Below are 56718 nucleotides of genomic sequence, written 5' to 3' on the forward strand. Positions count from 1 at the left end.
GCCCGGAGGTCGCGGTCCGGCCGCTCGCAAGGATGAGCCGGGTCCAGGTCGTGCAGACGCTGTCGGCGGGCATCGACCACGTCGAGCCCGCTCACCCGCAGGGGGCAGTCGCCGCAGCACGGTTCGAAAACAGATGTATCTCTCATGATGAACAACGCCTCCCAGCGGGTTCCGGGCGTCCCCGCGTGCGCTACATTCATGGACCGGGTGCACTGTGGTAGGGGACGCGTGGACAGGGTGGGGGCCCGTCCGGCGACGTACGACCGGTCAGTTGCGCGCACCCGATCCTGAGTGGGGGAAGTGCGTACAACAGTGGAAACTTGGCGTGAAGGTGCCCATGCGGGGCACACACACGAGCCGAACGAAGTCACCATCCAACTGGACGGAATCGGACGGCAGCTCTCCGAGCTGCTCCCGGAACCCACCGCTCCGGACGGCTCCGACGGCCCCGTCTTCGTCGACGAGAGCGGCCGGCGCGGCAAGACACTGCGACGGCTCGGCTGGGTCCTGGCCGCCGTCTTCGTCTGCTACGCCGTGACCCTGGTCGTCGCCGTCCTCGGCGGCAACTCCAGCGCCCCCTTCCTCCCGCTCTCCAACCAGGAACAGCAGGACCCGGGCCCCGTCGGAAACGACGGCGGCAGCACACCGGCAGGTGCGGCGACCGCGTCCGTGCCGGCCGCCGACCCCGGAGCTCCGGACGCCGGCGACGATTCGACGGCTCCGGACGCCGGGCTTCCCGCCGGTGAGTCCCCGGCCCCCGCGCAAGAACAAGAAGGCGCCGACTAGATGACCACCCCTGCCCCCCGGGGCAGGCGCAACACCCACAGGAAGAAGCAGACCCGTCGGCGCAGACTTCCGATGCGCTACATGCTGCCGCTCCTGTTTCTCGTTGCCCTGCTCGCCATGCTGATGCTCCGTGGCTACGTGCACAGCGAAATCCTCGCGGACCACCGGATCCAGCCGCCGACGGCCACCGACCGGGTGCCCGGGCAGGTGCTGGAGGGCGGGCCGGTCATCGACGCCCGCAGCACCACCGAGCCCGCGAAGAGCCTGCGCATCCCGGACCACCGGATCGTGCTGACCTTCGACGACGGCCCGGACCCGGTGTGGACGCCGAAGGTGCTGGACGAGCTGAAGAAGTACCACGCCCACGGCGTCTTCTTCGTCACCGGCACCATGGCCTCGCGCTACCCGGACCTCGTCGAGCGCATGGTCGAGGAGGGACACGAGGTCGGACTGCACACCTTCAACCACCCCGACCTGTCCTACCAGTCCACCAGTCGCATCGACTGGGAGCTGTCCCAGAACCAGCTGGTGCTGGCCGGTGCGGCCGGTATCCGCACCTCGCTGTTCCGGCCGCCCTACTCCTCGTTCGCCGATGCCATGGACAACGCGTCCTGGCCGGTCACCCAGTACATCGGCAGCCGCGGCTACCTCACCGTCGTCAACAACACCGACAGCGAGGACTGGAAACGGCCGGGCGTCGAGGCGATCATCGACCGGGCCACGCCCCAGCACGGCAAGGGCGCCATCATCCTGATGCACGACTCCGGGGGGAACCGGTCCCAGACCGTCACCGCCCTGGGGAAGTTCCTGCCCCGGATGCAGAAGCAGGGCTACGAGTTCGCCAACCTCACCGCCGCGCTCGGTGCCCCCAGCGCGCACACCCCGGTCACCGGGTTCGCCCTCTGGAAGGGCAAGGCGTTCGTCTACGCCGTGGGCGTCTCGGAGCACATCACCGATGTGATGGTGGCCGGCCTCGCCGTCATCGGTGTGCTGGTCTTCGCCCGCTTCGGGCTGATGCTGGTGCTGTCCTTCGTCCACGCCCGCCGGGTCCGCAGGCGCGGCTTCCGCTGGGGCGAACCCGTCACCCGCACGGTGTCCGTCCTGGTGCCCGCGTACAACGAGAGCAAGTGCATCGCGAACACGGTGCGTTCGCTCCTGGCAAGTGACTATCCGGTCGAAGTCATCGTGATCGACGACGGCTCCACGGACAGCACCGCGGACATCGTCCAGCGGATGCGGCTGCCCAACGTCCGGGTGGTGCGCCAGCGCAACGCGGGCAAGCCCGCCGCCCTCAACAACGGCATCGCGCACGCCCGCAACGACATCATCGTGATGATGGACGGCGACACGGTCTTCGAACCGTCCACCGTCCGCGAGCTGGTGCAGCCCTTCGGCGACCCGCGCGTCGGCGCCGTCGCGGGCAACGCCAAGGTCGGCAACCGCGACTCGCTCATCGGCGCCTGGCAGCACATCGAGTACGTGATGGGCTTCAACCTCGACCGCCGCATGTACGACGTGCTGCGCTGCATGCCCACCATCCCCGGCGCGGTCGGGGCGTTCCGGCGCGAGGCGCTGGAGCGGGTCGGCGGCGTCAGCGACGACACCCTCGCCGAGGACACCGACGTCACGATGGCCCTGCACCGGGACGGCTGGCGCGTCGTCTACGCGGAGAACGCCCGCGCCTGGACCGAGGCGCCGGAGACCGTGCAGCAGCTCTGGTCGCAGCGCTACCGGTGGTCGTACGGCACCATGCAGGCGATCTGGAAGCACCGCCGGGCGGTCATCGAGCGCGGGCCCTCCGGCCGGTTCGGCCGCGTCGGACTGCCGTTCGTCTCCCTGTTCATGGTCGTCGCCCCGCTGCTCGCCCCGCTCATCGACGTCTTCCTGCTGTACGGGCTCGTCTTCGGGCCCACCGAGAAGACCGTCGGCGCGTGGCTCGGCGTCCTCGCGGTGCAGCTGGTGTGCGCCGCGTACGCCTTCCGGCTCGACCGGGAGCGCATGACCCATCTGCTCTCGCTGCCCCTCCAGCAGGTCCTGTACCGGCAGCTCATGTACGTGGTGCTGCTCCAGTCCTGGATCACCGCTCTCACCGGCGGCCGGCTGCGCTGGCAGAAGCTGCGCCGTACCGGTGTCGTGGCGGAGGCGCCCGGCTCGCCGCCGTCCCCGCGTGCGCGCACGCACGACCGGAGGCCCGTCGCATGACGCACCCACAGCAGTCGTACGGAAAGACGTACGCGGACGAGCGGACCATGGCGCTCCGGGTGCCACTCCCCGCCCCCGCCGCCGAGCCCGCCCCCGCCGCACCCGAGCCCCTCGCGCCGGCCGGGACGGGCCGGGACCGCTATCTCGACCTGCTGCGGGCCGTCGCGCTGGTCCGGGTCGTGGTCTTCCACCTCTTCGGCTGGGCCTGGCTGACCGTGGTGTTCCCGTCCATGGGCGTCATGTTCGCCCTGGCCGGCTCGCTGATGGCCCGGTCGCTCGCCCGGCCCGCGTGGAGCGTGATCCGGAGCCGGGTCCGCAGGCTGCTGCCGCCCATGTGGGCGTTCGCCGCCGTCGTCGTCCCGGTGGTCTTCGCGCTCGGCTGGAAGCCGGTGCGCGAGGAGGGCGTCTGGTGGTTCCTCAAGCTGGGCTGCTACGTGCTCCCGATCGGCACGCCGCCGTTCCCGTGGGAGAACGGCTCCGAGGGCGGCTGGCTGGAGACCTCCTGGGCCGAGCAGGGGATAGGGCCGCTCTGGTACATCCGCGCCTACCTGTGGTTCGTCCTGGCCTCCCCGCTGCTGCTGAAGGCGTTCCGGAAGCTGCCGTGGGTGACCCTGCTCGCTCCGGTCGGGCTGACCGCCGTCATCGGCACCGGTCTGGTCACCGTGCCGGGCGCGGCCGGTGAGGGCCTGGTCGACTTCGCGGTGTTCGGCTCCTGCTGGATCCTCGGCTTCGCCCACCACGACGGGCTGCTGAGGACCGTCCCGCGCTACCTGGCGGTCTCGCTGGCCGCGATGCTCATGGCCTTCGCCCTGTGGTGGGCCTCCCACCACCTCACCGAGGAGGGCTGGAACCTCGACGAGATCCCGCTCGCCCAGGCCACCTGGTCGCTCGGCTTCTGCATGATCCTGCTCCAGTACGCGCCCTCCTGGCGGGAGCTGCCGGGCCGGCTGGCGGGCTGGGACACCCTGGTCACCCTCGCCAACAACCGGGCGGTGACGATCTATCTGTGGCACAACATGCTGCTGATGGCCACCTTTCCGATCATCGACCTGCTCTGGGAGGTGCCCTGGGTCGGCGATCACCTCGGCACGTACATCGACCGGGCCGACAACGCCCTGGCGCTGATCATCGTCTGGCCGCTGATCGGGCTGATGATCCTCGCCGTCGGCTGGGTCGAGGACCTCGCGGCCAAGCGGCGCCCGAGGCTCTGGCCCAACGGCGCCGCCCGCGCCCGGCGCTGACCGCGCTGCTCACCGGGCCGGCCCCGGCCCGGTGAGAGCAAGGTTGCCCACAGGTCACCTCGCGGCACGGCGCCGAAACGCGCGTTTCCTAGGTTCGGGACAACACCCCCGACCACCCGTGGAGGCACGTGATGGCTGGCCGTTGGATCGAGCACTGGGACCCGGAGGACGAGACCTTCTGGCGGGAGACGGGCGAGCGGACCGCCCGCCGCAACCTGTGGTTCTCCGTCCTGTCCGAGCACATCGGCTTCTCGGTGTGGACGCTGTGGTCGGTGATGGTGCTCTTCATGGGGCCCGAGTACGGGGTCGACCCGGCCGGGAAGTTCTTCCTGATCTCCACCGCGACCCTCGTCGGGGCCGTCGTCCGGGTGCCGTACACCTTCGCGGTGGCCCGGTTCGGCGGCCGGAACTGGACGGTGTTCAGCGCGCTCACCCTGCTCGTGCCGACGGTCGCCGCCCTCGCGGTGATGGAGCCGGGCACCTCGTACGGCACCTTCCTCGCCGTGTCCGCGCTGACCGGCATCGGGGGCGGCAACTTCGCCTCGTCGATGACCAACATCAACGCCTTCTTCCCGCTGCGCAGGAAGGGCTGGGCGCTCGGGCTCAACGCGGGCGGCGGCAACATCGGCGTGCCCGTGGTGCAGCTCGCCGGACTCCTGGTGATCGGTACGGCGGGGGCCACGCACCCCAGGATCGTGCTCGCCGCGTACATCCCGCTGATCCTGCTCGCCGCCGTGTGCGCCGCGCTCTTCATGGACAACCTGGCGCCCGTACGCAACGACACCGGGGCGGCGAAGGAGGCCGTGCGGGACCGGCACACCTGGATCATGGCGGTCCTCTACATCGGCACCTTCGGCTCCTTCATCGGCTACAGCTTCGCCTTCGGGCTCGTCCTGCAGACCCAGTTCGGCCGGACCCCGCTCCAGGCCGCCTCGCTCACCTTCATCGGCCCGCTGCTCGGCTCGCTGATCCGGCCGGCCGGCGGCTGGCTGGCCGACCGGTACGGCGGGGCCCGCATCACCCTCGTCAACTTCGCCGCCATGGCCGCCGCGACCGGCGTCGTCGTGTACGCCTCCCGGATCGCCTCGCTGAGCGTGTTCCTCGTCGGCTTCACCGCCCTGTTCGTCCTGTCGGGGCTCGGCAACGGCTCGACGTACAAGATGATCCCCGGCATCTTCCACGCCCAGGCCATCGCCCAGGGGCTGCGCGGCGAGGAGGCGGCGGCCCGGGGACGGCGGATCTCCGGGGCGGCGATGGGGCTGATCGGTGCGGTCGGGGCGCTCGGCGGGCTCGCCATCAACCTCGCCTTCCGGCAGTCCTTCCAGACCTCCGGCACGGGAACGGCGGCCTTCTGGTCCTTCCTCGCCTTCTACGGGGTGTGCTTCGCGCTCACCTGGGCGGTATACCTTCGTCGTGCCGCGGCCGTCCCGGCGAAGCCGCAGCTCAGCTACGCGGAGGTATGAGAGGCCACCGGCCGGGCGGGTGACGTAACGAGCGGGAAATACGGCTGAACCGGGTCTGTCACGCGGCGTTGGCAGGCTCGGTCCTCCGCACCATCGAGCAGCAGCGGGACGAGAGCCGGGTAGACCATATGCAGGACGACGCACAGCACGGGCCCCTCGCGGGCTTCACGGTCGGTGTCACCGCCGCGCGCCGGGCGGAGGAACTGGGCACACTCCTGCGGCGCCGGGGCGGCACCGTGGTGCACGCCCCCGCCCTGCGGATCGTGCCGCTCGCCGACGACGGCGAGCTGCTCGCCGCGACCGAGCAGCTGATCGCCGACACGCCCGACGTGGTCGTCGCCACCACCGCGATCGGCTTCCGGGGCTGGATCGAGGCGGCCGACGGCTGGGGCATCGGCGACCGGCTCCTGGCCACCCTGCGCGGGGTCGAACTCCTCGCGCGCGGTCCCAAGGTGAAGGGCGCCGTCCGCGCCGCCGGCCTGTCCGAAGCCTGGTCCCCGGCGTCCGAGTCCATGGCCGAGGTGCTGGAACGGCTCCTGGAGGAAGGCGTACAGGGCCGCCGCATCGCGCTCCAGCTGCACGGCGAGCCCCTCCCCGGCTTCGTGGAGTCGCTGCACGAGGCCGGCGCCGAAGTGGTCGCCGTCCCCGTCTACCGCTGGATGCCGCCGGAGGACATCGCGCCTCTCGACCGGCTTCTCGACCTGACCGCGGCCCGCGCCCTGGACGCGCTGACCTTCACCAGCGCCCCGGCGGCGGCCTCGCTGCTCGGCCGTGCCGAGGAACGCGGGCTGCTGACCGAGGTCGTCACGGCGCTGCGCGGCGACGTCGTACCGGCCTGCGTCGGCCCGGTCACCGCCGTGCCCCTGCAGGCGCGCGGGATCGACACCGTCCAGCCGGAACGCTTCCGGCTCGGCCCGCTCGTCCAGCTCATCTGCCGGGAACTGCCCGCCCGCGCCCGTACGCTGCCCGTCGCCGGACACCGCGTCGAGATCCGGGGCCACGCCGTCCTGGTCGACGAGGAGCTGCGCGCGGTCCCGCCGGCCGGCATGGCCCTGCTGCACGTCCTGGCCCGACGTCCCGGCTGGGTGGTCTCCCGCGCCGACCTGCTGCGCGCCCTGCCCGGCAGCGGTACGGACGAGCACGCGGTCGAGACGGCCATGGCCAGGCTCCGCACCGCCCTCGGGGTGCCCCGGCTCATCCAGACCGTGGTCAAGCGCGGCTACCGGCTGGCCCTGGACCCGGCGGCGGACGCCAAGTACGCGGGGGCCTGACCGGCCGGATAGCGTGCGTGCATGCTCGATGAGCCCCACCCGCTCGACGCGGGCACATGGCTGCGCCCGACCACGATGGCCGACGCCGCCTCCCGCGCCGAGGCGCTGACCCGCAGCCGTGCGTACATGAGGCCCTGGGAGCCCGTGCGCCCCGAGTCCTTCTACACCGCGGAGGGCCAGCGCGAGCGGCTGGCCGCGCTGCTCGCCGACCGCGAGGCGGGGCGCGTGATGCCCTGGGTGCTGAGCGACGCCGAGGACCGGGTGGTCGGCGGTTTCAACCTCAACGCCATCGCGCTCGGACCGTTCCGCAGCGCCTCCCTCGGCTACTGGGTGGACGTGGAGTACGCGGGCCGGGGGCTGGCCACGGCGGCGGTGCGCCGGATCTGCGAGCTGGCCCGCGACGGACTGCGGCTGCACCGGATCGAGGCGGGCACCGTACTGCACAACACCGCGTCCCAGCGGGTGCTCGCCAAGTGCGGGTTCGAGGAGTTCGGCATGGCGCCGCGCTACCTCCACATCGATGGCGAGTGGCGCGACCACCGCCTCTTCCAGCGCATCCTGCACGACGGCCCGGTGACCGGCGCGGAGAGCTGAGCCCCACCGGGCGCGTGCGGTCCGGCCGTCGCGTCCCCGGTGTCCGGAGCACCCCCGGGGGACGCCGTACGCGCCGCCGTCACGCAATCGATACCCCGGCGCGTGCCGGAGAGGGGGTGCCGCAGGTGCGCGCGGAGCCCCCGTCGCATAGGGTTGACGGCTGCTCAGTGCACGTCAGAAGGGGGCCTCGGTGGCCGCGCAGGAAGCCGCTGTCGATTCGCTGCGGGACCGGGAAATCGGTGTCGAGCAGGAACATCTCGACCGGGTGTACCACCGTCTTGAGGAGAAGATCCACGAGGCGGAATTTCTCATGGACGACGCCGTCAAGCGCGGCCAGGTCGGGACCCCGGGGGCGCTCGCCGAGCGCGACGCCCAGGTGTTCCGCGCCGGAATCCACCTCAACCGGCTGAACAACGAGTTCGAGGACTTCCTCTTCGGGAGGATCGACCTCCTGCTCGGCAAGGACGGCGAACGCGGCCCGGACGGCGCGTACACCTCCGTCGAGCCCGCCGACGACGTCGTGCGCGAGGACAACACCGCCGACATCGCCGAGACGCTGCACATCGGTCGGATCGGGGTCCTCGACGCCGACTACGCGCCGCTCGTCATCGACTGGCGGGCCCCGGCCGCGGCGCCGTTCTACCGCTCCACGCCCAAGGAGCCGGGCCGGGTGGTCCGCCGCCGCGTCATCCGCTCCAAGGGCCGCCGGGTCCTCGGTGTCGAGGACGACCTGATGCGCCCGGAGCTGACCGCGTACCTGGACGGCGAGAAACTCCCGGTCGTCGGCGACGGCGCCCTGATGGCGGCGCTCGGACAGGCCCGCAGCCACACCATGCGGGACATCGTCTCCTCCATCCAGGCCGAGCAGGACCTCGTCATCCGGGCACCCGCCGCCTCCGTCACCGAGGTCTCCGGCGGCCCCGGCACCGGCAAGACCGCGGTCGCCCTGCACCGCGCCGCGTACCTGCTCTACCAGGACCGGCGGCGGTACGCGGGCGGCATCCTCGTCGTCTCGCCGACGCCGCTGCTGGTCGCGTACACCGAGGGCGTGCTGCCCTCGCTCGGCGAGGAGGGCCAGGTCGCGATCCGCGCGGTCGGCTCGCTCTCCGACGACGCGGCGGGACCCGAGGGCGCGTACGGAAGGGGCGGCCCGAAGGGCCACGGTGAGGGGCGGTGGTCGGGCGACGGGGGGGCATACGACGAGCCGGCCGTCGCCCGGATCAAGGGCTCCTCGCGGATGCTCCCGGTGCTCCGCAAGGCGGCCCGCGGCGCGCTGGAGCAGCCCGCGCCCGGGCCGGCCGCCTCCGCCGAGGGGCAGCTGGAGTTCGGCGGGGCGGAGGAGGCCCCGCGGCCCGCCGGCACGCCCACCCGGCTGCGGGTGGTCGCCCTCGGCGGCCGGATCGAGCTCCAGGAGGACGAGCTGCGGCGCATCCGCAACAACGTCCTCAGCGGCACCGCCCCGGTCAACCTGCTGCGCCCGCGCGCCCGCAGGCTGCTGCTCGACGCGCTGTGGAACCGCTCCTCGGGCCGGGGCCGCTACACCGACCCGCAGCTGGCGGCGGAGCTGCGTTCGTCGTTCGACGAGGACGTGTCGACGGAGACCCCCTTCATCGAGTTCCTGGACGCCTGGTGGCCCGAGCTGACCCCGCGCGGGGTGCTCGCCGCGATGGCCGACGAGAAGCGGCTCGCCCGGTGGGCGCGGCGCACTCTCAACCAGGGTGAGGTGCGCCGGCTCGCGCGCTCCCTCAAGCGTCTGGACGCCGCCGGACAGGGACCGCTGTCGGTGCACGACGTGGCGATCCTGGACGAGCTGCAGACGCTGCTCGGCACCCCGAGCCGCCCCAGGCGCAAGCGCGAGGCGGACCCGCTGGATCAGCTCACCGGTCTGGAGGAGCTGATGCCCCGGCGCGAGGAGACCCAGTGGGAGCGGGCCGAACGGCTCGCCGCCGAGCGCACCGAGTACGCCCACGTCATCGTCGACGAGGCGCAGGACCTCACGCCCATGCAGTGGCGGATGGTCGGCCGGCGCGGCCGGCACGCCACCTGGACGATCGTCGGGGACCCGGCGCAGTCCTCCTGGTCCGACCCGGACGAGGCGGCGGCCGCCCGTGACGAGGCGCTGGGCAGCCGTCCGCGCCGGCGCTTCACGCTGACGGTCAACTACCGCAACCCGGCGGAGATCGCCGAGCTCGCCGCGAAGGTGCTGGCCCTCGCGATGCCCGGCATGGAGTCCCCGGCGGCGGTCCGCTCCACGGGCGTGGTGCCGCGCTTCGAGACCGTACGGGACGACGACCTGGCCGGGACGGTGCGCGAGGAGGCGCGGCGGCTGCTCGCCGAGGTGGACGGCACGGTCGGCGTCGTCGTGGCGATGAACCGGCGCGCCCGGGCCCGCGAGTGGCTGGCGGAGCTGGGCGACCGGGTGGTGGCCCTGGGCAGCCTGGAGGCCAAGGGGCTGGAGTACGACGCCACGGTGGTCGTCTCGCCGGCGGAGATCGCGGACGAGTCCCCGGCCGGGCTGCGGGTGCTGTACGTGGCCCTGACCCGGGCGACCCAGCAGCTCACGGTGGTCTCGGGGGAGCGGGACCTGCCGGACGAGGACGGGGTGCCGGACCTGCTCAGGGACTGAGTGGGGACCGCGGAACGGCTCGGGAGGGCCGGTCGCGGTCAACCCGCGCTGCGGGAATCACTTTTCCAGGTGGTTTGTTAGCCTGGTATCGGCACCGGCTCGATCCAAGCCCCCGGGCCCAACCTCAGTCGCTTCGAGCGACCACTTGCCGCGAGGCGAGCATGGCGGGCCGGTGTCGTCAACTGAAGAAGAGGCCCGCGTCACCTTCCGGTGGCGCGGGCCTCTTCGCGTTCCCGGACGGGCCTCGGTTCCGGACAGCGGTGACGGGGTTCCGTTGCGCCACTCTCTCTCGTATGGTGGAAAAGAGTTTCCGCGCTGCGACAGTCATTAACGGCTACTCGTCGGTAGGTGCGAATATCGGAAGGCGTGTCCGGCACCTGGGTGCCGGGCCGCGTAGCAATGAAGCTAAGGAAAGCGAAGGACTCGGCCATGGCAACGGCGCCCAGCGTCTCGTACTCGATGACGGTCAGGCTGGAGGTGCCCGCGAGCGGCACAGCGGTCTCCCAGCTCACCACGGCCGTGGAGTCCTCCGGCGGTTCGGTCACCGGCCTCGACGTGACCGCCTCCGGTCACGAGAAGCTGCGGATCGACGTCACGATCGCCGCCTCCTCCACCGCCCACGCCGACGAGATCGTCGAGGGGCTGCGCGACATCGAGGGCGTCGTGCTCGGCAAGGTCTCCGACCGTACGTTCCTGATGCACCTCGGCGGCAAGATCGAGATGGCGTCCAAGCACCCCATCCGCAACCGCGACGACCTCTCGATGATCTACACCCCCGGCGTCGCCCGCGTCTGCATGGCGATCGCCGAGAATCCCGAGGACGCCCGCCGCCTCACCATCAAGCGCAACTCCGTCGCAGTCGTGACGGACGGCTCCGCGGTGCTGGGCCTGGGCAACATCGGCCCGAAGGCCGCGCTGCCCGTCATGGAGGGCAAGGCGGCCCTCTTCAAGCGCTTCGCGGGCATCGACGCCTGGCCGATCTGCCTGGACACCCAGGACACCGACGCCATCGTCGAGATCGTCAAGGCCATCGCCCCGGGCTTCGCGGGGATCAACCTGGAGGACATCTCCGCGCCGCGCTGCTTCGAGATCGAGGCCCGGCTGCGCGAGGCCCTGGACATCCCCGTCTTCCACGACGACCAGCACGGCACCGCCATCGTCGTCCTGGCCTCGCTGACCAACGCACTGCGCGTGGTGGGCAAGGCGATCGGGGACGTGCGGGTCGTCATGTCCGGCGCCGGCGCGGCCGGTACGGCCATCCTGAAGCTCCTCATCGCCGCCGGCGTCAAGCACGCCGTCGTCGCCGACATCCACGGCGTGGTGCACTCCGGCCGCGAGGACCTGCGGTCGGCCGACCCGGACTCGCCGCTGCGCTGGATCGCGGACAACACCAACCCGGAGGCCGTCACCGGCACCCTCAAGGAGGCCGTCGTCGGCGCCGACGTCTTCATCGGCGTCTCGGCCCCGAACGTGCTGGACGGGGACGACGTGGCGGCCATGGCGGACGACGCGATCGTGTTCGCGCTCGCGAATCCCGACCCCGAGGTGGACCCGGCGATCGCCCGCCGCACCGCGGCGGTCGTGGCCACCGGCCGCTCGGACTTCCCCAACCAGATCAACAACGTCCTGGTCTTCCCCGGAGTCTTCCGCGGTCTGCTCGACGCCCAGTCGCGCACCGTCAACACGGAGATGATGCTCGCCGCCGCCCGCGCCCTGGCCGACGTCGTCGCCGAGGACGAGGTGAACGCGAACTACATCATCCCGTCGGTCTTCAACGACAAGGTCGCCGGTGCGGTCGCCGGCGCCGTCCGGGACGCCGCGCGCGCCGCCGGAGCCGCTGTGACGGGGCCCACGTCCGTCTGACGTACGGCGCGTCGCGGGTCGCGGCGCCCCAAACGCCCCTTTAGGGTGGGCGGGCGACGCGTCCCGCGACGCGCCGCACCCACTGCGGACCGCTTCGGGGGAGCCGACGGGACGTCACCACGACGAGGCAGTGGTGCTTTCCGCACGGCTCCCGGAGGATGCCGGATTGGCTTTCCCGCCGCAGGTGGGGGCAGGATGCTTTCTCAAGGACTACGTCCAGGGGAGACCCCACAGGGCGCGAGGTCTACCGGACCCTCTCCAGGGCAGACCCGGGTACGGGCACTGTCCGAGGGCCCTGGCAGCATCGGCTTCGATCTCACGCCTCACAGGCAAGAAGAACACGGGAGTAACAACATGAACCGCAGTGAGCTGGTGGCCGCCCTGGCCGACCGTGCCGAGGTGACCCGCAAGGACGCCGACGCCGTGCTGGCCGCTCTCGCCGAGACCGTCGGTGAGATCGTCGCCAAGGGCGACGAGAAGGTCACCATCCCCGGTTTCCTGACCTTCGAGCGCACCCACCGTGCCGCTCGCACCGCTCGTAACCCGCAGACCGGCGACCCGATCAACATCCCGGCCGGCTACAGCGTGAAGGTCTCCGCGGGCTCCAAGCTCAAGGAAGCCGCCAAGGGCAAGTAAGACCCCTGGGCACGACGAAGGGCGGTCACCCCGACCAGGGGTGACCGCCCTTCGTCATTCGCCCCGCCAGAGGCCCTCCGGGGGCCTTGTGGAGGACCTCGGCGCCGTCCCGGCGCCCTCACGGGCCCGGGACGGCGCCGCTCAGACCAGGGACCCGCCCGGCAGTTCCACCTTCGCGCCGAGCTTCTCCAGCTTGTCCATGAAGTTCTCGTAGCCCCGGTTGATCAGGTCGATGCCGTGCACCCGGGAGGTTCCCTGGGCCGCGAGGGCGGCGATCAGGTACGAGAAGCCGCCGCGCAGGTCCGGGATGACCAGGTCCGCGCCCTGGAGCTTCGTGGGGCCCGAGACGACCGCGGAGTGCAGGAAGTTGCGCTGGCCGAAGCGGCAGTCGGAGCCGCCCAGGCACTCGCGGTAGAGCTGGATGTGCGCGCCCATCTGGTTGAGCGCGGAGGTGAAGCCGAGCCGGGACTCGTACACCGTCTCGTGGACGATGGACAGGCCCGCGGCCTGCGTCAGGGCGACCACCAGGGGCTGCTGCCAGTCCGTCTGGAAGCCGGGGTGTACGTCCGTCTCCAGCGCGATCGCGTTGAGCGCGCCGCCCGGGTGCCAGAAGCGGATGCCCTCGTCGTCGATCTCGAAGGCGCCGCCGACCTTGCGGTAGGTGTTCAGGAACGTCATCATCGAGCGCTGCTGGGCGCCGCGGACGTAGATGTTGCCCTCGGTGGCCAGCGCGGCGGACGCCCAGGAGGCGGCCTCCAGGCGGTCCGGGATGGCGCGGTGGGTGTAGCCGTCGAGGCGGTCCACGCCGGTGATCCGGATGGTCCGGTCGGTGTCCATCGAGATGATCGCGCCCATTTTCTGCAGGACGCAGATCAGGTCCTCGATCTCCGGCTCCACGGCCGCGTTGGACAGCTCCGTGACGCCCTCGGCGAGCACCGCGGTCAGCAGCACCTGCTCGGTGGAGCCCACCGAGGGGTACGGCAGCCGGATCTTGGTGCCGCGCAGCCGCTGCGGGGCCTCCAGGTACTGCCCGTCCGCCCGCTTCTCGATCGTCGCGCCGAACCGGCGCAGCACGTCGAAGTGGAAGTCGATCGGCCGGCCGCCGATGTCGCAGCCGCCGAGGCCGGGGATGAACGCGTGGCCCAGGCGGTGCAGCAGCGGCCCGCAGAACAGGATCGGGATGCGCGACGAGCCGGCGTGGGCGTCGATGTCGGCGACGTTGGCGCTCTCGACGTGGGTGGGGTCCAGGACCAGCTCGCCCGGCTCGTCACCGGGGCGCACCGTCACGCCGTGCAGCTGGAGCAGCCCGCGCACGACCCGGACGTCACGGATGTCGGGCACGTTGCGCAGCCGGCTGGGTCCGCTGCCGAGCAGCGCGGCGACCATCGCCTTGGGCACCAGGTTCTTGGCGCCTCGGACGCGGATCTCGCCCTCCAGCGGGGTTCCGCCGTGGACAAGCAGGACATCGTCTGTGCCGGTCATGGATCTCGCGTTCCGGAGTGGTCGGGCAGGGGGCCAAACGAAAGGGTAATGGCCCCGCACCCCCCTTCCGTAAGGGAACGGGCGGTGCGCGAACGTCATGGATCCCCCGCGACACGCTCTGCTGTGGAGGACTTGCGGAGGGTCACCGTCCGGATGGGCGGCCCGCCCGTGCGCTCCCCATGCACCCGTGCGCCCTGAGCTGCGCTCGGGCACCGAGCGCGACGACCGCGTCACTTGCCCCCCGCGCCGGGCGAAGATGCGGGATCATTTCTGCCATGACCGAGGTGTCCTCGCTCACAGGGCGGCTGCTCGTGGCCGCGCCCGCCCTGGCGGACCCGAACTTCGACCGCGCGGTCGTGCTGCTCCTCGACCACGACGAGGAGGGCTCCCTCGGCGTGGTCCTCAACCGCCCCACCCCGGTGGGCGTCGTGGACATCCTGGCGGCCTGGGCCGGGCTGACCGGTGAGCCGGAGGTCGTCTTCCAGGGCGGGCCCGTCTCGCTGGATTCGGCCCTCGGGGTCGCGGTGATCCCGGGCGGCGAGGGGCCTCTCGGCTGGCGGCGGGTGTACGGGGCGATCGGCCTGGTGGACCTGGAGGCGCCGCCCGAGCTGCTGGCGGCGGCCGTCGGCTCGCTGCGGATCTTCGCGGGGTACGCGGGCTGGGGCCCGGGCCAGCTGGAGCGCGAGCTGTCCGAAGGCGCCTGGTACGTCGTGGAATCGGAACCCGGGGACGTGTCCTCGCCCCGCCCGGAGGGCCTGTGGCGTGCGGTCCTGCGCCGGCAGCGCAGCGAACTGGCCATGATCGCCACGTATCCGGACGACCCTTCGCTGAACTGATGTCCCGTCCTTCAGTACGCTTGGCGGTTATGAGCACTCTTGAGCCCGAGCGCGGGGCAGGTACCGGAACCCTCGTGGAGCCGACGCCGCAGGTGTCGAACGGCGACGGCGACCACGAGCGCTACGCCCATTACGTCCAGAAGGACAAGATCATGGCGAGCGCCCTGGAGGGCACCCCCGTGGTCGCACTGTGCGGCAAGGTCTGGGTACCGGGGCGCGACCCCAAGAAGTACCCGGTGTGTCCGATGTGCAAGGAGATCTACGAGTCCATGGGCGCCGGCGGCGACAAGGACAAGGGCGGCAAGGACAAGAAGTAGGGCGGCAGCGGCCGGTACGGCCCCCTCGAAGGCCCGGGAGTCCCCGGGGCGCGCATCCGCGTGCCCCGGGGACTCTTCGCGTCCGGGCCGGCCGCGCGTTGCGCGGGGCGGTTCGCCGGCTCGCGGAGTGGTGCAGACCACTTGTCGTCGGCCTGGTCCCCCGCCTACTCTCCTGCCTGTTGTGCAGAACGAAATACGCGTTGCGCATGCTGCAATCCCTTCCGGTGCGGGGGCGGGGACGCGGGTTCCGAGGGCGAAGGGGTGAGGTCGTGGGCGGTCGCCCGTGGTGCCGGGTGACGGGTCGGTCCGCCCGTCGGGCGGGTGTGGGGGGAGACGGAGCGGTTGAGGACTGACGTCATGGACATGGAACTGATCCCGGCGCCCCTGCGCGCCGACGGCCCGGGGCACCGCGGATTCGTCCTCGACGCCTCCACCACCATCGCGGCGGCCCCCGGCACCGCGACCACCGAACGCTGGCTGCGCACCACCCTGGGTGCCGCCTTCGGGCTGCCCCTCGCCCCCGGCGCCGACTCCGCCCCGCGCGCCGTGGTGCTGCGCACCGACGACACCCTGCCCCCGGAGGGCTACCGGCTGACCACCCGGCCCGACGAGAGCGTCGTCATCACGGGCGGCGGCCCCGCCGGGGTGTTCTGGGGCGCCCAGACCCTGCGCCAGCTGCTGGGCCCCGAGGCGTTCCGCCGGGCGCCCGTGAGCGACGCCGGCGCGCACGGCTTCGCGGCCGCCGACATCGAGGACGCGCCCCGCTTCGGCTGGCGCGGCCTGATGCTCGACGTGGCACGGCACTTCATGCCCAAGGACGACGTCCTGCGCTACCTCGACCTGCTCGCCGCCCACAAGCTGAACGTCCTCCACTTCCACCTCAGCGACGACCAGGGCTGGCGCGTCGAGATCAAGCGCCACCCGCGCCTCACCGAGGCCGGCGCCTGGCGTCCGCGTACCAAGTACGGCCACCGGGCCTCCGAGCTCTGGGACGAGACCCCGCACGGCGGTTACTACACCCAGGACGACATCCGCGAGATCGTGGCCTACGCCGCGGCCCGGCACATCCGGGTCGTCCCCGAGATCGACATCCCGGGCCACTCGCAGGCCGCCATCAGCGCCTACCCGGAGCTCGGCAACACCGACGTCGTCGACACCTCGGCCCTCGGCGTGTGGGACGACTGGGGCGTCACGCCGAACGTCCTGGCCCCCGCCGACCACGTCCTGCGGTTCTACGAGGGCGTCTTCGAGGAACTGCTGGACCTCTTCCCGCCGGAGACCTCGCCCTTCGTCCACATCGGCGGCGACGAGTGCCCCAAGGACCAGTGGAAGCGGTCGCCCGCCGCGCAGGCCCGCATCAGGGAACTCGGCCTGGCCGACGAGGACGAGCTGCAGTCCTGGTTCATCCGCCACTTCGACACCTGGCTCACCGCGCGCGGCCGCCGCCTCATCGGCTGGGACGAGATCCTGGAGGGCGGCCTCGCCCCCGGCGCCGCAGTCTCCTCCTGGCGCGGCTACGCGGGCGGCATCGCGGCCGCCGAGGCCGGACACGACGTGGTCATGTGCCCGGAGCAGCAGGTCTATCTGGACCACCGTCAGCACGGCGGCCCCGACGAGCCGATGCCCATCGGGTACGTCCGCACGCTGGAGGACGTCTACCGCTTCGAACCCGTCCCGCCGGCCCTGAGTGAGGAGGCCGCCCGGCACGTCCTCGGCACCCAGGCCAACGCCTGGTCCGAGGTCATGCAGAACCGCGCCCGCGTCGACTACCAGGTCTTCCCCCGCCTCGCCGCCTTCGCCGAGGTCGCCTGGTCGGCGCTGCCCGCCCCGGAGGAACGGGACTTCGCCGGTTTCGAGCGCCGCATGACCGCGCACTACGCCCGGCTCGACGCGCTCGGCGTCGGCTACCGGCCGCCGGCCGGACCGCTGCCCTGGCAGAAGCGCCCCGGCATCCTCGGACGCCCGATCGAGGGAGCGCCCCCGAACGTGTGAGCCCGGCGGCAACCCGCTCTCCCGCCACCACGGTCCCTGCGACCGTGGTGGCGGCGCCATTTCACGGAGGGGCGCTCCCGGCAGCGGGGAAAGTCGTACGAACATGCGGAAGGCCGGCAAAGAGGGCCCATCGCCGAACCGGCGTGAAACCGGGACCATTACCCTGGCCGGGGGCGGATACTCCCTTCGCGGACCTGCGCGTCGGGGCGGTCCGAAGATGTGCCAGAGTTGCCACGTCCGGGCTTCGAGCACGTACCGTACGGCGCAACAGGCGGGAGCGCCGGGACACCGGGAAGGGGCAGCTGGGTTGACCACGCACGCACCGCAGGCGACGCAGTCCGTGACGCTGCCTGCCTCGCTGGACGAGGCGGTGGCGGCACTCGGCGCCATGCCGGCCGCCGTCCCCGTGGCAGGCGGCACGGACCTGATGTCGGCCGTCAACAAGGGGCTCCTGCGCCCCTCCGGTCTGGTCGGACTCGGCCGGATCAGCGAGCTGCGCGGCTGGCACTACCAGGACGGTCACGCCCTGCTGGGCGCCGGCCTGACCCACGCCCGCATGGGGCGGCCCGACTTCGCGGCCCTCATCCCCGCGCTCGCCGCCTCCGCCCGCGCCGCGGGCCCGCCGCAGATCCGCAACGCCGGCACGCTCGGCGGCAACATCGCGTCCGCCGCCCCGACCGGCGACACGCTGCCGGTGCTCGCCGCGCTGGAGGCCGAACTCGTCATCGCGGGCCCCGGCGGCGCCCGCCGCGAGATCCCCGTCTCCCACCTGCTGGCCGGCCGCGAGATGCTGGAGCCCGCCGAACTGATCGGCTTCGTCCGCGTTCCGCTGCTGCACGCCCCGCAGGTCTTCCTCAAGGCCACCGGCCGCACCGGCCCGGGCCGCGCCACCGCATCCGTCGCGATCGTCCTCGACCCCGCCAGGCGCGGGGTGCGCTGCGCGGTCGGCGCCATCGCGCCGATGCCGCTGCGCCCGCTGGAGGCCGAGCGCTGGATCGCCTCACTGATCGACTGGGACGGGGCACGCGGCCTCGCGACCGACGCGCTGGCCGCCTTCGGCGAGTACGTCGCGGCCGCCTGCGTCCCGGACCAGGAACCACCCGCCGAGGGGGGAGAGGCGCCACCGCTGCCCCCCGCCGTACTGCACCTGCGGCGCACCGTCGCCGCGCTCGCCCGACGCGCGCTGGGGAGGGCACTGTCGTGAGCAAGGAGAACCCCGCCGAGCAGCACGCCGGCTGGCAGCCGACCCCGCAGGGCGGCGAGTACGACGGTGAGGCGACCGCCTTCGTCCACCTGCCGCCGGAGGACCTGGCGGACATCCCGCTGGCCGCGCCCGGCCACGGCTACACACCGCCGATGATCCTGCCGCTGACCCCCGCCGCCGGCCGCGACCCGTCGGCCACCGGCGGCTGGGCCGCCCGGCCCCCGGAACAGCAGACCGGCCGGCCCGGGCACTCCGCGCCGGACGCGGTGCACTGGCCCGACCCGAACCAGCAGTCCGGCTACGGCTATCCGCACCCCGGAGCGCAGCAGCACCCGAGCCCCTACCAGGAGCCGTACGCCGGTGACCCGGCCGCCACGGCCCAGTGGTCCGTCGACACCTCGGTGTCCTGGCCGGCCCCGGCCGCCTCGCCGGGCGGCGAGCTCTCGGACGACTCCGGCGAGCTGTACACCGCCCCGCCCGCCGCCGACTGGTACGCGGACCGCCCGGCCACCCTCCCGGGCGGCGCCCCCGCCCCGTGGGCGGTCCCGGAGCCGGCCGCGGCCGGCGAGACGGGGCGGGAGCAGGGGGAGGCCGGCGCGGACGCGCCGGCGGAGCCCCCGGCCGACGGTCCGGCGGAGGGTCCCGCCGATGCCCCGGCGGGTGTTCCGGCCGAAGGCGGCCCCGAGGCCTCGCCGCCCGTCCCCGACGAACAGCACCCCGTCGCGCCGGGATCCGGCGCCGTCACGGAGGCGGACGCCGCGGAGCCCGACGCCGGGCCCGTCGCGGAGGTGCGCGAGGACGCGGTGCCCGACACGGAGGGGGCCCACGCCGGTGCCGGGCCCGCCGCGGACCCCGGGGCGCAGGCACCCCAGGCACCCCCCGTAGCCGAAGGGCCCAGCGAGCACCCCGCCGCCTCGTACGTGCTCCATGTCAACGGCGTGGACCGGCCCGTCACCGACGCGTGGATCGGCGAGTCCCTGCTCTACGTGCTGCGCGAGCGCCTCGGCCTCGCCGGGGCCAAGGACGGCTGCTCGCAGGGCGAGTGCGGGGCGTGCAACGTCCAGGTGGACGGCCGGCTCGTCGCCTCCTGCCTGGTCCCCGCCGCCACGACCGCCGGCAGCGAGGTCCGTACGGTCGAGGGCCTGGCCGTCGACGGGGAACCGTCCGACGTGCAGCGGGCGCTGGCCGGCTGCGGCGCCGTCCAGTGCGGCTTCTGCATCCCCGGCATGGCGATGACCGTCCACGACCTCCTGGAGGGCAACCACCGCCCCAGCGAGCTGGAGACCCGCCGGGCGCTGTGCGGCAACCTCTGCCGCTGCTCCGGTTACCGGGGCGTCCTGGACGCCGTCAACGAGGTCATCGCGGGTCGCGAGGCCGCCGCCGAAGCGACCGCCGAAGCGGCCGGATCCGCGGAGCCGGACGAGGCCCGCATCCCGCACCAGGCGGCCCCGGGCGCCGGTAGTGTGCAGGCCCACCAGCAGGACGGAGGCATGGCGTGAGCAACGAAGCGGCCGGCGCCGCCCACACGGCGATCGGCATCCCCTCGCCGGCCGGCCCGGGCGGACCCGAGGCCGAGCGGCCGCGGCTCGGCATCGGCGCCTCGCTGCCGCCGGCCGACGCCCGCGCCAAGACCGAGGGCACCTTCCCGTACGCCGCCGACCTGTGGGCCGAGGGCCTGCTCTGGGCGGCCGTTTTGCGCTCCCCGCACGCGCACGCCCGCATCGTGTCCATCGACACCTCGGCCGCCGCCGAGATGCCCGGCGTACGCGCGGTCGTCACCCACCAGGACGTGCCGGGCGAGGCCCTGTACGGCCGCAGGGTCGTCGACCGCCCCGTCTTCGCCTCCGACCTGGTCCGCCACCACGGCGAGCCGATCGCCGCCGTCGCCGCCGACCACCCGGACACCGCCCGGCTGGCCGCCGCCGCGATCGCCGTCGAGTACGAGGTGCTGGAAGCGGTCACCGACCCCGAGAAGGCGTTCGCCGCCGATCCGCTGCACCCCGACGGCAACCTCGTCCGCCACATCCCGCTGCGCTACGGCGACCCGGAGGCCACCGGCGAGGTCGTCGTCGAGGGGCTGTACCGCATCGGCCGCCAGGACCCGGCCCCGATCGGCGCCGAGGCCGGGCTCGCGGTGCCCCGGCCGGACGGCGGGGTCGAGCTGTACACCGCCTCCACCGACCCGCACACCGACCGCGACCTGGCCGCCGCCTGCTTCGGCCTCGAACCGGAGCGGGTCAAGGTCGTCGTCACCGGCGTGCCCGGCGCGACCGGCGACCGCGAGGACCCCGGCTTCCAGCTGCCGCTGGGCCTGCTCGCCCTGTGCACCGGCTGCCCGGTGAAGCTGGCCGCCACCCGCGAGGAGTCCTTCCTCGGCCACGCCCACCGCCACCCGGCCCTGCTGCGCTACCGCCACCACGCGGACGCGGAGGGCCGCCTGGTCAAGGTGGAGGCCCAGATCCTGCTGGACGCGGGCGCCTACGCGGACGCCTCGTCGGAGTCGCTGGCCGCCGCGGTCGCCTTCGCCTGCGGCCCGTACGTCGTCCCGCACGCCTTCATCGAGGGCTGGGCCGTCCGTACGAACAACCCGCCGTCCGGCCATGTCCGGGGCGAGGGCGCGATGCAGGTCTGCGCCGCCTACGAGGGCCAGATGGACAAGCTGGCAGCGAAGCTGGGGATCGACCCGGCCGAGCTGCGGATGCGCAACGTCCTGGCCACCGGCGACATCCTGCCCACCGGGCAGACGGTGACCTGCCCCGCGCCCGTCGCCGAACTGCTCACCGCGGTCCGGGACTTCCCGCTGCCCGCGCTGCCCAAGGACGCCCCGGAGGACGACTGGCTGCTGCCGGGCGGCCCCGAGGGCGCGGGCGAACCGGGCGCGGTGCGGCGCGGAGTCGGGTACGCGCTGGGCATGGTCCACATGCTCGGCGCGGAGGGCGCCGACGAGGTGTCCACGGCCACGGTCCGGGTCCACGACTCGGTCGCCACCGTCATCTGCGCGGCCGTCGAGACGGGGCAGGGCTTCTCCACGCTGGCCCGCCAGGTCGTCCAGGAGACCCTGGGCGTCGAGGAGGTGCACGTCGCCTCCGTCGACACCGACCAGCCGCCGGCGGGCCCGGCCGCCCACGGCCGCCACACCTGGGTCTCCGCCGGCGCCGTCGAACGCGCCGCGAAGATGGTCCGCACCCAGCTCCTCCAGCCCCTGGCGCACAAGTTCGGGATGTCCACGGAGCTGCTCCAGATCACCGACGGCAAGATCACCTCGTACGACGGGGTGCTCTCCACCACCGTGTCGGAGGCGCTGGACGGCAAGGAGCTGTGGGCCACCGCCCAGTGCCGCCCGCACCCCACCGAACCGCTGGACGAGTCCGGGCAGGGCGACGCCTTCGTGGGCATGGCGTTCTGCGCGGTCCGCGCGGTGGTGGACGTCGACATCGAGCTGGGCTCGGTCCGCGTGGTCGAGATGGCCCTCGCCCAGGACGTCGGCCGCGTCCTCAACCCGTCCCAGCTGGCGACCCGGATCGAGGCGGGCGTCACCCAGGGCATCGGCGCCGCCCTCACCGAGAACCTGCGCACCGCCCGCGGCCTGGTCCGCCACCCGGACCTCACCGGCTACGCCCTGCCGACCTCGCTGGACACGCCGGAGATCCGCATCGTCAAGCTCGTCGAGGAGCGCGACGTGGTCGCCCCGTTCGGCGCGAAGCCGGCGTCGGCGGTGCCGGTCGTGACCTCGCCGGCCGCGGTGGCCGCGGCGGTCCGCGCGGCGACCGGCCGCCCGGTCAACCGCCTCCCGATCCGCCCCCAGGCGGCGGTCGCGGCACCGAAGGGCTGAGCGTCCCGGACACATGACACCGCCCGCCCCTCCGAGCGAGGGGCGGGCGGTGGTGCGTGGAGACCGTGACCGGATTCGAACCGGTGTAACTCGAGTTGCAGTCGAGCCCCTGAGCCTCTCGGGCACACGGTCCTGCGTGGTGTCGCCGAACCGACCGTAGGCCCGGCCGCACGGCCCTCTCAAGGCTTCCGGCGGCCGTGCAACGCGACTGCCACACGCCGTTCACGAGCGGGGCGGCAGGCGTAGGACCAAGGGCCGAGACCGGGGCCGACCACCGACAGGGTTCATCAGGTGTTTCGCCCCTTACCCTTGGCTCATGACCGCCCTGGAACCGCGTGACACCGATGTCCCGCGCCTCGACGAAGACATCGACGTCCCCGGCCTCCCCGCCCCCGTACCGCCGGAGGGGATCCTCGGGCGGACCTACCGGGCGCTCAGCATCGGCATCGTCTCCGTGGTGTTCCTGATCGCCTTCGAGGCCACCGCCGTGGGGACCGCGATGCCGGTCGCCGCGCGTGAGCTGAACGGCATCCCGCTGTACGCGTTCGCGTTCTCGGCGTACTTCACCACCAGCCTCTTCGCCATGGTCCTGTCCGGGCAGTGGGCCGACCGGCGCGGCCCGCTCGCCCCGCTGGCCGCCGGGATCAGCGCCTTCGCGGCGGGGCTCCTGCTGTCCGGGACCGCGGGCTCCATGTGGATGTTCATCGCGGGCCGCGCCGTGCAGGGGCTCGGCGGCGGGCTGGTGATCGTCGCGCTGTACGTGGTGATCAGCCGCGCCTACCCGGAGCGCCTGCGGCCGGGGATCCTGGCCGCGTTCGCCGCGAGCTGGGTGATCCCCTCGGTCGTCGGGCCGCTGGCCGCCGGAAGCGTGACCGAGCACCTGGGCTGGCGCTGGGTCTTCATCGGCATCCCGGTCCTGATCGTCTTCCCGCTGGCGCTCGCGCTGCCCGAGATCCGGCGCATGGCTGCCGGGCCCGCGGACCCGGAGGCGCCCGTGGAGGCGTACGACCGCCGGCGCATCGCGCTCGCGCTGGGCATCTCGCTGGGCGCCGGGCTGCTCCAGTACGCCGGCCAGGAGCGGAACTGGTTCTCCCTGCTGCCGGCCGCCGCCGGGGCCGCGCTGCTCGTCCCCGCGATCCGGGGCCTGCTGCCCCACGGCACGTGGCGCGCGGCGCGCGGGCTGCCCGCGGTGGTGCTGCTGCGCGGGGTGGCCGCCGGGTCGTTCATCGCCGCCGAATCGTTCGTCCCGCTGATGCTGGTCACCCAGCGCGGCATGTCCCCGACCCTCGCGGGCCTCTCCCTGGCGGCGGGCGGCGGCACCTGGGCGCTGGGCTCCTACGTGCAGTCCCGGCCGCGCATGGAATCGCGCCGCGAGCCCCTGATGGTCGGTGCCATGGTCCTGGTCGCCCTCTCCATCGCGGCGGCCCCGGCCGTGCTGATCACCTCCGTGCCGGTGTGGACCGTGGCGGTCGCCTGGGCCTTCGGCTGCTTCGGCATGGGCGTGGTGATCGCCTCCACCAGCGTGCTGCTCCTGAAGCTGTCCGCCCCCGAGGAGGCCGGTGCCAACTCGGCCGCCCTCCAGATCTCCGACGGCCTCTCCAACGTCCTCCTGCTGGCCGCGGGCGGCGCGGCGTTCGCCGCGCTGGGCGGCGGCGCGGTGGACGCGGCCCACGAGGTGGCGGAAGCCGCGTCCGCCTCCCACCCGGGCGCCTTCGCGGTGGTCTTCTTCCCGATGGCGGCGGTGGCCCTGGCGGGAGCGTGGGTGGCGGGGCGGGTGCGGGAACGGTAAGTGGTACCGCGGTGGCCCCATGTGTGGTACTGTCGTGGTATGGCTATGAACCTGCGTCTGCGTGACGACCAGCAAGAGGCGCTCAAGCTCCGTGCGGAGGAAGAGGGCCGGAGCATGCACGCCATAGTGCTTCTGGCGATCGACCGGTACCTGGAGCAGGAGGCCGACCGTCACGAGGTGCGTCGGCTCGGCGCCAAGTACGCGGCTCACCATGCCGACCTGTTGAGGAGGCTGGGGGAGTGAAGTACCTGACGGTCCAGGAAGTGCTGGACCTGGCGGAACTCGCGTGCGGGGGGCAGCAGGTAGCGGTGCGTGACCTGGGGCTACTGAGTTCGGCGGTCCACCGGCCCCAGTCACAGATGTACGGCGTCGAGGCATACTCGGACCTCTTCGAGAAGGCCGCCGCGCTGCTGCAGTCGCTGGCGGTGAACCATCCCCTGGTGGACGGCAATAAGCGCATGGCCTGGATGTCCACGGTCGTGTTCCTCGACTTCAACGGCTCGGAGATGGTGGCCGTGGACCAGGACGAGGCGTACAAGCTCGTCGTCGAGGTGGCGCAGGGCAGTCTGGACGACGTAGGAGAGATCGCGCGGCGTCTCCGTGCACTGCACGCGGGCATGTGAACTGAGTCGCACTGCTACGGCCCCTCGGTCCGCTTGTACGAGAATCACGTGTGGGTGCCAGTAGGGTGGCCAAGCTGTCCTGCGGGGCACCCCACACGTACTCGAGAGACCCGAACCGGAGACCGTGACTACTACCGCCTCCCACCACCTCTCACCCGCCTTCCCCGGCCGCGCCCCCTGGGGCACGGCCGGCAAGCTGCGAGCCTGGCAGCAGGGCGCCATGGAGAAGTACATCCAGGAGCAGCCGCGCGACTTCCTCGCGGTCGCCACCCCCGGCGCGGGGAAGACCACCTTCGCGCTGACCCTCGCGTCCTGGCTGCTGCACCACCACGTCGTGCAGCAGGTCACCGTCGTCGCGCCCACCGAGCACCTGAAGAAGCAGTGGGCCGAGGCGGCCGCCCGGATAGGGATCAAGCTCGACCCCGACTACAGCGCCGGTCCGCTGAGCAAGGAGTACCACGGGGTCGCCGTCACCTACGCGGGCGTCGGCGTGCGCCCGATGCTGCACCGCAACCGGTGCGAGCAGCGCAAGACCCTGGTCATCCTCGACGAGATCCACCACGCCGGTGACTCCAAGTCCTGGGGCGAGGCCTGCCAGGAGGCGTTCGACCCGGCGACCCGGCGGCTCGCGCTCACCGGTACGCCGTTCCGGTCGGACACCAACCCGATCCCGTTCGTCGTGTACGAGGAGGGCGACGACGGCATCCGCCGCTCCTCCGCCGACTACACCTACGGCTACGGCAACGCCCTGGCCGACGGCGTCGTGCGGCCGGTGATCTTCCTCAGCTACAGCGGCAACATGCGCTGGCGCACCAAGGCGGGCGACGAGATCGAGGCCCGGCTCGGCGAGCCGATGACCAGGGACGCCATCGGGCAGGCCTGGCGCACCGCCCTGTCGCCCACCGGTGACTGGATCCCCAACGTGCTGAGCGCCGCCGACAAGCGGCTCACCGAGGTCCGCAAGGGCATCCCGGACGCGGGCGGGCTCGTCATCGCCACGGACCAGGAGTCGGCACGCGCGTACGCCAAGATCCTGAAGAAGGTCACCGGAGAGTCGGCCACCGTCGTCCTCTCCGACGAGAAGGCCGCGTCGAAGAAGATCGACAAGTTCAGCCAGGACGAGTCGCGCTGGATGGTCGCGGTCCGCATGGTGTCCGAGGGCGTCGACGTGCCGCGCCTGGCCGTCGGGGTGTACGCGACCACCATCTCGACCCCGCTGTTCTTCGCCCAGGCGGTCGGCCGCTTCGTGCGCTCCCGCAGGCGCGGGGAGACCGCGTCCGTCTTCGTGCCGACCATCCCGATGCTCCTCGAGTTCGCCAACGAGATGGAGGTCGAGCGGGACCACGTCCTCGACAGGCCCAAGAAGGGCGGCGACGAGGAGAACCCGTTCGCCGAGGAGGACAAGCTCCTCGCGGACGCGGAGCGGCTGGAGGACGAGGAGACCGAGGAGCAGCTGCCGTTCGAGGCCCTGGAGTCCGACGCGGTCTTCGACCGGGTGCTGTACGACGGTGCCGAGTTCGGCATGCAGGCGCACCCCGGCAGCGAGGAGGAGCAGGACTACCTCGGCATCCCCGGCCTCCTCGAACCCGACCAGGTGCAGCTGCTGCTCCAGAAGCGGCAGACCCGGCAGATCGCGCACAGCAGGCAGAAGCCCGCCTCGGAGGCCGACCTGCTGGAGAAGCCGGCCCAGGACCGGCCGGTCGTCACGCACAAGCAGCTGCTCGGCCTGCGCAAGCAGCTGAACACCATGGTCTCGGCCTACACCCACCAGAGCGGCAAGCCGCACGGCGTCATCCACACCGAGCTGCGCCGGGTGTGCGGGGGGCCGCCGAGCGCGGAGGCCACCGCCGGGCAGATCGAGCAGCGGATCAAGAAGGTCCAGGAGTGGGCCACCCGGATGAGGTGACCGCCGTACGGCCCGGGCCCCGGAATCCTCGCCGCGAGGGTCCCGGGGCCCCCTTCGAACGAAGAATCGGCCGGAAAAATTTTCACGGTGGGTCAACGGCGGTTCGCCTTCGGGCTACGGAGCGTCGCGGACGAGTCGGCCGACATGGACGCGCGTAGATGTGCCGTGAACGGTCCGCGCGCCGCTGACCGGCGCTTATGCTCCCGCACTGCGAGCCGGTTCACCGGGGCGACCGGATTCTGGACGAGGTCTTCCGCTGAGCGGACCCGCTCGCTACTGTCCAAAAAAATGTGAACGCCCCGTGGCAATGTGGCCGCGGAGCGCAGCCGGTGCCTTGGCCAGGCCGGCGGCCTCTCCGTGCGTCGCCCCGGGACCGGTGGCGCACCTCCCACGGGACAGCCGCCGCCGCTCACCCACGGAGGAGAGGGCGTCGTGACCGCGGAAACCTCCCAGACGCTCGACCGAGGACTGCGTGTCCTCAAGCTGCTCGCCGACACCGACCACGGTCTGACGGTCACCGAGTTGTCCAACAAACTCGGCGTCAACCGCACCGTGGTCTACCGTCTGCTCGCCACGCTGGAACAACACACCCTGATCCGCCGTGACTTGGGCGGCCGGGCGAGGGTCGGTCTCGGCGTGCTGCGCCTGGGCCGCCAGGTGCACCCGCTCGTACGGGAGGCGGCGCTGCCGGCGCTGCGCTCGCTGGCCGAGGACATCGGGGCCACCGCCCACCTCACGCTGGTCGACGGCTCGGACGCGCTGGCCGTCGCGGTCGTCGAACCGACCTGGACCGACTACCACGTGGCCTACCGGGCGGGCTTCCGCCACCCGCTGGACCGGGGGGCCGCCGGCCGGGCGATCCTCGCCGCCCGCCAGAAGCCGGTGGGCGAGACGGCCTTCACCCTCACCCACGGCGAACTCGAAGCCGGCGCGAGCGGCGCGGCGGCGGCGCTGATGGGTGTGACGGGGGTGGAGGGCAGCGTCGGCGTGGTCATGCTGGCGGACTCCGTACCCGAGCGGGTGGGCCCCCGTGTCGTGGACGCGGCCCGCGAGGTCGCGGACGCGCTGCGCTGACGCGTTGCGCTGAGAGACCCAGCCCGTCCGGCGTTTGAGGACGGAACCGGCTCGCCGGGGACCGACGCCCTCGGTGGGCCGAAGCCCCGGCCGGGTCGCACGTTAGATTGGGGCGCGTGTTCACACCGCCCCGCACCCTCGCCCTGGCCGCCCTCCCCGTCGCCGCGCTCCTCGGCGTGGCCGCCTTCGCGCCGCTGCCGTTCACGCTCGCGCAGCCGGGGACGACCGCGGACGTGCTGGGGGACGACCGCGGCACCCCCGTGATCAGCATCGAGGGGACCCCGACCCGCCCCACCGAGGGCGAGCTGCGGATGACGACGATCGTGGCGACCGGCCCCGAGGAGGAGGTCGGCATCGGTGACGTCGTCGACAGCTGGTTCCGTACGGACAGGGCCGTGATGCCCCGCGACTCCGTCTACCCGACCGGCGGCTCCGAGAAGGAGATCGAGCAGCACAACCTGGACGACATGGCGGAGTCCCAGGACGCCGCCGTGGACGCCGCGCTGAACTACCTGGGCCTGGGGCCCGGCTCCGTCGACGTCACCCTGCACCTGGCGGAGGTCGGCGGCCCCAGCGCCGGCCTGTTCTTCGCGCTCGGCATCGTCGACAAGCTCGACGGCGACGGCTCGGGCGGCGACCTCACCGGCGGCCGCACCATCGCCGGCACGGGCACCATCGAGGCGGACGGCGAGGTCGGCGCGGTCGGCGGGGTGTCGCTCAAGACGCAGGCGGCCCGGCGGGACGGGGCGACCGTCTTCCTCGTACCGAAGGCCGAGTGCAAGGAAGCGAAGTCCGAGCTGCCGAAGGGCCTGCGCCTGATCCCGGTCACGACGCTGAAGGACGCGGTGAACTCGCTGCGGGCCCTGGACCGCGGCGGGAAGATCCCCGGCTGCTGAGCTTCGGGACGCTACGCCGTACGAGGGGCGTGGGCCGGGCGGCCGGGGCCGGTCGGGAGCACGCGCAGGCCCACCTCGACCATGGTCCAGCCCAGTGTGCTCCGCAGCTTCCGGCGCAGGGCGGTGCGGCGGGCGAGGCGGAGGTCGCGGACGTGGAGGCGCGTCTCGGGGGAGTGGACGCGGTACGGAGCGAGGTAGGTCTCGGGGTTCATGGCGGTCGGTCCCTTCAGTCGGTGCGGCGCGGGAAGACGTGCAGGTGGGTGCGGACGACGGCGGAACCCTCGGTGTCCTCGGGGACGCGGCCGCGGTAGCTGTTGATCAACTCGTGTATCCGCTCGACGAGTTCGAGGGAGAGCTCGGGGGTGAGGCGGATCTTGAAGTTGCTGAGGCTGGAGCCCTCGTACCACTCGCGGGACCATTCGTGCATCGTGCCGAGCCAGGTGCCCAGCTCCTGCGCGTGCAGCGTGGCGATCTCGTGCAGGACGAGGCCCATGGCGCCTCGGACCTCGGGGTCGGCGTCGTGCAGGAGGTCCGCGTCGAAGGAGGTGCCGGCGTGCGCCGCCCGCCACCAGCGTTCGCGGCCCTTGCCGCGCGTCGGGTCGTCCTCGACGAAGCCGTACGAGGCCAGTTGGCGCAGGTGGTAGCTGGTGGCCCCGCTGGACTCGCCCAGCCGGCCGGCGAGGCCGGACGCGGTGGCGGGGCCGTGCTCCCGCAGGGCGTTGAGCAGGCGGAGCCGCAGCGGGTGGGCGAGCCCGCGCAGGGCGCGGGCGTCGATGTTCAGGAGATCCGGTTCGGCCGCCGTCGCGCTGTGGTCGTCGTGCGGTTCGTCGAGTGGCATGGCTCCACCGTAGAGTTGCAAAGAGAGTTTTGCAACGGGCCTTTGCAAAGGATCTTTGTAACTCTCCCCGGCCCCGCCGCCTCTCACCCCTCCTTGATGAACCCCTCCTCGATCAGCCAGTCCTTCGCCACGTCGTGCGGGTCCTGGCCCTCCACGTCCACCTTGGCGTTCAGGACCTGGGCGACCTCCGTGTTCAGCCGCTTGCTGAGCGGGTCGAGGAGGCCGGCGATCTCCGGGTACTTCTCCAGCGTCGGGGTGTGCACCACGGGCGCCGCGTTGTAGTTGGGGAAGAAGTGCTTGTCGTCCTCCAGGACCACCAGGTCCATCGCCTTGATGCGGCCGTCCGTGGTGAAGACCTCGCCGAGCAGGCAGGAGTCGGACTTGGAGACCTGGGTGTAGATGATGCCCGCGTCCATCTTGCGGATGTTGGCGGCCGGCAGGGACATCCCGTACTTCTTCTCCATGCCGGGCAGCCCGTCGTCGCGCGAGGCGAACTCGTTCTCGACGCAGACCGTCACCGCCGAGGGGTTCTTCTTCGCCAGCGCGGCCACGTCGGAGAGCGTCCTCAGGTGGTACTTGGCGTTGTTCCTGCGGCTGATGGCGAGCGCGTAGGTGTTGTTGAGGGTGGAGGGCGGCAGCCAGGTCACCCCGTTCTTCAGGTCCGCGTCGCGCACCGCCTTCCACTGCTCCATCGGGTCGGCGATGGGCTCGGCGTGCCCGAGGTAGGTGATCCAGCCGGTGCCCGTGTACTCGTACTCGGCGTCCGCGTCGCCCTGGATGAGCGCCTCGCGGGCGCTGGTCGAGCTGGGCAGGTTCGTCCGGTCGAGGACCTCCGCCCCGGCCGCCTTGAAGATCAGCCCGATCATCTGGCCCAGGATGATGTTCTCGCTGAAGTTCTTCGAGGTGACGGTCAGCGACGCGCCGTCCAGCGGCTGCCCCTGCCCGACGGACCCGGGCACCACGTCGTCCACCATCGGCGACCCGCTCTTCAGCCCGCACCCCGCCAGCACCAGGGCCAGCGCGGCCCCGCCCGCCAGGGCCGTACGCGCCCGCCGCGCCGTCCGCCGCGTCCTCATCGCCCCACCTCCAGACCGCGCGGGGTGAGCGCCACCTCGGCCAGCGAGGCCAGCCAGTCCACCAGGAGCGCCAGCACCACCGTCAGGACCGAGCCGAGCACCAGGACCGGCATGCGCTGGGTCTGGATGCCCGAGGTGATCAGGTCGCCGAGCCCGCCGCCGCCCCCGAAGGTCGCCAGGGTCGCCGTGCCCACGTTCAGCACGAGCGCGGTCCTGACCCCGGCCAGGATCAGCGGGACGGCGAGGGGGAGTTCGACCCTGGTGAGGGTGCCCATGGCCGACATGCCGATACCGCGCGCGGCCTCCACCATGCTCGGCTCGATCGCCCGGAGACCGGCGACCGTGTTGGAGAGCACCGGCAGCACCGCGTAGATCACCATGCCGGTGATGGCGGTGGACGGGCCGATGCCGAGCCAGATCACCAGCAGGGCCAGCAGGCCGATCGCCGGGGTCGCCTGCCCGATGTTGGCGATCGCCGTGACCACCGGAGCGGCTTTGCTCAGGCCGCGCCGGGTCAGCGCGATGCCCAGCGGGATGGCGATGATCAGCACCCAGAACGTGGAGATCGCGGTCAGCCTCACGTGCTGCCACCAGCGCACCTCGACCGTGTCACCGGCCAGCGAGTTCTCCGCGACCGAGTCGAGGTGGACGTTCTCGATCCAGACGTACGTGAGGATCAGCACCACCGCGAGCACCGCCGGCAGCACCACCAGCTTGCGCCAGGTGATCCGGCGCGGCGGCTTCGCCGGCCGCGGGGCGGGCTCGGCCTCCTCCTCGTCGCGGAAGGCGCGGCCCTGCACGTCGTGCTCGCCCGGCGGCCGTTCGCGGCCGGGTGCGGGGGAGGGCCCGGAGGGGGAGTCGGGGGTCATGCGCCCGCACCGCCCTCCTGCTCCTGGGCGGTCTGGTGGACGCGCAGCTCCTCCAGGTCGTGCTGGTGCTCGATGGCGGTCAGCCGGTCCGCCTCCAGGAGTTCGTGCACCGAGTTCATCAGGGTGTGCATGTCGACGACCCCGGTGAACTCGCCGCGCCGGCCGGTGACCGCGACCCGCCCGCCGCTGTCCGTGAGCACCGCCTCCAGGGCGTCGTGCAGCGTGGCGTCCCGGGTCACCGTGTCGTGGATCAGCTGCCCGGCCCGCGCCAGGGAGCCCCGGGCCCGCATCAGGTCGCCGCGCCGCAGCCACTTGTAGGGGCGGTTCCTGCGGTCCAGCATCAGCAGTTCGTTGTACGAACCGGCGCGCAGCTTGTTGAAGATCGACTGGAGGGGGTCGTCCACCGTCACGGTCGGGAAGTCGGCGATCTCCACCTCCCGCACCCGGGTCAGGTTGAGCCGCTTCAGGGCCGCGCCCGCGCCGACGAAGCCGGAGACGAAGTCGTCCGTCGGGTTGGTGAGGATGGCCTCCGGGGTGTCGAACTGCGCGATGTGCGACCGCTCGCGCAGCACCGCGATCCGGTCGCCCAGCTTGATCGCCTCGTCGAAGTCGTGGGTGACGAAGACGATCGTCTTGTGCAGTTCGTGCTGGAGCCGGATCAGCTCGTCCTGGAGGTGGTCGCGGGTGATCGGGTCGACCGCGCCGAACGGCTCGTCCATCAGCAGCACCGGCGGATCGGCGGCCAGCGCCCGGGCCACGCCCACGCGCTGCTGCTGGCCGCCGGAGAGGGCGCGCGGATAGCGGCCGTGGAACTCGCGCGGGTCGAGGCCGACCAGGTCGAGCATCTCCTCGACCCGGTCCTTCACCCGCGACTTGGACCAGCCCGCCATCTTCGGGACGAGGGCGATGTTCTCGGCGACCGTCATGTGCGGGAAGAGGCCGGACGACTGGATCGCGTACCCGATCTTCCGGCGCAGCTTCACCGGGTCCATGTCGGTGACGTCCTCGTCGCCGATCCTGATCCGGCCGGCGGTCGGCTCGATCAGCCGGTTGATCATCTTCAGCGTGGTGGACTTCCCGCAGCCGGACGGCCCCACGAAGATCACGGTCTCGCCGGCCCTGATCTCCATCGACACGTTGTCCACGGCCGGGCTGGGGTTGCCCGGGTAGCGCTTGGACAGGTTCTCCAGCTGGATGGTGGCGCCGGAGGTGGTTTCGGGCGTGGGCGGCTGCCCGGATTCCGCCGCGGTATCAGACACGGATCCCCCTCGGGATGGTGAGCCGGCCCAGCAGGACGTACGCGGCGTCGAAGAGCAGGGCGAGGACGACGATGCCGAGGGTGCCCGCGAGCACCTGGTTGATCGCGTTGGCGCTGCCCAGGGAGGCGATGCCGCGGAAGATCTCGTTGCCGAGGCCGGGCCCGGAGGCGTACGCGGCGATGGCGGCGATCCCCATCAGCATCTGGGTGGATACCCGGATGCCGGTGAGGATCGGCGGCCAGGCCAGCGGCAGTTCCACCTTGAGCAGCTGCGCGGTCCGCGACATCCCGATCCCCTTCGCCGCGTCCACCAGGGCGGGGTCGACGCCGCGCAGGCCCACGATGGAGTTGCGGACGACGGGCAGCAGCCCGTACAGCGTCAGGGTGATCACCGTGGGGGCGACCCCGAGGCCGACCAGCGGGATCAGCAGACCGATGGCGGCGAGGGACGGAATGGTCAGCACGGTCGCCGTCGAGGTGATCGCCACCGAGGAGCCCCAGCCGCTGCGGTAGCTGACGACCCCGATCAGGACCCCGAGGAGGGTGGCGATGACCATGCACTGGAAGACCGCGCTGACGTGCTGGAAGGCGTCGGTGAGCAACTGCTGGTGACGGTTGGCCACGTACTCCCAGAAGCTCACCCGTCACTCCTCGGCTCAGTCGGTGTCCTGCGCGGCCTGCTCGACGAGCGGGATGACGCGCAGGGGCACGGCGTTCTCCATGACGATGGCCGTGGAGGCCCGGACAATGCCATCAAATCCGACAACCCGGTCGATCACCCGCTGGAGATCCGCGTTGGACCGGGCCACCAGCCGGCACAGCATGTCCCCGTGCCCGGTGGTGGTGTGCAGTTCCAGCACCTCCGGTACACCGCTCAAGTGCGCCCGTACGTCGGCTCCTTGGCCCTGTTTGATCTCCAGCGTGGCGAACGCGGTGACCGGGTAGCCGAGGGCCGCCGGGTCGACGTCCGGACCGAAGCCGCGGATGACGCCATTCGACTGAAGGCGGTCCAGGCGCGCCTGCACCGTCCCGCGCGCCACGCCCAGCCTGCGCGACGCCTCCAGGACACCGATCCTGGGTTCACGCGCCAGCAGCACGATGAGCCGCCCGTCCAGTCGATCGATCGCCATGCCGTCCTCCGGGGTCGGTGTGATGGGCACCATGTACAGATAGCCCGGTCATCATGGCCACTCACTGGGCAGATTGACCAGTGATCATGCGAACTGTTGCGCACCTTGCGGAGTGGCGGGAACCTCGGGGCATGACAGAGACGATGCACAGCACCCCCGAGACGTCCCGGCAGGCCGACCCCTTCCCCGTCAAGGGGATGGACGCCGTCGTCTTCGCCGTCGGCAACGCCAAGCAGGCCGCGCACTACTACTCGACGGCCTTCGGCATGAAGCTGGTCGCCTACGCCGGACCGGAGACCGGTAGCCGCGAGACCGCCAGCTACGTCCTCACCAGCGGCTCCGCCCGCTTCGTCCTCACCTCCGTCGTCAAGGCGTCCTCCGACTGGGGCCACTTCCTCGAGGACCACGTCGCGGCGCACGGCGACGGCGTCATCGACCTCGCCATCGAGGTCCCGGACGCGCGCGCGGCGTACGCGTACGCCGTCGAGCACGGCGCCACCGGCATCGAGGAGCCCTACGAGACGAAGGACGAGCACGGCACCGTCGTGCGCGCCGCCATCGCCACGTACGGCAAGACCCGCCACACGCTCGTCGAGCGCTCCGGCTACGACGGCCCGTACCTGCCCGGCTACGTCGCCGCCACCCCGATCGTCGAGCCGCCGGCCAAGCGCTTCTTCCAGGCCATCGACCACTGCGTCGGCAACGTCGAGCTCGGCCGGATGAACGAGTGGGTCGCGTTCTACAACAAGGTCATGGGCTTCACGAACATGAAGGAGTTCGTGGGCGACGACATCGCGACCGAGTACAGCGCCCTGATGTCGAAGGTCGTCGCGGACGGCACGCTCAAGGTCAAGTTCCCGATCAACGAGCCGGCCATCGCCAAGAAGAAGTCCCAGATCGACGAGTACCTGGAGTTCTACGGCGCCGCCGGCGTCCAGCACATGGCGCTCGCCACGAACGACATCGTCGCCTCGGTGAAGGCGATGCGCGCCGCCGGTGTGCAGTTCCTCGACACCCCGGACTCGTACTACGACACCCTCGGCGAGTGGGCCGGCGAGACCCGGGTGCCCGTGGAGACCCTGCGCGAGCTGAAGATCCTCGTCGACCGCGACGAGGACGGCTACCTGCTGCAGATCTTCACCAAGCCGGTCCAGGACCGCCCGACCGTCTTCTTCGAGATGATCGAGCGCCACGGCTCGATGGGCTTCGGCAAGGGCAACTTCAAGGCCCTGTTCGAGGCGATCGAGCGCGAGCAGGAGAAGCGCGGCAACCTGTGACCCGCACGGCATGAGTGAGGGGCGGGCCGGAATCCGGCCCGCCCCTCGTCGTGCTCGCGCCGCGGCTCAGCGAACGGCCGCCGACGGTGCGGCGGACGGCTGTACGGGTGCCTGCGGGGCGGGCGCCGAGGGGGCCGGGACCGCCTGCTGCCCCTGCGGGCCCGCCGCGGGGGCGGGGGCCGGGTCACCGGCGGGCGCGGGCGGCTGCTGCGGTGCCGGGACCTGCGGGGCCGGGGCCTGCGGGGCCGGCCGCACGACCGCCGGGGGCTGTGCCAGGGTGTCCAGCGCCTCCTGCGCCAGCGGTGCGTCCAGCGGGGAGAACGCCGGGTTGGTGCGCAGGGCCTCCTCCAGATGGCGGCGGGCCGCCCCGTAGTCGTTCACCGCGCGCCGCACCATGCCCAGGTGGTACGCGTACGAGGCGTTCCGGCCGCCCGAGTCGACCGCCCGCTGCGCGTACTCCAGCGCCGCCCCCGAGTCGCCCGACCGGTGCAGCGCCCAGCCCAGCGCGTCGGCCACCGCCGCGCTGCGGTGCCCCCGCTCCCACGTGCCCCGCAGCAGTTCCACCGCCGCGTCCGCGTCTCCGTGCGCGGCCTCGAAGCGGCCCAGGAGCAGCGACTCGTCCACCCCGCCCGCCCTGCCCCGGTCCAGCGCCGCGCGGAGCTTCTCGTACTGGTTCGTCGAGTCCCCGTCGAGCCCCATCGACTCGTACAGCTCGCCCAGCTCCAGCAGGTACACCGGGAGCGGCGACTTCGCCAGGGCGGCCTGGTAGTCCCGTACGGCCTCGTCGGTGCGGCCGAGGGCCGCGAGCGCCCGGGCCCGCCCGGCGAGCGAGGGGTGGTGGCCCTTCTCGGCGCGCAGCGCCGCCCCGTACCGGGCCACGGCCTCCTCCGGCTCGCCCCGCTCCCAGGCCAGTTCGCCCAGCCTGGCCAGGCAGGCGGCCTTCTCGGCGGGCGTCCTCGCCCGGTGCGCCGCCTCCCGCGCGGTGGCCAGCGCGTCCTCGGGCCGGCCCCGGTCCCGGTACATCTCGGCCGCCCGGCCCAGCGCCGGCACCCCGGCCCGCAGCTCGGTGAACCTCTCCACCGCCGTGATCGCCGACTTCCGGTCGCCGAGGCCGTTGTAGGCGTCGATCAGCTCCGGGTAGACGGTCCACTCCTTGGGCTGCCGCGCCCGTACCGTCTCGCCCCACTTCTTCGCCGTCACGAAGTCGTGCCGGGCGTTGGCGAGCGAGGCGAGCCCGACCCAGGCCGCCGTGTTGCCCTTCTCGCCGGGCCGCACGTTCAGCGAACGCTTCAGCGCCTGCTCGGCCCGGGTGTAGTACGCCGGGTCGGCGGCCCGCCGTCCCCACTCCACGTACGCCGATCCCAGCACCGCCCACGCGGGCGCGTCCGAGGGGTGCGCGCCCACCCACTTCCGCCGGTCCCCGATGAGCGCCGTCAGATCGGGGAGCGAGGCGGGGGAGCCGGCGGCCGTCGCGCTCATCGCGCGCGAGACCGGGCCGGACACGGGCGCCGCCTCCTTGTCCTCGTCGGGCACCGCGACCACCGCCCCCGTCACCAGGACCGCACCCGCCACCATGCCGAAGGCGGCCCGGCGCAGGGTCGTACGCATCGAGGGCGGCGGCGGTTCGGCCAGGGACGCGGGGACCGGCGGGAGAGCGGCGGGAGCGGGCCGGTCGGTGTCGAAGGAGTCCTCGGGCCCGGGGGCCCTCGGGGGCTGCTGAGGCGTGAGTTCCATGCCGCTCACTGTGCGTCAGTATGAAGATCGCACTGTGTCTTGGGGTCGCCACCGCGGACGGGTTCACACCAATGGGCCCGGGCACCACGCACGGCGCCGCCGGCTCCCGCCCCCACCCACCACCGCGTTCCCACCCCCGGCCGCTCCGGTCCCCCATCCCGCCGAGGCCGGCGGGCCCGCGAACCCGGCGAGGTGTTCCGAGCGGCTCCGCCCCCGGCCCGCGCTCCTCAACTCTCCCCGTCCTGCGACTCGTCCGACGGCCACGGGTCGCTCATCCACAGATCGTCGGCCGGCAGCGGCGCGAGGAGTTCGGCCAGGCCCTCGTCGATGCCGAGCCGCTCGCTCTCCGTACCCGCCGGGACCACGCGCAGCGTCCGCTCCACCCAGACCGCCACCGCCGAGGACTCCACCTCCAGCAGGGCGTTGCCGTCCGGCGACGTCAGCGCCACGCAGATGACGCCGTTCCCGTCCACCTTGGTGGGCCAGATCCGCACATCGCCCTGCCCGCACGGCCGGAACACCCCCTCCACCAGCAGATCGCGGGCGAACGTCCAGTGCACCGGCGTGTCCGAGGTGATGTGGAAGGTGACGTGCACCGCGTACGGGTCCTCGGTGCGATACGTCAGCCTGGCCGGTACGGGGATGCTGCGGTCGGGCGACAGGACCAGCTTGAGCTCCAGCTCGCGTTCCACGACGGTGTGCATGAGGGCGTCCTTCCCTTGTCCCGGACCGGTCCCACGACCGGCCCGCACGAGTGGGAGCGCCCTCGCCGCCATCCATTACGCGACTTCGCGAAAAAAGTTCCGCGTGACCGGAAAGTGGGCCAAACACCCGGACGGGCCCGGGGATACGCGCCTGTCTGATAGATGTGGACTCCTGTATTGAGGCCTCGAAGAGATACGGGACCACGGTGATGAGCGCCCCAACCCCGGCACCCGGTGACGAAAGCCCCCGCGAGGGGTACTACCCCGACCCGTCCATCCCCGGTTACGTCCGCTACTGGAACGGCGCCTCCTGGGTCCCCGGCACGAGCCGCCCGGCTCCGAAGCAGGACGGGGCACCGCCCGCGGCCACCGCTCCGGCCCCCACTCCTGCGCCGGCCCCGGCCCCCACTCCGGCTCCGGCTCCGGCTCCGGTCGAGGAGACCGGTCCGGTGTTCCTCGACGAGGAGCCGTACGCGGCCAACCGCCCCGAACCCGCCACCGCCTGGCAGGCCGACGCCTCCCGCCAGGCCGGTTTCGGCGGCGACCGGGACCGCCGGGTGTCGTGGGGCGGTACGGGGGAGAGCGGTACGGGGCCGGGGGCCCCGGAACCCGCGGGCCGCGACCGGCGCTCCCCGGCTGCGGGCACCCCTGCCCCGGCGGCCCCTGCCCCGGCGGCCCCTGCCCCGGCCGCCTCCGCCCCGGCCGCCCCCGCCCCGGACGACGCGAAGCCCGCCGTTCCCCCCGCTCCCTCCGCCGAGATCGCCCGCCGTACCCCTGCCTCCGCGGAGGTCGCCCGCCGCGCCCCTGCCGAAGCCGCCCGCCGCACCCCGGTGGACCCGGAACGGGCCGACCGCGCCCCGGCCGGCGGCGGTGTGCCCGGCATGCGGGAGGGCGGGGCAGCCGCGCCCGAGAAGACCGTCGCCATCCGCGTCACCCGCCCGGCCCGCCCCGGCTCCGCGGCGGGCGGGGACAGCGCGCGGCCGCCCGCCGAGAACACCGTCGCGATCCGGGCCCTGCGCCGCCCCGATGGCGGTCAACAGCCGCCCGCCGCAGGCGCGATGCCCTTCCGCGCGCTCGACGCGGGCCCGGCTGCGCCGGCCACCCCCGCCGCGCCCGCGCGGCAGACGCCGGCCACCCCCGCCGCCCCCGCCGCCCCCGCCGCGCCCGCGCGGCAGACGCCGGCCGCGCCCGCGCGGCAGACGCCCGTCACCCCCGCCGCGCCCGCGCGGCAGGCCCCCGCCGCTTCCCCCGCGCCCGCGTGGCAGGCCCCCGCCGTTCCCCCCGGGCCCGCGCGGCAGACGCCCGTCACTCCCGCCGCGCCCTCGCCGCGGGCAGCCGCATCCGCATCCGCGCCCGCTCCCGTACCGCCCCGGCAGGCGGGCCCGGGTGCCTCCTGGGGGCAGCAGGAGCCCATGAGCCCCGCGGCCGCGGCGCCGCAGGCACGGCCCGTCGAGCCGGTCGCGCCCTGGAAGCCCCCGGCCGACGACCACTTCCAGCGGCTCGCGGCGGCCCGCGCCTCGGGCCGCCCCGCCCCGCTCGGCAAGCGGTTCGCCGCCCGCCTCATCGACACGGTGCTGCTGGGCGCGCTCACCGCGGCGGTCGCCGTGCCGCTGGCCGGCCGGGCCGCGGACCACATCGACGACAAGATCGACGCGGCCAAGCTGTCCGGCGAGACGGTCACCGTATGGCTGCTGGACTCCACCACGGCCGCGCTGGGCGGTGCGGTGCTCGGGGTGTTCCTGGTGCTGGGCGTGCTGCTCGACGCGCTGCCCACCGCGAAGTGGGGCCGTACGCTCGGTAAGAAGCTGTGCGGGCTCGACGTACGGGACATCGAGTCCCACGAGACGCCCGGCTTCGGCGCCGCGCTGCGCCGGTGGCTGGTGTACGGGGTGCCGGGCGTCCTGCTGGTCGGGGTGGCCGGTGTGCTGTGGTGCCTGGTCGACCGGCCGTGGCGCCAGTGCTGGCACGACAAGGCGGCCCGCACCTTCGTCGCGGGCTGACCCCGTCCCCCGAATGGCGTCCCCCGAACGCCACTGAGCCGTTGCGGGGGCCCGGGGGGCGGGATGCACTGCCCCCATGAGCAACGATCAGCCGCCGCCCGGTCAGCCGCCCGAGGACGACCCCTTCAGGAAGCAGCCGCCCGGGAACCAGCCGCCGCCGTCGTCCGGCTCGCCCTACGGAAGCGCGCCGCCTCCGCCGCCGTACGACTCGGGGCCCTACGGGGGCGGCGGACCGTACGGCGGGCCGGACCCGCTCGCGGGGATGCCGCCGCTCGCCGAACCGGGCAAGCGCATCCTGGCCCGGCTGATCGACTTGCTGATCATCTCGATCCCGCTGTACCTGATCTCGCTGCCCTGGGGCGGCGCGGTCGGGATGTCGGACGACGGCGACGACGACGTCAGCGACATCTTCGCCCAGACCTACAGCGGCCATCAGCTGCTCTGGTCGCTGATCGGCCTCGTCGTCTATGTGGCGTACGACACGTACTTCACGCACAAGGACGGCCGCACCCTCGGCAAGCGGCTGCTGAAGATGCGGGTCGCGATGCTCAACGACGGCCGGGTGCCGGACACCGGGGCGGCGTTCCTGCGGGCCGTGGTGCTGTGGCTGCCGGCGCTGCTGTGCTGCCCGTGCCTGTGGTGGCTGATCAACATCGTGCTCATGTTCACGGACAAGCCCTACCGCCAGGGCCTCCAGGACAAGGCGGCCAAGACGGTGGTGGTGACCGTCAACTGAGGCTCAGCGCGGGCTCTGTGCGGAGACGGGGGCCCGGTCCTCGTCGCGGGCGGCGGGTGCGGTGCCACGGTGTGCGGACACCGGGGCGCTCGTACGCGCCGCCTTCGCCGTGGGCCGGCGCGACTTCGCGGGTACGGTGACGGACACCGCGAGACCGAGGGCGAGCGCGACCGTGCCGACGGCGGCGATACCGATGCCCGAACCGGTGCGGAACAGCAGCAACATGGCCAGGGTCGAGAGGACGACGGTGACCGAACCGTAGGAGAGCTGTGCGGCAGTAGGTCGCGGCATGGCTTCTTTTCCGTCCTCGGGACGTCGGATGGGCGGTCTCTCGACACGGTCGCACTGTCGAGCGACTCTATGACGGTGGATGCCCCCGAGGAACGGCCGGTAAGCGTAACCTAACCCACAGTGCCGGTGCACGGGGGGCGCATGGAGCCATCTCGCGCGCCCTCGGCAGGGCCTGACGCGCCGGTGGATCGCCGACGTCTCGTCCGGATACCGGAATGGCGCTCCTGCATAGTGCACTTGCACCATTCAAGTCAAGGTCTGTCTTTTCTTCCGTAACTCCGGTCGAATGGTGTCACTTGTGACGCGTTTTCCGCGCGCGGCCCCTTCACACTCCCGGCCGTCGCCGCGAAACGCCGGGGAGGACTGCAACACGTGATCATTAAGAGACGGGCGCTTCGGACCGGAGCGGTTGTCGTGGCCATGGCCGCGACGGCCGCCACCGCATCCGCCTTCGCCACCGCTCAGGCAGATGACCAGGCGTCAGGTACCGCTGCCTCGATCGACCGCCGGGACCCGGGGTCGGCCAAGGGCAACGACCACGACCTGGAGGGCCCGTTCAGCAAGCAGCAGGCCGCCAAGCGCCAGGCTGCCCTGGAACAGGTCATATCCGGCGACAAGAAGGTCTCGTCGCGCGAGGGCTCCAAGGTCGTCAAGCTCGACGACGAGAAGTACGTCGAGCTCGGCCGTGAGAAGACCGACAAGATCTTCACCATTCTGGTGGAGTTCGGCAACCAGGTCGACGACACGACCATGTACGACCCGGACGGCGCCGGCCCCAAGCCCGCCGTCAAGAAGTACGGCGGCACGCCGGGACCGGCGCACAACCAGATAGCCCAGCCGGACCCGAAGAAGGACAACAGCACCGCCTGGCAGGCCGACTACAACCAGGCCCACTTCCAGGAGATGTACTTCGGCACGGGTGCGGGCAAGCACTCGCTGAAGACGTACTACGAGAAGACCTCCTCCGGCCGCTACTCGGTCGAGGGCGAGGTCTCCGACTGGGTCAAGGTCCCCTACAACGAGGCGCGCTACGGCTCGAACTACTGCGGTTCGACCAACTGCGCCAACTCCTGGGACATGATCCGGGACGGCGTCAACGCCTGGGCCGCCGACCAGAAGGCCAAGGGCCGTACGCCCGAGCAGATCAAGACGGACCTCGCCCAGTACGACCAGTGGGACCGTTACGACTACGACGCCGACGGCGACTTCAACGAGCCCGACGGGTACATCGATCACTTCCAGATCGTGCACGCGGGCGAGGACGAGTCGGCCGGCGGCGGCGTCGAGGGCACCAACGCCATCTGGGCGCACCGCTGGTACGCGTACGGCACCAACGTCGGCGCCACCGGCCCGGCCCAGAACAAGGCCGGCGGCACCCAGATCGGCGACACCGGCATCTGGGTCGGCGACTACACCGCGCAGCCCGAGAACGGTGGCCTGGGCGTCTTCGCCCACGAGTACGGCCACGACCTCGGTCTTCCGGACCTGTACGACACGACCAACAGCGCCGAGAACTCGGTCGGCTTCTGGTCGCTGATGTCGGCCGGCTCCTGGCTCGGCACCGGCAAGGGCAGCATCGGGGACATGCCCGGTGACATGACCGCCTGGGACAAGCTCCAGCTGGGCTGGCTGGACTACGCCGAGGCCAAGGCCGCGACGAAGTCCACCCACAAGCTGGGCGTGTCCGAGTACAACACCAAGGACAAGCAGGCGCTCGTCGTCGCGCTGCCCGACAAGGCCGTCACCACCGCCGTCACGACGCCCGCCGAGGGCGCCAAGCAGTGGTGGAGCGACATGGGCGACAACCTCAGCAACACGCTGTCCCGTCCGGTCGACCTGACCGGCAAGGCCAAGGCGTCCCTGGACCTCCAGGGCTGGTGGGACATCGAGGCCGACTACGACTACCTCTACACCGAGGTGTCCACCAACGGCGGCACCAGCTGGACCGCGATCGACGGCACCGCCGACGGCAAGGCCATCCCGCGCGACGCCAGTGACAAGCCGGCCCTGACCGACGTCTCCGGCAAGTACCAGAAGCTGTCGTACTCGCTGGACGCCTACGCGGGCCAGAAGATCGACATCCGCTTCCGCTACGCCACCGACGGCGGCGCGGGCGGCGTGGGCTTCGCGGCCGACAGCATCTCGGTGACCGCCGACGGTGCGGCGCTGTTCACGGACAACGCCGAGGGCGACGACAACGGCTGGACCAGCAAGGGCTTCTCGCGGGTCGGCAAGACGTTCGCCAAGGAGTACCCGCAGTACTACCTCGCGGAGAACCGTCAGTACGTCAGCTACGACCAGACCCTCAAGACCGGCCCGTACAACTTCGGCTTCTCCCAGACCCGTCCGGACTGGGTCGAGCACTACCCGTACCAGAACGGTCTGCTCGTCTGGCTCTGGGACACCTCCCAGACGGACAACAACGTGTCGCAGCACCCCGGCCAGGGCCTGATCCTGCCGGTCGACGCGCACGCCAAGCCGCTGACGTGGGCGAACGGCGCGATCATGCGCAACAAGATCCAGCCCTTCGACGCCCCGTTCAGCTGGTACCCGACGGACGGCTTCACGCTGCACCTGGCCGACCAGGCCGTGAAGGTCAAGCCGCAGCTCGGCATCCCGTCCTTCGACGACCGCAAGGGCACCTACTGGTACAAGGAGAACCCGACCGGAAGCGTCAAGGTTCCTGACACCAACACCAAGATCACGATCATCAACGAGCCGCTCAACGGCGACACGATGACCGTCCAGGTCGGTGCCTCGACCAAGTAGGACCGCATCACCGCAGGTCATAGCGTGATCGGCCGTCGCCCTCTAGCGGGCGGCGGCCGATCGTGTTTAGGTGCCCCTGTTCACTTTCTTATTGACACGATGTCTCACGGGGGAGCTCGTACGCATGGCAGGCGGAGGATTCAGCAAGTTGCCGAACGGCAGTGTGGTCGTCGCGATCACCCTGCCGAGCCCGGCGGAGGGACCCGGGCCGGGCTCCCCGGTCCGGGTCCTGGTGCACGCGGCCAACCGGGCCCGCGCCCTGACCCGACTGCGCAACCTGGGCCTGCGCGCCGTCTACCTGCGCGGCAACGCCGAGCCGCCCACCCCGGACGAGATCACCGCGGTCCTGCACCACCCGGACGGCGTCCTGTGGCGCGCGAGACCCGAGCGGGCCCATGAGCTCTGGCACCCCATCCGCGCCCTCCTGAGGCCCGCCCCGCCGGCCGTCCCGGCCGGTCGGGGCTGACCCGGGTCCCGGGCCCTCAGACGACCGGCTCGCCCGTCAGCGCCACGCCCGCCTCGCGCAGCTCGGCCAGCGCCCGCTCCGTCGTGGCTTCGGCGACGCCCGCGGTCAGGCCGAGCAGCACCTGCGTGGCGAAGCCCTCCCGGACGGCGTCCAGCGCGGTCGCCCGCACGCAGTGGTCGGTCGCGATGCCGACCACGTCGACCTCGCTGACGTCGTGCTCGCGCAGCCACTCGGCGAGCCCGGTGCCGTTCTCGTCGAGCCCCTCGAAGCCGCTGTACGCCGCCGCGTAGGCGCCCTTGTCGAAGACCGTGTCGATCGCCCCGGAGGCGACCGCCGGCGCGAAATTGGGGTGGAAGCCCACGCCCTCCGTACCGGCCACGCAGTGCGGCGGCCAGGAGCGCTCGAAGTCGGGCGCCGAGGAGAAGTGGTCCCCGGGATCGATGTGGTGGTCCCGGGTGGCCACCACGTACCGGTAACCGGGCCGGCTCTCGCCGATCAGGTCGGTGATGGCGGCGGCGACATCGGCGCCCCCCGCCACGGCGAGGCTCCCGCCCTCGCAGAAGTCGTTCTGAACGTCCACGACGATCAAGGCGCGGTGCATGGTGGGTGTCCTTCGGGGTGGGGAGCGGTACGGGGACGGCCCCGAGCCTAGGGTTTTCAAGGAGGCAATCAAGCGTGCCGGCGCGAAATCGGGTGCGCGGGGCGCGGCCGCGCCCGCCGCGCACGGTCGAGCCCGCCCGGGGGCGCCTCTCCCGCCGTCCGGGCCGGGGGGAAGGCCGAGGACGGAGCGGCACGCCGGACGCCCCCGGGCCTACGCGCGGCGCCGCCTCACACGTACTCGGTGGGAATGACCGCCTCGCCGCGCGACAGCTGCATCGCCGACAGCGGCAGCCCCGCCCGCGCGGCGATGTGCCGCTCGCGCGCCACGTCCAGCGGCTCGCGCGCCACCACCTCGCCGCCCCGGACCAGCTCCACCAGCAGCTGCCGGCCGGCCAGCTCCTCGGGCACCGGGCCTGTGCCGATCACCTCGGCCTCGGCCACGCCCTCCTCGTCCAGCCGGCGCGCCGCCCACTTGCGACCGCCCTTCGAGGACTTCGCGCCCATCGACTTCTTCGCGACCGGCCGCAGCTCGTCCGCCGGGTCCGCCGACTCCGCGCGGGCGACGAGCTTGTAGACCATCGAGCACGTGGGGTGCCCGCTGCCGGTCACCAGCTGCGTGCCCACCCCGTACGCGTCCACCGGCGCGGCGGCCAGCGAGGCGATGGCGTACTCGTCCAGGTCCGAGGTCACCACGATCTTCGTCCCCGTGGCGCCCAGCTCGTCCAGCTGCTGGCGCACCCGGTGGGCGACCAGCAGCAGGTCGCCGGAGTCGATCCGTACCGCGCCCAGCTCGGGCCCGGCGATCTCGACCGCCGTACGGACCGCCGTCGCCACGTCGTACGTGTCCACCAGGAGGGTCGTGCCGCGCCCCAGCGAGTCGACCTGGGCCCGGAAGGCGTCGCGCTCCGAGTCGTGCAGCAGGGTGAAGGCGTGGGCGCTCGTGCCGACCGTCGGGATGTTGTAGCGGAAGCCGGCGGCCAGGTCGGACGTGGTGTCGAAGCCGCCGATGTACGCGGCCCGGGCCGAGGCGACCGCCGACAGCTCGTGGGTGCGCCGCGCGCCCATCTCGATCAGCCCGCGTCCGCCCGCCGCCGCCGACATCCGGGAGGCCGCGGCGGCGATCGCCGAGTCGTGGTTGAGGATCGACAGGATCACCGTCTCCAGCAGCACGCACTCGGCGAACGAGCCCTCGACCCGCAGGACCGGCGAGCCCGGGAAGTACACCTCGCCCTCCGGGTAGCCCCAGATGTCGCCGCTGAACCGGTAGTCCGCCAGGTAGTCCAGGGTCGGCCCGTCCACGATCGCCTGGTCGCGCAGGAAGCCGAGCATCTCCTCGTCGAAGTGGAAGTTCTCCACCGCGTCCAGGACCCGCCCGATGCCCGCGACGACGCCGTAGCGCCGCCCCTCGGGCAGTCGGCGGGTGAACGCCTCGAAGACCGAGCGCCGGCCGGCCGTGCCGCCCTTCAGCGCGGCCTGCACCATCGTGAGCTCGTACTGGTCGGTGAAGAGCGCTGTCGACGGCACACCGACCCGTCGCCCAAGGTCCGCAGAGTTCATGCCGGGGATGCTACCCCTATTTCGTCAAAGTGACGAGATGGGGGTGGCGGAGGCGGCGCGACGCGGGGGCCGTTTGTGCGAGGGGCCCCCGCGAGTGGCAGCATGGGTACGTGAGCGTCGCCCCTACAGAGATCGAACGTCCCGAATCGGCCGAGGACCACTTCGCCGTCCCCGAGCCCGACGTCCCCTGGGTGACGCTGGTCCACAACGACCCGGTCAACCTCATGAGCTACGTGACCTATGTCTTCCAGGCCTACTTCGGCTACTCCAAGGACAAGGCGCACAAGCTGATGCTCGACGTCCACCACAAGGGCCGCGCCGTCGTCTCCAGCGGCACCCGCGAGGAGATGGAACGCGACGTCCAGGCCATGCACGGCTACGGCCTGTGGGCCACGCTCACCCAGGACCGCAACTAGTGCCGCGGCACTAGCACCCGCACCGCCCGCCCGACCATCATCGGAGACAACCCATGGCCGGCCACTTCGAGGCCACCCCCGGCGGCGGCGCGGCCGTCGCGCTCGACGAGGTGGAGATCGCGATCCTGCGCTCCCTCGCCGTCCAGCTGCTCGAGCTCATCGGCCCCGGCGACGAGCCCGCCGAGGACGAGGACCCGCTCGCCGCCCTGTTCGCCGAGGGCCCCAGCGAGCCGCCCGCCGACCCGGCCCTGGCCCGCCTCTTCCCCGAGGCGTACGGCGACGAGGACGACGAACTGCGCGCCGCCTCCGCCGAGTTCCGCCGGTTCACCGAGAACGACCTGCGCACCCGCAAGCGCGAGGACGCCCTGGTGGTCGTCCGGACCCTGGACGCGCTGACCCCTGCCGGGGAGGGTGCCGTGCTCACACTGACCGCCGACGAGTGCCGCAACTGGCTCGGCTCGCTCAACGACCTCCGGCTCACCATCGGCACCCGCCTGGAGGTCACCGACGAGGACGACGACGAGGAGGGCTCGCTCTACCGGCTCCCCGACAGCGACCCCCGCAAGCCCATGGTCATGGCCTACCTCTGGCTCGGCGCCCTCCAGGAAACCCTGATCGAGACGCTGATGCCGTGACGCGGAGTGTCCGCGCCCGTGCCGCGCACGCTCAACGGACACTCAAATCCGAATAACGATCGCGTCACCTGAACGGTCTTTTTTGCAGCGCCCGGACCGCCTTGTCCGCTTTTACTTGTGATGTGCGCCACGGAACGTCCGCCGGATCACCGCTGTGCCCGTGATAAATCTTCACGACCGCCCGGGAACGCCACCCATGTTCCCGGGTAGGCGCTATCAGCCGGTGACCACCGGCGGCACTCCATCCGTATCCGGGGGGGATCAGGACCTGATCCGCGGCCGAAAGGCGCGGATCGGCGTGGAGAAAGGCGCAACCACATGACATCGGCGCAGATAGACGACAAGGGGCAGGACGGCCCGCACGCCTCGGCCGCGGACGCCACCACCTCCGCTGAGGGGTACCAGAGAGCTCTCGGAGCCCGCCAGATCCAGATGATCGCGATCGGCGGAGCCATCGGAACCGGGCTCTTCCTCGGCGCCGGCAAAGCCATCTCGAAGGCCGGCCCCAGCCTCATCCTGGCCTACGCCATCGCCGGCCTGGTCATCTTCTTCATCATGCGCGCCCTGGGTGAACTCCTCATGTACCGCCCGGTCTCGGGCTCCTTCTCGGAGTACGCGCGCGAATTCATCGGCCCCTTCGCGGGCTTCGTCACCGGCTGGACGTACTGGCTGTTCTGGGTCGTCACCGGAATCACCGAAGTCACCGCCGCCGCCCAGTACATGACCTTCTGGTTCACCATTCCGCAATGGGTCTCGGCCCTGCTCTTCACGATCATTCTCTACGGTGTGAACCTCATCTCCGTGAAGCTCTTCGGAGAGCTGGAGTTCTGGTTCTCGATGGTCAAGGTCACCGCCATCGTCGGCATGATCCTCATCTGCGCCGGAATCCTCACCCTCGGCTTCTCCGACGCCGGCGACACCGCGAGCGTCACCCATCTGTGGGCGGACGGCGGCTTCTTCCCGCACGGCGTCAAGGGCACCCTGATGACCCTGCAGATCGTGATGTTCGCCTTCCTCGCCGTCGAACTCGTCGGCGTCACCGCGGGTGAGTCCAAGGACCCCAAGACCGTCCTGCCCAAGGCCATCAACACCGTCCCCTGGCGCATCGCCGTCTTCTACATCGGCGCCCTGATCATGATCCTCTCGGTGGTGCCCTGGACCGAGTTCACACCGGACGTCTCCCCGTTCGTCGAAGCCTTCGAGAAGATGGGCCTCGGCCTCGGCGCGGGCATCGTCAACTTCGTCGTCCTGACCGCCGCGCTCTCCTCCTGCAACTCCGGCATGTACTCCACCGGCCGCATGCTGCGCGACCTCGCCCTCAACGGCCAGGGCCCGAAGTTCTTCACCCGGCTCACCCGGAGCGGCACCCCGCTCATCGGCACCACCTTCTCCGCGGCGCTCATGCTCGTCGGCGTGTGGATCAACTACCAGTGGCCCGGAGAGGCCTTCACCTACGTCGTCTCCTTCGCCACGATCTCCGGCATGTGGGCCTGGATCATGATCCTGATCAGCCAGATCCGCTACCGCCGCCTGGCCGGCCGCGGACTGCTCCCGCAGTCCTCGTTCCGCGCCCCCGGAGCCCCGTACACCAGCGGCTTCGCGCTCGCCTTCATCGCCGTGGTGATCGTGATGATGGGCATCGACGAGGACACCAGGATCTCGCTGTACTGCGCCCCGCTGTGGGCCCTGATCCTCGGCGTCTCCTACCTGGTGCTGAAGTCCAGGAACCCGGCGGGCAAGGCCTTCGTGAACCGCGCGAAGCGCTGAGGCGTACGCCTCCACCAGCGGCGTTTCACGATGCGGGCCCCCGCGTACCACCCCTCGGTACGCCGGGGCCCGCCGCCCTATCCTGGGCGCCATGCTGACCATCACCCAGACGCTGTACGACCAGATCGTCGCGCACGCCCGCGCCGACCATCCCGACGAGGCGTGCGGCGTCGTCGCCGGACCCGCCGGCAGCGGCCGCCCCGAGCGGTTCATCCCGATGCTCAACGCCGCCCGCTCGCCCACGTTCTACGAGTTCGACTCGGCCGACCTGCTCAAGCTGTACCGCGAGATGGACGACCGCGACGAGGAACCCGTGATCGTCTACCACTCGCACACGGCGACCGAGGCGTACCCCTCGCGCACCGACGTCACGTACGCCAACGAGCCCGGCGCCCACTACGTCCTGGTCTCCACCGCGGACACCGACGACTCGGGCCCCTTCCAGTTCCGCTCGTACCGCATCGTGGACGGCGGGATCACCGAGGAGGAGGTCCAGGTCGTCGAGGCGTACCCGGCGGCCTGACCACTCACGCGACGGCGGACAGGGCTCCCGCACCCCCGGCCCTGTCCGCCCACCGAACACCAACCGTCCACCAGGTGAGATCACACTCCGAATCCCCGACCGGGAATCGATACGATGACCGCATGGTTCCCCATGACGTGAGTGACAAGACGCCGGGCTCGCTGCTCGTGGCGCGCCTGCACGTCGACCTGTGCCGCCTCTCCAGCGCGATCTGTACGAACCACCGGTCCGCCGGCCGCGAGGCCTGAGCCGGGCCACGCCCCGGCGCCGCCGCCCCTCCGGGCGCGCCACCGCACCACGCACCGAACCCCCGCGCGGGGGCAGAGCCGCACGCCCCACGCCCACCGCCACCACTCCGCTTCGACAGGAGCCCACGCCATGGCCATCGAGGTCCGCATCCCGACCATCCTCCGCACCTACACCGACGGCGCCAAGGCCGTCGAGGGCAAGGGGGCCACCCTCGCCGACCTCTTCGCGGACCTGGAGACCCGCCACACCGGCATCCGTGAGCGCATCGTCGACGGCGACCAGCTCCGCCGCTTCGTGAACGTCTACCTCAACGACGAGGACGTCCGCTTCCTCGACGGCATCTCCACCGAGCTCAGCGACGGCGACAGCATCACCATCCTCCCGGCCGTCGCCGGCGGCATGAACTGATGCGCTTCGACAGCCCGCTCGCCGCAGTGGGCAACACCCCGCTCGTCCGCCTGCCGCGGCTGTCACCGTCGGACGACGTCCGCATCTGGGCCAAGCTGGAGGACCGCAACCCCACCGGCTCGATCAAGGACCGCCCCGCGCTCCACATGGTCGAACAGGCGGAGAAGGACGGCCGGCTCACCCCCGGCTGCACCATCCTCGAACCCACCAGCGGCAACACCGGCATCTCGCTCGCCATGGCGGCCAGGCTCAAGGGCTACCGCATCGTGTGCGTGATGCCGGAGAACACCTCCCAGGAGCGGCGCGACCTGCTCGCCATGTGGGGCGCCGAGATCATCTCCTCCCCGGCGGCGGGCGGCTCCAACACCGCGGTACGCGTGGCCAAGGAACTGGCGGCCGAACACCCGGACTGGGTGATGCTCTACCAGTACGGCAACCCGGACAACGCGGGCGCCCACTACGCGACGACCGGACCGGAGATCCTCGCCGACCTCCCCTCCATCACCCACTTCGTCGCGGGCCTCGGCACCACGGGGACCCTGATGGGCGTCGGCCGCTACCTGCGCGAGCACGTCGAGGGCATCAGGATCGTGGCCGCCGAGCCGCGGTACGACGACCTCGTCTACGGCCTGCGCAACCTCGACGAGGGCTTCGTCCCCGAGCTGTACGACGCGTCGGTCCTCACCACGCGCTACTCGGTCGGCTCCGCGGACGCGGTCACCCGCACCCGCGAACTCCTCCAGCAGGAGGGCATCTTCGCCGGCGTCTCCACCGGCGCGGCGCTGCACGCCGCGATCGGGGTCGGCAACAAGGCGGTGAAGGCGGGGGAGTCCGCGGACATCGTCTTCGTCGTGGCCGACGGGGGCTGGAAGTACCTGTCCACGGGCGTGTACACCGCGGAGACGACGGAGGCGGCGATCGAGACGTTGCAGGGGCAGCTCTGGGCGTAACCCGTTTCGGGGGCGCTGCCCCCGTACCCCCGCTCCTCAATCGCCGGAGGGGCTTGATTTCGCCCCCGTTGCCGCACACCCGCGGCAACGGGGGCTTTTTCGACCGCGCCGCACCATCCAGCCCCGCCGCCACCCGAACCGGTGACAGCGCAGGTGAGTTCCCCCACAACGACCCACCCGGAAGGAGCGACCGGCACTTTCGCGCCTTACGCTCGACGAACCGCACCGCGAGAACCGCACGAACCCTCCCCGTTCCCACGTCTCGGAGGTTCACGCTCCATGAAGCTCACCGTCGTCGGCTGCTCCGGCTCGTTCCCCTCCGCGGGATCGGCATGCTCGAGCTACCTCGTAGAGGCCGACGGCTTCAGGCTGCTCCTCGACATGGGCAACGGCGCCCTCGGCGAGCTGCAGCGCCACGTCGGTCTCTACGACCTCGACGCGATCTTCCTCAGCCACCTGCACGCCGACCACTGCATCGACATGTGCGCGTACTTCGTCGTCCGGTACTACCCGCCCGGCGGCGAGCGCCCCGCCCGCATCCCGGTCCACGGCCCCGACGGCACGGAGCAGCGGCTCACCACCGCGCACGCGGACACCCCGTCCGACCACGCCATGAGCGAGGTCTTCGACTTCCACACGCTGAAGCCCGGCTGGTTCGAGATCGGCCCGTTCTCGGTGCGTACGGAGAAGCTCCGCCACCCCGTCGACACGTTCGGCATCCGCATCGAGCACGGCGGCGCCTCGCTCGCGTACTCCGGGGACACCGGCGCCTGCGAGGCCCTGGACGAGCTGGCCGAGGGCGCGGACCTCCTCCTCTGCGAGGCGTCGTTCGTGCACGGCAAGGAGGACATCCCGGACCTCCACCTCAACGGCCGCCAAGCCGGCGAGGTGGCCGCCCGGGCAGGCGTGGGGCGGCTGGTGCTGACGCACATCCCGCCGTGGACCGACGCCGAGCGGAACCTCTCCGACGCCCGCGCGGTCTTCACCGGCCCGACCGAACTCGCGGCGCCGGGCGCGGTGTACGAACTCTGAGCGGTCCGCCCGTCCACGTACGACGAAGCCCTCACCTTCCGCCGGGAAGGTGAGGGCTTCGAGCTGTCGGCCCGGACCTACTTGGTCAGGTCCTCGACCTCCTCCTCGGGCTCACGGCCCGGGGTGGTGAGGTTGAACTTGGTGATCACGAAACGGAACACCACGTAGTACAGCGCGGCGAAGACGAGACCGATCGGGATGATCAGCCAGGGCTTCGTGTCCAGCTTCCAGTAGAGGGCGTAGTCGATGAGACCGGCCGAGAAGTTGAAGCCCGCGTGGACCCCGAGGGCCCAGGTCACGGCCAGCGACAGGGCGGTGAGAACCGCGTGGAGCACGTACAGCAGCGGCGCGATGAACATGAACGAGAACTCGATCGGCTCGGTCACACCGGTGACGAACGAGGTCAGCGCGAGCGAGACCATCATGCCCATCACGGCCTTGCGGCGCTCCGGGCGGGCGGTGTGCGCGATGGCGATCGCGGCGGCCGGGAGGCCGAACATCATGATCGGGAAGAAGCCCGACATGAACATACCGGCGGACGGGTCACCCGCGAGGAAGCGGCCGTAGTCGCCGTGCTGGACGACCCCGGCGGCGTCGGTGAAGTCACCGAGCTGGTACCAGGCGACGGTGTTCACGAACTGGTGCATGCCGATCGGGATCAGCCCGCGGTTGATCAGGCCGAACAGCGCGGCGCCGCCGGAGCCGAGGCCGGTCATCCACTCACCGAAGTTGGATATGCCGTCACCGATCGGTTCCCAGATCAGGCCGAAGAAGACGCCGACGATGACGCCGACGAAGGCCATGATGATCGGGACCAGGCGGCGGCCGTTGAAGAAGCCCAGCCAGTCGACCAGCTTCTTGCGGTGGTACCGCTGCCACAGGACCGCGGAGAGCAGCCCCATGATGATGCCGCCGAGCACCCCGGGGTCGTTGTACGTCGCGGCGGTGTCCGCGCCCTTCTGGACCACGGCCTCGGTGACCGGGAAGGCCTGGAGCACCTTGCTGTAGACCAGGAAGCCCACGAGAGCGGCGAGGGCGGTGGAGCCGTCGGCCTTCTTCGCGAACCCGATGGCGACACCCACACAGAACAGGATGGGCAGGGAGCCGGTGATCGCGCTGCCGGCATTGCTGAAGACGGCTGCGACCTTGTCCCACCCGAGGCCGTCGACGCCGAACACGTCGTCCTGCCCGAGCCGGACCATGAGGCCGGCCGCCGGCAGCACCGCGATCGGCAGCTGCAGGCTGCGACCCACCTTCTGCAGGCCCTGGAACAGGCCGGAGCCCCGCTTCTTCGCGGGGGCCGCCGTAGCGGTGGCCGTACTCATCAACTTCCTCCAGTAAGCAAGGCGCCGCCGGGGACAGGGGGTTTGGGTGGGCGACGACTCGAGAAACGTGACGCACGGGGCTTCACGTGGTCTGGACCACTGAGTGGTGTAGACCAGTTGTAGCACGGTGAAGGTTAGATAAGGAACCTGCAATTTGCGACTACTTCGCAGCAGCCACCGCCTACGCGCCGTGACATGCGGAAAGCCCCCGGACCGCATGGTCCGGGGGCTGCGCCGAGAAGGTCAGTGACCTTGCGTAAAGGCTATTTCGTGAGGTTCTTCTCGATCTCGTCCTCCACCTCCTCGGGCTCGCGCCCGGGGGTCGGGAGGTTGAACCTGGTGATCGCGAACCGGAAGATCACGTAGTAGATCACCGCGAAACAGAGCCCGATCGGGATGATCAGCCAGGGCTTCGTGTCCAGGTGCCAGTTGACGACGTAGTCGATCAGCCCCGCCGAGAAGCTGAACCCCGCGTGCACGCCGAACGCCCAGGTGACGCCCATCGACACGCCGGTCAGGATCGCGTGCACCCCGTACAGCAGGGGGGCGACGAAGAGGAACGAGAACTCCAGCGGCTCCGTCACGCCCGTCACGAACGACGTCAACGCGACGGACAGCATCAGGCCGGCCACCTCCTTGCGCCGCTCGGGCCGCGCGGTGTGGGCCATGGCCAGTGCCGCCGCGGGCAGCCCGAACATCATGATCGGGAAGAAGCCCGAGGTGAACTGTCCGGCGGACGGGTCCCCGGCGAAGAACCGGGAGATGTCGCCCTGGACGGTGGCTCCGTCGCTCCCGGTGTACTCGCCCGCCTGGAACCAGAAGAAGGTGTTCAGGAACTGGTGCATGCCGATCGGGATCAGCAGACGGTTCGCGAAACCGAAGATCGCCGCCCCCCACGCGCCCAGGTTGATCAGCTGCTTGGCGAACGACGTCAGCGCGTCACCCACCGGCTGCCACAGCAGCCCGAACAGCACGCCCAGGATCACGCAGAGGAACGCCATCAGGATCGGGACGAGCCGGCGGCCGTTGAAGAAGCCGAGCCAGTCGACCAGCTTGGTGCGGTGGTAGCGCTGCCAGACCACGGCGGTCAGCAGCCCGATGATGATCCCGCCCAGCACGCCCGGATTCTGCGGCACCCCGTCCGGGACGTCCTCGGTCACCGAACCGTCCACCGGGAACGCCGTCAGCACCCCCCGGTAGACCAGGAAGCCGGCCACCGCGGCGAGGGCCGTCGAGCCGTCCGCCTTCTTCGCGAAGCCGATCGCGACCCCGATGCAGAAGAGCAGCGGCAGGCCCAGCTCGCCGTCGAGGATCGCGCCTCCGCCCTTGAGCAGGACCTTCGCGAACTTGTCCCAGAAGGCGCCGTGCAGGGAGGAGTCGAAGAGGTTGCCGAGGCTGACCAGGAGGCCCGCCGCAGGCAGTACGGCCACCGGCAGCTGCAGGCTGCGGCCGACCTTCTGCAAGCCCTGGACCGGCCCGTTCCACCACTTCCGCTGCGGTAGCGCGGCCGCGTTCGAACTCATCGGCATCCTCCCGGAACACGTCTGGTTTGGAGGTGGTTGCAAACTGGTGTAGACCAGTTGCGGTACGGTGCGGTGCCCGCCCGGAAGACAGGGCGCCGGTGATCGTCATCATTGGCGCTCGCCCGGCTACTCGCTCGTGAAGTTGGGCCAACCGTGAGTTACCGTGACGAAACGGACCCATGGTGGGCCGTCGCACGCACATGAAGAACCAGGGAGAAGGCCATGGCCAGCAAGGCTGAGAAGATCGTCGCCGGGCTCGGCGGAATCGAGAACATCGAAGAGGTCGAGGGCTGCATCACGCGCCTGCGCACCGAGGTCGTCGACCCGGCCAAGGTCGACGAGGCCGCGCTCAAGGCCGCCGGCGCCCACGGCGTCGTCAAGATGGGCACCGCGATCCAGGTCGTCATCGGCACCGACGCGGACCCGATCGCGGCCGACATCGAAGACATGATGTAACGACCGGCCGACCCCGCCCCACAGGCCCCGCCCACCCCGCGCGGGGCCTGTGGCGCACCCGGAAACCGAGGCCCCCGCCACCCGATAGGCTCGGCGCCATGTCTCGTATCGACGGCCGCACCGCCGACCAGCTCCGTCCCGTCACCATCGAACGCGGATGGAGCAAGCACGCCGAAGGTTCCGTACTCATCTCCTTCGGCGACACCAAAGTCTTCTGCACCGCCTCCGTCACCGAAGGCGTGCCGCGCTGGCGCAAGGGCAGCGGCGAGGGCTGGGTCACCGCCGAGTACTCCATGCTCCCCCGGTCCACCAACACCCGCGGCGACCGCGAATCCGTACGCGGCAAGATCGGCGGCCGGACCCACGAGATCAGCCGGCTCATCGGCCGCTCCCTGCGCGCCGTCATCGACTACAAGGCCCTCGGCGAGAACACGATCGTCCTGGACTGCGACGTCCTCCAGGCCGACGGCGGCACCCGCACCGCCGCCATCACCGGCGCCTACGTCGCCCTCGCCGACGCGGTCGCCTGGGCCCAGGGCAAGAAGATCATCAAGCACGGCCGCAAGCCGCTGACCGGAACCGTCGCGGCCATCAGCGTCGGCATCGTCGACGGCACCCCCCTCCTCGACCTCTGCTACGAGGAGGACGTCCGCGCCGAGACCGACATGAACGTCGTCTGCACCGGCGACGGCCGCTTCGTCGAGGTCCAGGGCACCGCCGAGGCCGAGCCCTTCGACCGTACGGAACTGAACGCCCTGCTCGACCTCGCCACCGCCGGCTGCGTCGACCTCGCGCGCCTCCAGAACGAGGCACTGGCCGCCACCCTCGGCGCCTGAGAAGGCAAAGAAGCAACCAAGTCCCGCCCAGCGGCGTCGATACGCATACGGGCGCACGGGTCGAACCGTGCGCCCGTCCGCGTATCCGCACCTGGAGGGACCCCACCATGGCCACGCGCCATCGGCACCACCGCACCGCACTGGCCGTCACCGCCGCGCTCCTCGCCGTCACCGCCGCGGCGGGCTGCAGCGCCCTCGACAAGACGCTCGACTGCGTCCGCACCGCCGACGCCATCGCCACCAGCGTCGGCAACCTCCGCCAGGCGGTCTCCAACGCCTCCAGCGACCCCACCCAGGCCTCCGAGGCCCTCGACGAGATCGAGAAGGAACTCGGCGACCTCGGCGACAAGACGGACAACGCCGACCTCACCAAGGCCGTCGACGACCTCCGGTCCGGCGTCACCAACGTCCGCGACGCCATCGACAAGGGCGACGCCACCCCGGACATCACCCCGGTCACCGACGCCGCCGGCGAGATCGCCAAGGTCTGCACGCCGTGAGCGGTGGGGCGGGCCGGGCCCCGGGCCCGGCCCGCCCCGGCGGCCCTAGGATGCGGCGCATGGGTATGGGAAACCGGGAGAAGCTGCTGGAAGCGGCCAGGAAGTGCCTCTTCGAGAAGGGGTACGAGCGCACCACGGTCCGCGACCTCGCCTCGGCGGC

The 56718-nt window shown here is 71.8% G+C and carries 53 protein-coding genes and 1 tRNA gene (1 of these 54 only partly in view); 38 read left to right on the forward strand and 16 right to left on the reverse strand.

The window, feature by feature from the left end; all coding sequences use genetic code 11:
- Window positions 1-312 precede the first annotated feature (312 nt).
- The 9 genes from ABZ564_RS18690 (at window position 313) to ABZ564_RS18730 (ending at window position 12682) form a co-directional block, all read left to right on the forward strand.
- Window positions 313-786 carry a hypothetical protein gene (locus ABZ564_RS18690; protein WP_360857216.1) on the forward strand — a complete coding sequence of 158 codons (474 nt, stop codon included), beginning with the start codon at window positions 313-315 and terminating at the stop codon, window positions 784-786.
- Entirely contained in the window at window positions 787-2988 is a 2202-nt protein-coding gene (locus tag ABZ564_RS18695) for a glycosyltransferase (protein ID WP_360857219.1), read from the forward strand.
- Window positions 2985-4229, forward strand: a complete 1245-nt coding sequence (locus tag ABZ564_RS18700; RefSeq protein WP_360857222.1) for an acyltransferase — start codon at window positions 2985-2987, stop codon at window positions 4227-4229. Before ABZ564_RS18695 ends, ABZ564_RS18700 begins: the two co-directional genes overlap by 4 nt.
- Before the next feature lie 131 nt (window positions 4230-4360).
- A complete protein-coding gene (locus ABZ564_RS18705) occupies window positions 4361-5692 on the forward strand; it encodes a nitrate/nitrite transporter (protein ID WP_360857225.1) in 1332 nt (443 codons plus the stop codon).
- Window positions 5693-5820: 128 nt separating this feature from the next.
- On the forward strand, window positions 5821-6963 hold the full coding sequence (locus ABZ564_RS18710; RefSeq protein WP_360857228.1) for a uroporphyrinogen-III synthase: 1143 nt from the start codon (window positions 5821-5823) through the stop codon (window positions 6961-6963).
- Between the two features lie 21 nt (window positions 6964-6984).
- A complete protein-coding gene (locus ABZ564_RS18715; protein WP_360857231.1) occupies window positions 6985-7557 on the forward strand; it encodes a GNAT family protein in 573 nt (190 codons plus the stop codon).
- A 190-nt stretch (window positions 7558-7747) separates the two neighbouring features.
- On the forward strand, window positions 7748-10183 hold the full coding sequence (locus tag ABZ564_RS18720) for a UvrD-helicase domain-containing protein (protein WP_360857234.1): 2436 nt from the start codon (window positions 7748-7750) through the stop codon (window positions 10181-10183).
- Between the two features lie 429 nt (window positions 10184-10612).
- Entirely contained in the window at window positions 10613-12046 is a 1434-nt protein-coding gene (locus tag ABZ564_RS18725) for an NAD-dependent malic enzyme (RefSeq protein WP_360857237.1), read from the forward strand.
- Window positions 12047-12400: 354 nt separating this feature from the next.
- Window positions 12401-12682, forward strand: a complete 282-nt coding sequence (locus ABZ564_RS18730) for an HU family DNA-binding protein (RefSeq protein ID WP_003968811.1) — start codon at window positions 12401-12403, stop codon at window positions 12680-12682.
- Window positions 12683-12823: 141 nt separating this feature from the next.
- Here the strand turns inward: ABZ564_RS18730 and murA are convergent, their stop codons facing one another.
- A complete protein-coding gene (gene murA / locus ABZ564_RS18735) occupies window positions 12824-14164 on the reverse strand; it encodes a UDP-N-acetylglucosamine 1-carboxyvinyltransferase (protein WP_360857239.1) in 1341 nt (446 codons plus the stop codon).
- A gap of 275 nt (window positions 14165-14439) precedes the next feature.
- Between murA and ABZ564_RS18740 the strand changes: the two genes are divergently transcribed.
- The 6 genes from ABZ564_RS18740 to ABZ564_RS18765 all read left to right on the forward strand — a co-directional run bounded on the left by ABZ564_RS18740 (window position 14440) and on the right by ABZ564_RS18765 (window position 22345).
- Window positions 14440-15000, forward strand: a complete 561-nt coding sequence (locus tag ABZ564_RS18740) for a YqgE/AlgH family protein (protein ID WP_018100784.1) — start codon at window positions 14440-14442, stop codon at window positions 14998-15000.
- Window positions 15001-15029: 29 nt separating this feature from the next.
- Window positions 15030-15317, forward strand: a complete 288-nt coding sequence (locus ABZ564_RS18745) for a DUF3039 domain-containing protein (RefSeq protein WP_026250415.1) — start codon at window positions 15030-15032, stop codon at window positions 15315-15317.
- 357 nt (window positions 15318-15674) lie between these two features.
- Window positions 15675-17309, forward strand: a complete 1635-nt coding sequence (locus tag ABZ564_RS18750; RefSeq protein WP_360857243.1) for a beta-N-acetylhexosaminidase — start codon at window positions 15675-15677, stop codon at window positions 17307-17309.
- Between the two features lie 307 nt (window positions 17310-17616).
- Window positions 17617-18513 carry an FAD binding domain-containing protein gene (locus tag ABZ564_RS18755; RefSeq protein ID WP_360857246.1) on the forward strand — a complete coding sequence of 299 codons (897 nt, stop codon included), beginning with the start codon at window positions 17617-17619 and terminating at the stop codon, window positions 18511-18513.
- Entirely contained in the window at window positions 18510-20012 is a 1503-nt protein-coding gene (locus tag ABZ564_RS18760; protein ID WP_360857249.1) for a 2Fe-2S iron-sulfur cluster-binding protein, read from the forward strand. The genes ABZ564_RS18755 and ABZ564_RS18760 overlap by 4 nt, the downstream gene beginning before the upstream one ends.
- Window positions 20009-22345 carry a xanthine dehydrogenase family protein molybdopterin-binding subunit gene (locus ABZ564_RS18765; protein ID WP_360857252.1) on the forward strand — a complete coding sequence of 779 codons (2337 nt, stop codon included), beginning with the start codon at window positions 20009-20011 and terminating at the stop codon, window positions 22343-22345. Before ABZ564_RS18760 ends, ABZ564_RS18765 begins: the two co-directional genes overlap by 4 nt.
- Before the next feature lie 57 nt (window positions 22346-22402).
- Here the strand turns inward: ABZ564_RS18765 and ABZ564_RS18770 are convergent.
- A tRNA-Cys gene (locus tag ABZ564_RS18770) sits at window positions 22403-22477 on the reverse strand.
- A gap of 184 nt (window positions 22478-22661) precedes the next feature.
- Here ABZ564_RS18770 and ABZ564_RS18775 point away from each other — a divergent pair.
- The 6 genes from ABZ564_RS18775 to ABZ564_RS18800 all read left to right on the forward strand — a co-directional run bounded on the left by ABZ564_RS18775 (window position 22662) and on the right by ABZ564_RS18800 (window position 28633).
- Window positions 22662-24134 carry an MFS transporter gene (locus tag ABZ564_RS18775; protein ID WP_360857255.1) on the forward strand — a complete coding sequence of 491 codons (1473 nt, stop codon included), beginning with the start codon at window positions 22662-22664 and terminating at the stop codon, window positions 24132-24134.
- A 45-nt stretch (window positions 24135-24179) separates the two neighbouring features.
- Window positions 24180-24377, forward strand: coding sequence for a CopG family transcriptional regulator (locus ABZ564_RS18780; RefSeq protein ID WP_360857452.1), 198 nt, complete (start codon window positions 24180-24182; stop codon window positions 24375-24377).
- Window positions 24374-24757, forward strand: coding sequence for a type II toxin-antitoxin system death-on-curing family toxin (locus ABZ564_RS18785; RefSeq protein ID WP_360857258.1), 384 nt, complete (start codon window positions 24374-24376; stop codon window positions 24755-24757). Before ABZ564_RS18780 ends, ABZ564_RS18785 begins: the two co-directional genes overlap by 4 nt.
- Window positions 24758-24881: 124 nt before the next feature.
- Window positions 24882-26663 carry a DEAD/DEAH box helicase gene (locus ABZ564_RS18790; RefSeq protein WP_360857261.1) on the forward strand — a complete coding sequence of 594 codons (1782 nt, stop codon included), beginning with the start codon at window positions 24882-24884 and terminating at the stop codon, window positions 26661-26663.
- A gap of 432 nt (window positions 26664-27095) precedes the next feature.
- Window positions 27096-27737 carry a helix-turn-helix domain-containing protein gene (locus ABZ564_RS18795; RefSeq protein ID WP_136201975.1) on the forward strand — a complete coding sequence of 214 codons (642 nt, stop codon included), beginning with the start codon at window positions 27096-27098 and terminating at the stop codon, window positions 27735-27737.
- Window positions 27738-27853: 116 nt separating this feature from the next.
- Window positions 27854-28633, forward strand: a complete 780-nt coding sequence (locus tag ABZ564_RS18800) for a S16 family serine protease (protein WP_360857264.1) — start codon at window positions 27854-27856, stop codon at window positions 28631-28633.
- An 11-nt stretch (window positions 28634-28644) separates the two neighbouring features.
- Here the strand turns inward: ABZ564_RS18800 and ABZ564_RS18805 are convergent, their stop codons facing one another.
- The 7 genes from ABZ564_RS18805 to ABZ564_RS18835 form a co-directional block, all read right to left on the reverse strand.
- On the reverse strand, window positions 28645-28845 hold the full coding sequence (locus tag ABZ564_RS18805; RefSeq protein ID WP_360857267.1) for a hypothetical protein: 201 nt from the start codon (window positions 28843-28845) through the stop codon (window positions 28645-28647).
- A 14-nt stretch (window positions 28846-28859) separates the two neighbouring features.
- Window positions 28860-29471, reverse strand: a complete 612-nt coding sequence (locus tag ABZ564_RS18810; RefSeq protein WP_360857269.1) for a winged helix-turn-helix domain-containing protein — start codon at window positions 29469-29471, stop codon at window positions 28860-28862.
- An 83-nt stretch (window positions 29472-29554) separates the two neighbouring features.
- Window positions 29555-30547, reverse strand: coding sequence for a glycine betaine ABC transporter substrate-binding protein (locus ABZ564_RS18815; RefSeq protein ID WP_360857272.1), 993 nt, complete (start codon window positions 30545-30547; stop codon window positions 29555-29557).
- Window positions 30544-31416 (reverse strand): ABC transporter permease, encoded by an 873-nt coding sequence (locus ABZ564_RS18820; RefSeq protein ID WP_360857275.1) that lies wholly within the window; start codon window positions 31414-31416, stop codon window positions 30544-30546. Before ABZ564_RS18820 ends, ABZ564_RS18815 begins: the two co-directional genes overlap by 4 nt.
- The gene (locus ABZ564_RS18825) at window positions 31413-32675 is read right to left on the reverse strand and encodes a betaine/proline/choline family ABC transporter ATP-binding protein (protein ID WP_360857278.1); all 1263 of its coding nucleotides are present in this window, start codon (window positions 32673-32675) and stop codon (window positions 31413-31415) included. The genes ABZ564_RS18820 and ABZ564_RS18825 overlap by 4 nt, the downstream gene beginning before the upstream one ends.
- The gene (locus ABZ564_RS18830; protein ID WP_360857281.1) at window positions 32668-33315 is read right to left on the reverse strand and encodes an ABC transporter permease; all 648 of its coding nucleotides are present in this window, start codon (window positions 33313-33315) and stop codon (window positions 32668-32670) included. The genes ABZ564_RS18825 and ABZ564_RS18830 overlap by 8 nt, the downstream gene beginning before the upstream one ends.
- Before the next feature lie 15 nt (window positions 33316-33330).
- A complete protein-coding gene (locus ABZ564_RS18835; RefSeq protein ID WP_111331080.1) occupies window positions 33331-33804 on the reverse strand; it encodes an Lrp/AsnC family transcriptional regulator in 474 nt (157 codons plus the stop codon).
- Window positions 33805-33935: 131 nt separating this feature from the next.
- On the opposite strand from ABZ564_RS18835, the gene hppD reads away from it, so the two are divergent.
- Window positions 33936-35081, forward strand: a complete 1146-nt coding sequence (gene hppD, locus ABZ564_RS18840) for a 4-hydroxyphenylpyruvate dioxygenase (RefSeq protein WP_360857284.1) — start codon at window positions 33936-33938, stop codon at window positions 35079-35081.
- 66 nt (window positions 35082-35147) lie between these two features.
- Here the strand turns inward: hppD and ABZ564_RS18845 are convergent, their stop codons facing one another.
- Window positions 35148-36815 carry a tetratricopeptide repeat protein gene (locus ABZ564_RS18845; RefSeq protein WP_360857287.1) on the reverse strand — a complete coding sequence of 556 codons (1668 nt, stop codon included), beginning with the start codon at window positions 36813-36815 and terminating at the stop codon, window positions 35148-35150.
- 227 nt (window positions 36816-37042) lie between these two features.
- Window positions 37043-37519 carry an SsgA family sporulation/cell division regulator gene (locus ABZ564_RS18850; protein ID WP_360857290.1) on the reverse strand — a complete coding sequence of 159 codons (477 nt, stop codon included), beginning with the start codon at window positions 37517-37519 and terminating at the stop codon, window positions 37043-37045.
- Between the two features lie 209 nt (window positions 37520-37728).
- Here ABZ564_RS18850 and ABZ564_RS18855 point away from each other — a divergent pair, with 209 nt between their 5' ends.
- On the forward strand, window positions 37729-39519 hold the full coding sequence (locus ABZ564_RS18855; RefSeq protein WP_360857293.1) for an RDD family protein: 1791 nt from the start codon (window positions 37729-37731) through the stop codon (window positions 39517-39519).
- 76 nt (window positions 39520-39595) lie between these two features.
- On the forward strand, window positions 39596-40255 hold the full coding sequence (locus ABZ564_RS18860) for an RDD family protein (RefSeq protein ID WP_360857296.1): 660 nt from the start codon (window positions 39596-39598) through the stop codon (window positions 40253-40255).
- Between the two features lie 3 nt (window positions 40256-40258).
- Here ABZ564_RS18860 and ABZ564_RS18865 read toward each other — a convergent pair whose 3' ends face one another.
- Window positions 40259-40546, reverse strand: a complete 288-nt coding sequence (locus ABZ564_RS18865) for a hypothetical protein (protein WP_360857298.1) — start codon at window positions 40544-40546, stop codon at window positions 40259-40261.
- Window positions 40547-40918: 372 nt separating this feature from the next.
- On the opposite strand from ABZ564_RS18865, the gene ABZ564_RS18870 reads away from it, so the two are divergent.
- Entirely contained in the window at window positions 40919-43315 is a 2397-nt protein-coding gene (locus tag ABZ564_RS18870) for an immune inhibitor A domain-containing protein (RefSeq protein ID WP_360857301.1), read from the forward strand.
- Between the two features lie 124 nt (window positions 43316-43439).
- The gene (locus ABZ564_RS18875; protein ID WP_360857303.1) at window positions 43440-43781 is read left to right on the forward strand and encodes a hypothetical protein; all 342 of its coding nucleotides are present in this window, start codon (window positions 43440-43442) and stop codon (window positions 43779-43781) included.
- 16 nt (window positions 43782-43797) lie between these two features.
- Here ABZ564_RS18875 and ABZ564_RS18880 read toward each other — a convergent pair whose 3' ends face one another.
- Window positions 43798-44382 carry an isochorismatase family protein gene (locus tag ABZ564_RS18880; RefSeq protein WP_360857306.1) on the reverse strand — a complete coding sequence of 195 codons (585 nt, stop codon included), beginning with the start codon at window positions 44380-44382 and terminating at the stop codon, window positions 43798-43800.
- A 227-nt stretch (window positions 44383-44609) separates the two neighbouring features.
- A complete protein-coding gene (locus ABZ564_RS18885; RefSeq protein ID WP_360857309.1) occupies window positions 44610-45938 on the reverse strand; it encodes a nicotinate phosphoribosyltransferase in 1329 nt (442 codons plus the stop codon).
- A gap of 110 nt (window positions 45939-46048) precedes the next feature.
- Here ABZ564_RS18885 and clpS point away from each other — a divergent pair, with 110 nt between their 5' ends.
- From clpS to ABZ564_RS18925, 8 genes are all read left to right on the forward strand, one after another.
- Window positions 46049-46354, forward strand: coding sequence for an ATP-dependent Clp protease adapter ClpS (gene clpS / locus ABZ564_RS18890; protein WP_360857312.1), 306 nt, complete (start codon window positions 46049-46051; stop codon window positions 46352-46354).
- A 53-nt stretch (window positions 46355-46407) separates the two neighbouring features.
- Complete coding sequence (locus tag ABZ564_RS18895; protein ID WP_360857315.1) at window positions 46408-46989, forward strand: DUF2017 domain-containing protein; 582 nt, start codon at window positions 46408-46410, stop codon at window positions 46987-46989.
- A 318-nt stretch (window positions 46990-47307) separates the two neighbouring features.
- Window positions 47308-48756, forward strand: coding sequence for an amino acid permease (locus ABZ564_RS18900; RefSeq protein ID WP_360857318.1), 1449 nt, complete (start codon window positions 47308-47310; stop codon window positions 48754-48756).
- 91 nt (window positions 48757-48847) lie between these two features.
- Window positions 48848-49279, forward strand: coding sequence for a M67 family metallopeptidase (locus tag ABZ564_RS18905; protein ID WP_360857320.1), 432 nt, complete (start codon window positions 48848-48850; stop codon window positions 49277-49279).
- A gap of 122 nt (window positions 49280-49401) precedes the next feature.
- On the forward strand, window positions 49402-49527 hold the full coding sequence (locus ABZ564_RS18910; RefSeq protein ID WP_275408399.1) for a putative leader peptide: 126 nt from the start codon (window positions 49402-49404) through the stop codon (window positions 49525-49527).
- Between the two features lie 130 nt (window positions 49528-49657).
- A complete protein-coding gene (locus tag ABZ564_RS18915) occupies window positions 49658-49936 on the forward strand; it encodes a MoaD/ThiS family protein (RefSeq protein WP_360857323.1) in 279 nt (92 codons plus the stop codon).
- The gene (locus ABZ564_RS18920) at window positions 49936-50886 is read left to right on the forward strand and encodes a cysteine synthase (RefSeq protein WP_360857326.1); all 951 of its coding nucleotides are present in this window, start codon (window positions 49936-49938) and stop codon (window positions 50884-50886) included. The genes ABZ564_RS18915 and ABZ564_RS18920 overlap by 1 nt, the downstream gene beginning before the upstream one ends.
- Window positions 50887-51165: 279 nt before the next feature.
- Window positions 51166-51918, forward strand: a complete 753-nt coding sequence (locus ABZ564_RS18925) for an MBL fold metallo-hydrolase (RefSeq protein WP_360857329.1) — start codon at window positions 51166-51168, stop codon at window positions 51916-51918.
- A gap of 77 nt (window positions 51919-51995) precedes the next feature.
- Here ABZ564_RS18925 and ABZ564_RS18930 read toward each other — a convergent pair whose 3' ends face one another.
- Together ABZ564_RS18930 and ABZ564_RS18935 are read right to left on the reverse strand one after the other, a co-directional pair.
- Window positions 51996-53243, reverse strand: a complete 1248-nt coding sequence (locus tag ABZ564_RS18930; protein ID WP_360857332.1) for a PTS transporter subunit EIIC — start codon at window positions 53241-53243, stop codon at window positions 51996-51998.
- Window positions 53244-53506: 263 nt separating this feature from the next.
- The gene (locus ABZ564_RS18935) at window positions 53507-54766 is read right to left on the reverse strand and encodes a PTS transporter subunit EIIC (RefSeq protein WP_360857335.1); all 1260 of its coding nucleotides are present in this window, start codon (window positions 54764-54766) and stop codon (window positions 53507-53509) included.
- 222 nt (window positions 54767-54988) lie between these two features.
- Between ABZ564_RS18935 and ABZ564_RS18940 the strand changes: the two genes are divergently transcribed.
- From ABZ564_RS18940 to ABZ564_RS18955, 4 genes are all read left to right on the forward strand, one after another.
- A complete protein-coding gene (locus ABZ564_RS18940) occupies window positions 54989-55222 on the forward strand; it encodes a PTS glucose/sucrose transporter subunit IIB (protein ID WP_360857338.1) in 234 nt (77 codons plus the stop codon).
- A gap of 98 nt (window positions 55223-55320) precedes the next feature.
- Window positions 55321-56058: a ribonuclease PH gene (gene rph, locus ABZ564_RS18945; protein WP_360857341.1), complete on the forward strand. Its 738-nt coding sequence runs from the start codon at window positions 55321-55323 to the stop codon at window positions 56056-56058.
- 107 nt (window positions 56059-56165) lie between these two features.
- On the forward strand, window positions 56166-56558 hold the full coding sequence (locus ABZ564_RS18950) for a hypothetical protein (protein WP_360857344.1): 393 nt from the start codon (window positions 56166-56168) through the stop codon (window positions 56556-56558).
- 65 nt (window positions 56559-56623) lie between these two features.
- Window positions 56624-56718 carry the 5' end (the start) of a TetR family transcriptional regulator gene (locus ABZ564_RS18955; RefSeq protein WP_360857458.1) on the forward strand. The gene runs 466 nt beyond the window's last position, so the window shows 95 of its 561 coding nt (coding positions 1-95); it begins with the start codon at window positions 56624-56626; its stop codon lies off the right edge, out of view.

Source organism: Streptomyces sp. NPDC019224 (genome assembly GCF_040632605.1).
In the GTDB taxonomy this organism is placed as follows: domain Bacteria; phylum Actinomycetota; class Actinomycetes; order Streptomycetales; family Streptomycetaceae; genus Streptomyces.

Excerpts from the sequence above, each read along its gene's own strand:
- ABZ564_RS18805 (WP_360857267.1), bottom strand. The coding sequence starts at position 28,845 with ATGAACCCCGAGACCTACCTCGCTCCGTACCGCGTCCACTCCCCCGAG.
- ABZ564_RS18935 (WP_360857335.1), bottom strand. The coding sequence starts at position 54,766 with ATGAGTTCGAACGCGGCCGCGCTACCGCAGCGGAAGTGGTGGAACGGG.
- ABZ564_RS18700 (WP_360857222.1), top strand. The coding sequence starts at position 2,985 with ATGACGCACCCACAGCAGTCGTACGGAAAGACGTACGCGGACGAGCGG.
- ABZ564_RS18920 (WP_360857326.1), top strand. The coding sequence starts at position 49,936 with ATGCGCTTCGACAGCCCGCTCGCCGCAGTGGGCAACACCCCGCTCGTC.
- ABZ564_RS18775 (WP_360857255.1), top strand. The coding sequence starts at position 22,662 with ATGACCGCCCTGGAACCGCGTGACACCGATGTCCCGCGCCTCGACGAA.
- ABZ564_RS18885 (WP_360857309.1), bottom strand. The coding sequence starts at position 45,938 with ATGAACTCTGCGGACCTTGGGCGACGGGTCGGTGTGCCGTCGACAGCG.
- ABZ564_RS18875 (WP_360857303.1), top strand. The coding sequence starts at position 43,440 with ATGGCAGGCGGAGGATTCAGCAAGTTGCCGAACGGCAGTGTGGTCGTC.
- ABZ564_RS18815 (WP_360857272.1), bottom strand. The coding sequence starts at position 30,547 with ATGAGGACGCGGCGGACGGCGCGGCGGGCGCGTACGGCCCTGGCGGGC.
- ABZ564_RS18750 (WP_360857243.1), top strand. The coding sequence starts at position 15,675 with ATGGACATGGAACTGATCCCGGCGCCCCTGCGCGCCGACGGCCCGGGG.
- ABZ564_RS18915 (WP_360857323.1), top strand. The coding sequence starts at position 49,658 with ATGGCCATCGAGGTCCGCATCCCGACCATCCTCCGCACCTACACCGAC.
- ABZ564_RS18745 (WP_026250415.1), top strand. The coding sequence starts at position 15,030 with ATGAGCACTCTTGAGCCCGAGCGCGGGGCAGGTACCGGAACCCTCGTG.
- ABZ564_RS18740 (WP_018100784.1), top strand. The coding sequence starts at position 14,440 with ATGACCGAGGTGTCCTCGCTCACAGGGCGGCTGCTCGTGGCCGCGCCC.
- ABZ564_RS18940 (WP_360857338.1), top strand. The coding sequence starts at position 54,989 with ATGGCCAGCAAGGCTGAGAAGATCGTCGCCGGGCTCGGCGGAATCGAG.
- ABZ564_RS18705 (WP_360857225.1), top strand. The coding sequence starts at position 4,361 with ATGGCTGGCCGTTGGATCGAGCACTGGGACCCGGAGGACGAGACCTTC.
- rph (WP_360857341.1), top strand. The coding sequence starts at position 55,321 with ATGTCTCGTATCGACGGCCGCACCGCCGACCAGCTCCGTCCCGTCACC.
- ABZ564_RS18900 (WP_360857318.1), top strand. The coding sequence starts at position 47,308 with ATGACATCGGCGCAGATAGACGACAAGGGGCAGGACGGCCCGCACGCC.
- ABZ564_RS18905 (WP_360857320.1), top strand. The coding sequence starts at position 48,848 with ATGCTGACCATCACCCAGACGCTGTACGACCAGATCGTCGCGCACGCC.
- ABZ564_RS18725 (WP_360857237.1), top strand. The coding sequence starts at position 10,613 with ATGGCAACGGCGCCCAGCGTCTCGTACTCGATGACGGTCAGGCTGGAG.
- ABZ564_RS18865 (WP_360857298.1), bottom strand. The coding sequence starts at position 40,546 with ATGCCGCGACCTACTGCCGCACAGCTCTCCTACGGTTCGGTCACCGTC.
- ABZ564_RS18695 (WP_360857219.1), top strand. The coding sequence starts at position 787 with ATGACCACCCCTGCCCCCCGGGGCAGGCGCAACACCCACAGGAAGAAG.
- ABZ564_RS18850 (WP_360857290.1), bottom strand. The coding sequence starts at position 37,519 with ATGCACACCGTCGTGGAACGCGAGCTGGAGCTCAAGCTGGTCCTGTCG.
- ABZ564_RS18710 (WP_360857228.1), top strand. The coding sequence starts at position 5,821 with ATGCAGGACGACGCACAGCACGGGCCCCTCGCGGGCTTCACGGTCGGT.
- ABZ564_RS18855 (WP_360857293.1), top strand. The coding sequence starts at position 37,729 with ATGAGCGCCCCAACCCCGGCACCCGGTGACGAAAGCCCCCGCGAGGGG.
- murA (WP_360857239.1), bottom strand. The coding sequence starts at position 14,164 with ATGACCGGCACAGACGATGTCCTGCTTGTCCACGGCGGAACCCCGCTG.
- ABZ564_RS18780 (WP_360857452.1), top strand. The coding sequence starts at position 24,180 with ATGAACCTGCGTCTGCGTGACGACCAGCAAGAGGCGCTCAAGCTCCGT.
- ABZ564_RS18835 (WP_111331080.1), bottom strand. The coding sequence starts at position 33,804 with ATGGCGATCGATCGACTGGACGGGCGGCTCATCGTGCTGCTGGCGCGT.
- ABZ564_RS18820 (WP_360857275.1), bottom strand. The coding sequence starts at position 31,416 with ATGACCCCCGACTCCCCCTCCGGGCCCTCCCCCGCACCCGGCCGCGAA.
- ABZ564_RS18715 (WP_360857231.1), top strand. The coding sequence starts at position 6,985 with ATGCTCGATGAGCCCCACCCGCTCGACGCGGGCACATGGCTGCGCCCG.
- ABZ564_RS18910 (WP_275408399.1), top strand. The coding sequence starts at position 49,402 with ATGGTTCCCCATGACGTGAGTGACAAGACGCCGGGCTCGCTGCTCGTG.
- ABZ564_RS18950 (WP_360857344.1), top strand. The coding sequence starts at position 56,166 with ATGGCCACGCGCCATCGGCACCACCGCACCGCACTGGCCGTCACCGCC.
- ABZ564_RS18925 (WP_360857329.1), top strand. The coding sequence starts at position 51,166 with ATGAAGCTCACCGTCGTCGGCTGCTCCGGCTCGTTCCCCTCCGCGGGA.
- ABZ564_RS18845 (WP_360857287.1), bottom strand. The coding sequence starts at position 36,815 with ATGGAACTCACGCCTCAGCAGCCCCCGAGGGCCCCCGGGCCCGAGGAC.
- ABZ564_RS18860 (WP_360857296.1), top strand. The coding sequence starts at position 39,596 with ATGAGCAACGATCAGCCGCCGCCCGGTCAGCCGCCCGAGGACGACCCC.
- ABZ564_RS18730 (WP_003968811.1), top strand. The coding sequence starts at position 12,401 with ATGAACCGCAGTGAGCTGGTGGCCGCCCTGGCCGACCGTGCCGAGGTG.
- ABZ564_RS18895 (WP_360857315.1), top strand. The coding sequence starts at position 46,408 with ATGGCCGGCCACTTCGAGGCCACCCCCGGCGGCGGCGCGGCCGTCGCG.
- ABZ564_RS18810 (WP_360857269.1), bottom strand. The coding sequence starts at position 29,471 with ATGCCACTCGACGAACCGCACGACGACCACAGCGCGACGGCGGCCGAA.
- ABZ564_RS18880 (WP_360857306.1), bottom strand. The coding sequence starts at position 44,382 with ATGCACCGCGCCTTGATCGTCGTGGACGTTCAGAACGACTTCTGCGAG.
- ABZ564_RS18930 (WP_360857332.1), bottom strand. The coding sequence starts at position 53,243 with ATGAGTACGGCCACCGCTACGGCGGCCCCCGCGAAGAAGCGGGGCTCC.
- hppD (WP_360857284.1), top strand. The coding sequence starts at position 33,936 with ATGACAGAGACGATGCACAGCACCCCCGAGACGTCCCGGCAGGCCGAC.